Genomic DNA, 46,648 nt, shown 5'->3' on the forward strand with positions numbered 1-46,648 from the left:
GTGTTCCCGATGGAGTTGGTGTTCCCGATGGAGTTGGTGTTCCCGATGGAGTTGGTGTTCCCGATGGAGTTGGTGTTCCCGATGGAGTTGGTGTTACCGATGGAGTTGGTGTTACCGATGGAGTTGGTGTTACCGATGGAGTTGGTGTTACCGATGGAGTTGGTGTTCCCGATGGAGTTGGTGTTCCCGATGGCGTTGGTGTTACCGATGGCGCGGGTGCAGGTGCGGGTGCAGGTGCGGGTGCGGGTGCGGGTGCGGGTGCGGGGGCCGGTGCGGGTGCGGGTGCGGGTGCAGGTGCCGCAACATTAACGTTAAAAGTTCCTAAACTAGCTGCAACAGCAAGATTGCCTAGACTATCTTTAACCTGACTTGCTTGCAACTTAACAGTGTAAGTTCCATTATCAGTATCATCCCAACTTGCGCCTGGAGGAGTAAATGAATAAGTCGCTGTCCGAGGCGTACCATTACTATTAGTATCGACACTGACAAAAGTAGCAGGAATGTCACCGCCTGACCAATTGATCAAAACATCAGAACTATCCAAACTTGAAACATCGACAGCATTATTATCACTGAAAGTGACAGTCAAAGTTTGACTGGTTCCTCCCGCTGTCGTAATATCAGCAACAGCATTTAAACTGCCAGTTGGCGGAGTTTTATCAATGTCATAAACTTGTCCCGTTAAGTTACCATTGCCAGCAGTTGCACCGCCTAATGCCACTCCCAAGCTATTTTTTATGCTGTCATCATCAACTAAATTTAATCCTATTGTACCGCTGCCCGTACCTGTGTTAACTTGCAATTGGTAAGTCTTAGCATCAACAGCAGTTAAACTGCCAATAGTTGCACCAGTTACAACAGTTGGTACTAAAGTAAAGTCAGAAACGTCAACGCCTGTTACATCTTCTGAGAATTTAATTTCGTAGGTGGCGGTAGCCGCAGCAGTGGGAGATGTAGCGAGGCGGTTGATGGATGTAACTATGGGGAAGGTGTTGTTATAAACAATGGTATTGTCTGTACTGGTACTAGCGGTATTGTTATTACCTGCTGTATCGGTAACGCCGTTAGCTTTGATGCTGGCAATGACGTTGCCGTTGCCTGTCATGCCGTTGACTGCTACGTTGTAAACGGAACCGCTACCTGTAATAGTTGGTGCTAATGTTCCCGTTGCTGTACTGGTAGTTAAGTCGATATCACTGGCATCGAAACCTGTGACTGCTTCGCTAAAGGTGACGGTAAAGTTGATAGGTAACGTTGCTGTCGGGTCGGTTTGTGCTGCTGCTTGATTTATGGTGACAGTTGGCACAATTCCATCTATTACTATGGCTTTATTTGCACCCAAAGAGTTAGCGGCTGCGGGTGCAGGTAATGTTAAAATGGCATCAGCAGTGGCAGCATTCTTAATAGTTCCGCCACTTAAAGATAAGGCAGTTGTGGAAAGATAGTCTAAGTCAGCGCTGTTATCGCCTGCTGCTACTGCGTACCGGAATGTCAAGGTGTTGCTACCTGTTCCTGAAAGATAACTGGCGACGGGTGTTGCACCTGCTAAACTTAGTTGCGGCGTACCCGTGACGTTGACGATTTGTGAGAATTGAACGGTGATGTCGATGTTTGTGCCGATGCCGTAAGTCCCGTCTGCTGTGGTGGCGCTGACGCTGGTAATGGTAGGAGGGGGGTTAATGGTGATGTTGGCGGTTTCGGTGGCTGTGCTGAAAACGCTGGATGTGGTGTTATTGGTTTGGTCTGTGGTGTAGTTAGCGGTAGTGCCATTGGTTCCAACTATTCGATCCCAGGCGGCAAAGGTAATGGCGTTGGCGACAGTACCGCTGTAACCTGTATTGGGAACAAACCGGAGTTTTGTATTAGCATCACTAGCTAATAGTAAGGCGTTGGTGGCAGAAACGGCTGGGGCGTTTGTCCAGGTTGTGCCACTGTTGGTGGTATATTGCCAAGTGCCGTTAGCGGTGTCTAATGCGGTGATGGCGATGCCTTGGGATGCGCTGGCGTTGGGATCGGTGATTTTTGTGCCGCCGAGGTTGGCGATGATGGTGGAGATTAATGTGCCTGTACTGGCGCTGTCGTTTTGGTTTTGGGCGTTGAGGGTGGGTGTGCCGGAATTATCGAGGGCGGGGGAGTCGTTGACTAAAACGGTGACGGTGGTGGGGGTGGAGACGATGCCGTCGGTGGCGGTGTATTGAAAGGTGTCTACGCCGTTGAAGTTGGCGTTGGGGGTGTAGAGGATGTCTCTTTTGGGGTCGAACACGATCGAATTCGACGAGACAAGAGCATTCGCATTGGGGTTAAAGGTGGCATCGGCGACACCTGTGGTAGGGTTTAATTTGGCGATTCTGTTGCGGGTACTGCCACCGATGGTGATGAATTGGCCGCCCACTATGGGGTTGCCACTACTGTCTAGGGCGATCGCTAAGACCTGAAAACTCGCATTCGGGTTGAAGGTGGCATCGGCGACACCTGTGGTGGCGTCTAATTTGGCGATATTGTTGCGGGTACTGCCACCGATGTTGGTGAAATAGCCGCCCACTATGAGGTTGCCACTGCTGTCTAGGGCGATCGCATTGACAATATTACTCGCATTGGGGTTGAAGGTGGCATCGGCGGCACCCGTGGTGGGGTCTAATTTGGCGATTCTGTTGCGGGTACTGCCACCGATGGTGGTGAAATCGCCACCGACTATGGGGTTGCCACTGCTGTCAAAGACGATCTCAAAGACAGTAAAATTCGCATTCGGGTTGAAGGTGGCATCGGCGGCACCTGTTGTCGGGTTTAATTTGGCGATTCTGTTGCGGGTACTGCCACCAATGTTGTTGAAAAAGCCGCCCACTATGAGGTTGCCACTGCTGTCTAGGGCGATCGCATTGACAATATTACTCGCATTGGGGTTGAAGGTGGCATCGGCGGCACCCGTGGTGGGGTCTAATTTGGCGATTCTGTTGCGGGTACTGGCACCGATGGTGGTGAATAAGCCGCCCACATAGGGGTTGCCGCTGCTGTCTAGGGCGATCGTAAAGACCCGATTATTCGCATTCGGGTTAAAGGTGGGATCGGCGGCACCTGTGGTGGGGTTTAATTTGGCGATATAGTTGCGGGTACTGCCACCGATGTTGGTGAAAGCGCCGCCCACTATGAGGTTGCCACTGCTGTCTAGGGCGATCGCATCGACCTCACTATTCGCATTGGGGTTGAAGGTGGGATCTACAGTGCCATCGCTATTCAATCGAGCGATTCTGTTGCGCGTAACGCCGCCGATGGTGGTGAAAGTGCCACCAACATAAATCCAGTCGTTAATAATCGCTGTACCGTTGGTGGGGGCAGTAGTGATGCTTTGAACTTTCGGTCTTCCGCTACCTGTGTCGTTGGCGAGTACGTCGATGCTAACTGCCGGGGAGTTGACGGGAATAGTTTTGTTGTCGGGGTTGGCGGTGGCCAGTATGTGGCTGTAGGCACTGAGGGTGTTGAGGTTAAATGCTACTGCTGTTTTGATCGGGCCTGTTTGTACTTCTAATTCCCAGTCTCCGCCTAATTCAGCGCTGCCGGTAAGATTAGCTGAGGCGGCGATGTTGGCATCAGTGATTTCACTCAATCGCTTGAGGAAATTTTTGCCTGCTTCTCCTTTTGCTACTTCGCATCCATAGAGTAGGATATCTCCGTTTTCTGTTAGGGCATTTCCCCACTGTTTTAGCCGATCGCTGAAATTTTCTAGGTTATTCTCATTGAGTACGTCAGTACCGAGTTTTAAACTGCCTTCGCTGCCGTGAGAAAGGATATGTACGGCTGCAATATCTTTTTGAGCTGCCAAGGCGTTAGCAATTTGCTCAATACTGCTGCTTTTGTCATCTAAAATGACTATTTTGGCGTTAGCATCTGCGCCGTCTATCAGATTTTGATAATTCTGTACAGAGGAGTCAACGAAAATAACTTGCTTGTTCGCGGTTAATAAATTCATCACTGCTGAAATCCTTTATATCTATCGTTTACATCCAAGTTTCTATCTCACTAAATCTCCCTTATCAATGAGGACTTTAAGAGTGTTTCTGTTTCCCGCAAGCAAATCCACTGAAAAGGGTGGATTTAAGAGGATTGCGACTCCGTAAATCCACTTAAAAAGGTATATTTTAGAGGGTTCTGTTCCCCGTAAATCCACTAAAAGAGGGGAATTGTAATAGAGATAGTCCTGCTATTTGTTGGCTATATCTAAAATAATAAGGCATCAAGTTGCTCAAATAAATCCGGCTGTAAAATTGTTATCTCGTTTTGCTGGAGCATTAAATCAATAACAATGAACACGGAACACTCGTTCTCTTCGCTCATGGCTTCTAATATTTGGACTAAACCCCCCACTGGGCTCGTCATAGCAGCGTGAAAACGGGTATTTTGGCGCAACAAAGCGGCCAGCAAAGTAGAACCTGAGCGTGGTAGTCCCGATCGGAAGTGGGCTTTCACTAGCCTACAGGCAGCAATTAAGGCTTAAAAGTGAGGGAAAGCGGTGCTAAACACGGATTGAAATAGGGATACAAATTCTAAATCTTAGATTGTACAATCAAGCTGCTACGCAGCTTATCTAGTTACAAACCATGTTCGCTCAGTTTTGTCACCTCGACATAAATATGTTCTAACCGCACCGGATACCGAGCGATTGAATCAATAGAAATCCCGTCGAACAGCAAAATAATCTCTTTTAATTCCAAACGTTCCGGCAGCCAAAAAGCTAAATCGCTACCGTAGCGACGGGGAATGAAATTGTACTTTTGGGCACGGGCGATGACTTCAGCTTCTTCCGGGGTTTTTACAACAATAATCTCCTGAGCTGGAATCAGTTTTTGCAACTCCTCCAAACTGCCTTCTGCTACAATACTGCCATTTTTCAAAATACCAATTCTCTGACAAAGACGCTCAGCTTCATCCAACAAGTGAGTTGTCAGCAAAATTGTAATTCCTTCGGATTGCAAGCGCTGAATCAACTCCCAAATTTCATAGCGCGCCTCAATATCCAAACCCGTTGTCGGTTCATCCAAAATTACTAATTTAGGTTGGTGCACCAAAGCTATGGCAATATTCAAGCGGCGCTGCATTCCGCCGCTCAAAGTTTCTACCGGACTCTTAGCTCTATCTGTCAAATTTACTGCTTTTAAACATTGCTCTACTTGATAGCGTCGCTGCTTGCGCTCTAAGCCATAAAGTTGAGCAAAAAAATTGAGGTTTTCCTCGCAACTAAGGCTTTTGTAAAGCAAATTCTCTTGTGGCGCTACACCTATTAACAATTTGGTAGATTCGGAAACACGTGCGCCATTGATAAAAACTTTGCCACTGTCGGCATTTAGCAAATTGCATAAAATATTGATAGTTGTAGTTTTGCCCGCCCCGTTTGGCCCCAGCAAACCGTAAATTTCTCCCGATTGAATGTGGAGTGTTAAATCTTTAAGCACTGAACGCTCGCCGTAGGACTTATTTAGCTTTTCTATTTGCAGCACTGCTTTAATTCTCCCAATTATTAATTATTTGAAAGTACATAAAGTCTTGTATGGTGCGTCATACGAAGCTAGAGAGTGATTGTTTAGGATTGGTTTATCTGACGCACCTTACTAATAATACAGCGTATTCCAGGTTTGTGAAGTGTAGGGACACGGCACTGCCGTGTCCCTACGGGCATCTAACGATAGGCGGGTGTACTTCATAAATGTGGAATCTGCTGTATTAGTTGTGTGATTTCTATTAAAGTCTTCTTTCTACTCTCAACATCCTGCGGTAAGAAAGCCATCCACAGACAATCATAGCAATAGAAAATATGAATAAAAACCAGAAGTGTTCGGAAATATAAGCCAAATCTTTGCCGTCAGCCCATACGCCCATCAGCGCTTCGTTCATGTGATAAATTGGATTGTACTGCGCGAGATCCAGCAGGCTTTTGGGAAACAGCGAAGTCGGTAAGAATGCACCTCCTAAAATCAACAAAGGAACTCCGAAAGCTGCTACTAGGGAGTTGACATCTTCTGTGCGCCTCGCGAATTGGGTGCCGAGAATGAAGCCGACGCCTACATAAGATATAATACTGAGGAGAATAATCGCAATTCCTAGCAGAATAGAGCCTTGAAATTGTGCTCCCAAACAAGAGGCGATCGCGTATACTAGAATTACTTGTCCGATGCCGATGCAACTGTGAGCTAGAAAAATTCCTAAAAAGTAGGAAGTGCCGCTTAGGGGAGAAATAAATAGGCGTTTGAGAGTATGCTGTTCTCGCTCTGCTACGACTGTTGCGACACTCCCGCCGAGACAGCTAAAAAATAAGGCGGCTCCTACTAAACTTGCAGGTGCGGCAGTTTCAAAAGCTTTTGCTGTTGTCAGATTAGCTCGTTCTTTTAAAATCAAACCGTTAATTACCAAGATTGAAATCGGAAAAATAGCCCAAAAAACTAAACTCCGGCGTCGCCTTCCCAATTCAATTAAAATTCTCTGTGCTACAGCGAGGGTTTCGTACCAATATTTCATCTTGAATTTGTTAGCATTGTTATTGTCGGAAATTTAAAATTAAAGTTAATAGCCTATGATACCGTCCTTACATAAGGTTGTCAAATAACAGTTCAAAATGTACACCATTGAATTGACATCAGGCAAGGTCGGAGATGGCAATGCCCAAGGCGTGTTAACTCAAGCTTTTCGTCCGCCAGTCCTCCCGCTCATATCAATTCCGGCTGCGCCGGAATGATATAGAGGACACGGCAGTGCCGTTTCCCTACGCCAGATTTATTGTAGGGACACGGCACTGCTGTGTCCTGATTTCGCGTAAGGGGTAAAATCAACCGCATTGGATGATGAAATTATCCTTGCGAGTGCTCTGTTGATACAACCATCGACAACACGGCTATTCAGGACACGGCATTGCCGTTTCCCTACCCCAAAATAATCAATAATTCTTACTTAATCGTAAAGTTCGTACCTCTGTAGCATCCTTGAAAGGAAGTTAAACTTGTGCGGTTTATCTCTTCCAGTTTAGTCACCAGGGAGGGAGAATTACTTTCAGGAGTCGCACCCCACTTGTAGATAAAGTCGCCGATATAGTTTCCGGTTTCTTCGTAGCTGTGCTCTTCAATTGGAATTCCAGAAACTCCTGAAACAGTTTGGTTGTGGTATCCGTTAACAATGATTTTTTCGATAACTGCCCCCGGTTCTGTGGTAATGTTCCATTGCACCGGTTCATAAGCTGAAAGTGCGAGAATTATCGGCTTGTTTCGGCGTTCTACTTTGATTTCGATCGCACTTTTAGATAAATCTCGGTTCTTGTGATCCGCATTAGCTTCGTAAACGCCTATTAAATGAAGTTCTTTATTTCCGCTTGAGGAACCGACATAAGCGGAAAAATCATCGGAACCGCCAAACCCGCAGTTAGCGGCAGAACTAATTGGGGAAACAAAAGCTGTTTTTTCGGCTAGTTTTTGCTGCACCGCCGGTACTACCCAGACTCCGGTTCCGACTCCCAAAGCACCTATCAAAGCTGCCGCGATACCGAAAGGAAGGGCATTTGTCAGGTGGCGAACAACTGGTTTGGCTGTTAGTTGAGATAGGGTTTGCTGCCACGTTTCACCAGTTTGCCGATCGGCATTACCGCCATCGAGACAGGCCAATAAAGCTAAACTTTCCGGCTGTTCGAGCAGACTTTGAACTGCTTTCCCTTCGCCGACGTAAAGATTTCTAGTTTCGCTGTCCAAAAGCAGCCAGTAGCGATCGCCCTCGCCGAGGTTGTACTCTTGTACCGCAGGATCGACTAAATCGTGCTGCAAAAACACCAGCCAAGCCATATTATTGCCAGTGCCGACTGTTTTGCCATCGCTGGAAATAAGTTGGTCTATGTCGGGTTCCCAGCGCCAAGCTACCCAGCGACTATCTCCTCGATAGCCGAGGGATTTTTCCAGTTGCGGATGAGCGGTTATTTCTAAGCGTTGAACTAAGTTTGACACGAGATGTCCTCCTCAAGTGCGTTAGCGAAGCCCTCGCAGAGGATCGGGTCTAGAGGAATTTTGTTGCAATTTAAAACAAATATTTTGCTCATGAAGAGCCTCCGAATAATCGGGTTAATTTTGTCTCGCTAATGTTATCAGTCGGTAGTTTCCGAAGCACACTGGCTTAACCTAAATATGCCTGTTGAATGGCTTAGCTTGAGAAACTTGGAGCTGGCGAGCAACCGCCTGGTAATAATTTTAACCTGTGCGGATAACTAATCCTGTTACGGATTAAAGCTGGCTATCTATCACTGGTTCTACCTGGTTTTCCAGTTTTGAAAGAGTGCTTGGCCGATAGCCTCTACAAGTTCTTAGCTTAACTTTTATTTCGCTACTCTGCTACAAAATATGCCGATCGCACCTAACATCAATATAGCGGTTCTTGGATAGATGAGGTACACAATTCAACTTCAAAAGCTTGACAACACAGGGTTTCGGCGTACTCCATCTTTCTGAGAAAGGCTATTTTACGCAGGTAAATAAATATTCCGGCTTTCTCGCGGGTGAAATATCCCTGAAAAAGAGATGGTTTCAGAGAAACCCGGTTTCTGTGAAAGTTCTGACACTTCGCCGATTATTGGCGCGGGCCATCAATCGCATCTCTAGTCGGTGCAACACCTCCAGGGCCAAAGGAACTCGGCGGCACTCTCGGAAGATTGAGATTGGGATTGGGAACTAAATCGCTGTTGCTGTCGCCAGCAGTTCCACCCGTGGGAGACGCATTATTGGGAGTGGTATAGGGCGAACTTCCCGGATTGAGATTATTGGGATTGGTACTTGGTGAACTTCCCGGATTGGCATTGTTGGGATTGGTATTCGGCGAAGTTCCCGGATTGGCATTGTTGGGATTGTTGGGATTTGCCGTGCCTGTTGGAGTAGTTATCGGCGTGCCGGCAGAATCTCTGGTGATGGCGTTGGGGTTGGCGGCAGCAGCCGGAGCGCCCCCATTGGGGTTATTTGCAGGAGCATTCGCGGGGTTGCCGGCAGCCGGAGCAGTGCTTTGGGGAGCGACGTTGGTGCCGCACAAGCTGACTAAATCAAAAGTTGTGCCGCTTGCGGTTTCGATGAAGCAAACCGGCACGTTTACTCGGGGGTTGGAGGCTCTGGGAAAATCGGCTGTTTCCGGCATGGGACGGCTAAAGGCAGCTTCAGCCATGAGTGGGGTAAAGGCAGCCGATAGAGCGGCGATTGTCCGCAATAATCTCATCAGCGTTTCCTCAAATGTTGAATTTTATTTTCTCCAGTATTGCCCATAAATTGCCAAGTGTCGTCACTCTAAAAGCCGATCGATCTTCTTGACAAATACTTCTAGAGGGCCGCCGCTGGCAGAAACATCTCGCGAACGCAGAAAGTACAGGTATAAAAAGCCGAGAGTGCAACAGTCGCGCATCCGTTGCCTTTGGGCCTTTTCCCTTCTTCCTTGATATTTTTAATACCGAATTCGCGGGTCAACGTAAGCGTTCAAAATATCAATTACAATGCTGGCAATTACAACTATTCCAGCAAAAAACACCACAATACCTTGGACAGTTGGATAATCCCGCAAACTAATCGCTTCGTAAAGGCGATTTGCCAGCCCCGGCCAAGAAAAAGTAACCTCTGTTAAAATAGCACCGCCCAACAGTGCAGCAAAAGTCAATCCTAAGACAGTAATCACCGGAATTAGCGCATTTTTTAGAGCGTGAGCCCATAAAATCTGCAACTCAGGAATTCCGCGAGCTCTAGCTGCTTCGACATAATCTGCTTGCAAAGTTTGCTTGAGATTCACTCTGACAATGCGCTCGAAAATGCCGCTCAAAAGAATCCCCAACGTCAAACTCGGAAGTGCCAAATAATGCAAAGATGTGAGAAACTGACCGGGGTTAGCGCTCAGGAGACTGTCAATAGTGTACAGTCCCGTGTAGCCTTCGGGGGCTGGGAATGTCACGGGAAAGCGAGTTCCCAAGGGAAACCAGCCCAACTGCACCGCGAAAATCAACTGCAAAACCATGCCGGCCCAAAAAGCCGGCAGCGAGTAAGTGATAATGCCAAACAAACGGCCTGCAGCATCGAAAATAGTGTTGGGGCGGGATGCTGCCAGGGAACCGATACTGATGCCGACAATTAAAGCTATGGCCATGCTACAAACTGCTAATTCCACTGTAGCCGGGAAATAGTCTCCGATAATTTGCCACACGGTTTGTCCGCGAGTGGTGATGGAGGTTCCCAAGTTCAGACTGAATAAGTCCTTCATATACTTGAGATATTGCTCCCACAGGGGTGCGTCGAGGCCGAGTTGGGTTCGCATTGCTGCTTTGACGGCTGCGGGAGCTCGCGAGCCGAGAATGGCATCTATGGGGTCGCCTGGAGTGGCCCGCAGCAACAAAAATACTGCTGTGGTGATTGTCCACAACATTAGCGGTGCGAGGAGCAAGCGGACAAAAATATAAGATTGCAGGGCTTTGGAACGAGACATAATATTTGGGAATTGCGAAGAAATCAGTCATTAGTCATTAGTCATTAGTCATTAGTCATTAGGCAGATGTTGAAGGCAGATGGCAGGTGGATGATGGAGGGTGGAAGAAACAGATATTGTATATCTGCAACTTCCCTGTCGCGAATCAGGGTAATTGGGAATTGCTAATAGAATTTTGAGTTGATTTTAGCGAAAAAGCCGATCGACTTTTTCGCATTTCCCGATTTTCCTATTCGCCTAGCAGCGATTCAAATGCGGCTTGCAAAGACTTGATATCGCCTACTCTGGCTACTAACAAGTTTTCGCTGCCGGCATCCTCCAGCCTGTGCTTCCAATACTGGATGCTATCGGAGTTGTTCATCCAGAAACTAATCACGGTGTCTACAACTCGATCGACATCCCAGCCGCGGTTAGGAGAAACTGTCTCCACGGATGCCACAAACGCATCGAGAGTGCACTTCCAGTTTCCCAAGTATTCTACACCCGACGGCTGCTGTTGTTGCAGCAATTCCTGCTGCTGGTTAAAAAACGTTAAAGTTGGAGATACGCCCAGGATTTCAAATGTATAGTTCATGTCATCCGATACCTTTTTGCTAATGTTTACTAACAAACACATAAGTTACGCAGCCAAATGACTTTGTAACCAAGGCGTATCAACCAATGCCCGGAGGAATATCCCACGAGCACCGTTTAGATCCCGGTTCATCTTGTAGCCCGTGGCAGGCGATTTAATAGTTATCGCACTGCCAACTTTCACAATTTCACCAGTCCACGACACTGTTTTAGACGTATAAGCTTCGTTGCAATCAATCACGGTCTTAGAAGATTCCCAAGCTTTCCACTTTAGGAATATCTTGAACTCGTAATGACTTAACGTCAGCATTTGTCTAACTGATTTGTTTCTCAATTTGCGGCGAGATTTAGAAACCATCTGCGAAGTCTCAAACGTTGGCAGCAGAATTACATCAAAGTTATCAACTAAAAATTTAGCCGTTTTGTGATGAAGTTCTTTAACCAGGTTTTTGATTTGGCAACGCAATCTATCTGCTGCTTTTTTGAATCGTTTCTTTTGACGGCTAGGCGCTTTCGATAAGCTTGAAACTAACCTATCTAACTTAAAGCAAAGCTTCTGAAGGAATAGGTTTGAATCATTGCCCAACCAACCATAAGAATCTTCTGAGAAAAATGTCATAAAGGTGCGGACACCCGGATCTAAGGCAACCATCCGACCTTGGTTATCGGTCTGAGATGGTTGCACTTTTTCAGAAACAACTAAGTAATACTCACCATAGGCAAGCGTTACTCGTCCATCACTGTAATCTTTAGGCAGTGGCTCTTTGAGGTGACACTTACCAATAATTGAGTGATAAATACCACAATCTTTTACGGCAGACTTGGGGATATAAATAGATTGCTTTGTATCCTTACGACTGCGGAACTTGCAGATTCTCAACTGACCATCTTTCCCAAACCCTTTTTTTGCAGCCTTAACAGAAAAACAGGCATCTTTGATGGCAATCGACTTGAGCTGAAATGGTACGGATTTTGCCCAATCAGGCAGTCCGTGAAGTATTTCAGTTTTAATTGAGAGCCAACTGGCCTTAGTTCCTGGTTCTTGCAAGTATTTGATGGTCGTATTGTAAACAAAACGGCTTACACCAAACCATTGCTTCAGCAAGGCTTTTTGTTCGGGGTTTAGGAATAGTCGGATCTTCCTTGATTTTCGGGCTGTAGTTTCGCCGGGACTGCATTCTGCAAGAGAAGATGTGAAGGATGGCAAGAAGATCCGCTGTAAGTTCGGATTCTTGGCAGTGAACAGGACTTGAGAGAACCAAGATCGATCCACCGTTTTGTGTTGCCATGAACTCGAATAGTTCAAACCCGAATCGGCAAAATCTGTCTCGTAAGGCAATAACAACCGTGAGTTTGTCACCGCGCATAAATCTGACCAGTAGGGCTTGCAATCCTTTCCTTTTGAATTTAAGTCCCGATCCGATGTCTGGGATGATTTCGGAATCTGGATAACGCTCTGGCATAAATTCGACTTGTTCTCGCTCGACTTGTCGCTGTTTGGTAGAGGTAACTCGGCAATAGCAGATAGTGGCAGACTCAGTTGCATCGCAGCGATCGGACTCAACTTTGTAAAGGCGTTGTCCTGCTTCGTTCTTGATGCTTTTAATCTTCCCGTCATCGGCGTATTTCCTTCAATGATGTGGATGCAAACCTAGAAATTCGACTGCATTTCTAAGTGGTATGTATGCCATAGGCAAATAGTAGCATACATTAACGTATGTAAGGAAATGTGCTACTGTAATTCAACCCCTGATGCTTGAATTACCCTATGAGCGATCGATCGAGATTTTGCCCGCTTATTTTATTAATAGCAAATTTTCCAAGGGAAGATTGTTAAATTGTTTACATTTATCGCGATCGCAATCCTCAAACAACCACCGGTATTTTCACAGTAGGTTGGGTTGAGGTACGAAACCCAACCTACTTTCTAAAGATTGTTAAATTACTTATATTTGTCCCGCTGGCCACCCTCAACTCAACTGACAAGAGAATAGCGGTGGTATTTTTTGAGCAACCAAGTTGCTAGGTTTTCTCAAATGCCGCCGAGAAAGCGCCGAGATTAGTGGTAGCTTAGGTTCAGGGAATCTACAAAGCAGCAAGCATACGCCAAGCCGGTATTGTAAAACATCTGTCAAAATATTGATGTTATTGAAAAGCCTGAGTTCTCGCCTGATGAAAAGCTCGCCCAATATGTCACTGAGCCTAGTTTTGTTGATACCCCTGGTGGTGCAAATCTCCGTAGCAGTGGGCGTGACTGGATGGCTTTCGTTTCGCAACGGCCAGAAAGCCGTCAATGACCTTGCTACCAGGTTAAGCTGGGAAGTCGCAGCGAGAACTAAAGAAAATTTCCGCAGTTTTGGGGATGTGTCTCACCTGTTTCTGCAAATGAATACTGCTGCGATCGCCTCTGGAAACTTAGACCCGGAAGACTTCCCCAACTTAGAGCGCTATTTGTGGAACCAGACCAAGCTGAGCGATCGAAATACAACCATCTACTACGGCGACGAACAGGGAAAATTTCTCTTGCTCAAGAGAGAAGCAGAAGACTTAGTATACATCAGAGACGAATCAACGGCTCCAAACCGCGAAATTTATCGCCTGGACAGTCAAGGAAATCGCACTGAGCTAATCCAAACCGTCCCGTATGACCCCCGTACTAGACCGTGGTACCAAGCTGCAAAACAGTCAGGAAAAGCCACTTGGTCTCCCATCTACGTCTTCGCAGCCTCGCCAGTTCTGGGGATTACACCGGTGATGCCCATCTACACTAAAACGGGCAGCCTGCGGGGGGTACTGGCAATTGACCTGACTCTTTCTCAAATCAGCGATTTTCTCAAAAGCATCAAAATTAGCCCGTCGGGACAAGTTTTTGCGATCGAACGCAGCGGGGAAATAGTCGCCAGTTCCACAGACGAACTGCCCTTTGTCACTGGCCAAGACGGACAAAAACGGCTGTTAGCGACACAGAGCAAAAATTTGCTAATTCGATCGGCCTCCACATACTTGCAAAAACGATTTGGCAGTTTTGAACAAATTGACAGCCAAGGACAGTTTACCTTCGATATAGACGGCAAACGTCAATTCATTACAGTTGCTCCCCTGCAAGACGGCCGCGGTCTCGATTGGCTGATTGTAGTGACCATCCCAGAAGCAGACTTCATGGGGCAAATTAACGCCAACACTCGCACAACTATCTTATTGTGCTTTTTTGCCTTCATACTGGCGATCGGACTCGGAATTTTCACCTCTCGCTGGGTTGTAAAACCGATTACCCGATTGCTAGAAGCTTCCAAAGCTTTAACAAAAATGTCCGAATCATCCGACTTCACCTCCGCAGAATTAGACGGCGAAGTCGAAGTCCAAGGCGTCAAAGAACTCGGCCTCCTAGCTCAGTCTTTCAATCAAATGGCCAGACAATTGCGATCGTCTTTTGTCGCCCTAGAACAAACCAACTCCAGTTTAGAACAGCGAGTAGCAGAGCGGACTGCCGAACTCGAAGCCGCCGAGGCAGAATTGCGGGCTTTGTTTGCAGCCATGAACGAATTAATTATAGTTGTGGACGCCACCGGTCGCTACTTAAAAATCGCGCCCACCAATCTATCCCTGCTGTACAAACCAGCCGAAGAATTAATGGGCAAAACAGTCGGAGAGCTGTTTCCGCAAGCTACAGCCGCCAATTTTCTCAACCATATCCGAGCAGCTTTAGATACTCAGCAAACTGTCAGCATCGAGTACGATTTAATCATTGACGACCGCGAAGTTTGTTTTGTCGCCAGCATTTCGCCGCTTTCAGAAGAATCCGTAATTTTTGTAATCCGCGATATTACCGAACAAAAGCGAGCCGAATCTGTGCGGCGCCAAAGACAAAAACAATTGCTCAAACAAAATACGGTTTTGGTAGAACTCGCAAGAAATAAAGCACTGTATCGAGGCGATTTGCAAGTAGCTTTGAGGGAAATCACCGAAGCGGCGGCTCATACCCTAGATACAGAAGGAGCCGGAGCGTGGTTGTACGACGAAAGCCGATCGAAACTGCAATGTCTCGACCAATTTAGGCGCAGCAACTACCAGCATTCCCAAGGCGCCGAACTCGCAGCAGCCGACTATCCAGATTATTTTAGAGCTTTGGAAGAACACCGGACGATCGCAGCCGACGACGCTCTCTCAGATATTAGAACCAGAGAAGTTGTGGCATCTTACTTTGCACTCATCGGCATCACATCAACCTTAGATGCGCCGGTGCGGCTGGGAGGACAAACAGTCGGAGTCATATGTATCGAACAAGTGGGAACTCCTCGCAACTGGACAGTGGAAGAACAAAATTTCGCTGCTTCCCTGGCAGATTTAGTATCATTGGCGATCGAAGCCAGCGATCGCGATCGCACGCAAACCGCTCTGCGTCAAGCAGAACAAAAATACCGCAGCATCTTTGAAAATGCCGTCGAAGGCATTTTTCAAAGAACCCCCGAAGGCCGCTTCTTGAGCGTAAATCCAGCTTTAGCCCGCATCTACGGCTACGCCACTCCCGAAGAATTGATATCAAATCTCACTAACATCAGACAGCAAGCTTACGTCGATCCTCAGCAGCGCGAGAAGTTTATGCAGGTGATGCAAGAATTCGGAGAAATTTCGGGGTTTGAGTCAGAAGTTTACCGCGTTGACGGCAGCGTAATTTGGATTTCCGAAAGCGCGCGTGCAGTTTGCGGCGCCGGCGGCGAGGTACTTTACTATGAAGGCAGCGTCGAGGATATTAGCGATCGCAAAGTCTTTGAATCCGCCTTGCAACTCGCCGCAGAAGCAGCCGAAGCCGCTTCAACCGCAAAAAGCGCATTTTTGGCAAACATGAGCCACGAACTGCGAACACCTTTGAATGCCATCATCGGCTACAGCGAAATGCTCCAAGAAGAAACCGAAGAATTGGGCTACAATGAACTCACCCCAGATTTAGACAAAATCCGCACTTCCGGCAGACATTTGCTATCGCTAATTAACGACATTCTCGACATTTCTAAAATCGAAGCCGGCCGCATGGATCTTTACTTAGAAACCTTCGAAATCGCCGCCTTAATTGAAGAAGTCGCCTCCACCGCCGCGCCGCTAATTGAGAAAAACGGCAACACTCTCAACTTGCACCAAATTAGCAATATCGGCACTATGCACGGTGACATTACCAAAGTGCGGCAGATTTTATTAAATTTGCTGAGCAATGCCGCCAAATTCACTCAAAACGGTACAATTACCCTCACAGCCAGCCGAGAAAAAATCGCGGGCGACAGTAGCGAAGCGACACAAGAAAACAGTTCTGAACCTGCGGTGAATTCTCAATCTTCAATTGCTAGTAAAGAATTTTTAGTTTTTAATTGTACAGATACAGGAATTGGGATGAATCCAGACCAGTTGCAGCACATTTTCCAACCCTTTACCCAAGCAGACGCTTCTACCACGCGCAAGTACGGCGGCACCGGTTTGGGACTAGCCATCAGCCAGCGTTTTTGCCTAATGATGGGCGGCAATATTTCAGTAAAAAGTCAGGAGGGTGTTGGTTCTACTTTTACGATCCGCTTACCTCTAAATAATTAGCAGAAAGCATAAAAGTAAACACAGCTTGTTCAAGCTGTATCTTATAACAGTCCTGGACGCAAAGTGTCCGTATATGGTGTTTTTCTAGCGGCAATTCCCCCGCTTAAAAGCTCCTACACCTGGGTATAGTGCATAAGCTGTTCGGCATTTAAAGGAGGATAGTAGGGTGCGTCAGTACATAAGCGTTTCCCATGTATAGTCAATGTTCTAGCTGACGCACCTTACCTGGATCGTTAATGGTTTAAATGCGTAACAGCTTAAGTTTTATTATAATAGAAATTAGTTTTGAGGAAAGCCGCAATGTTACAGTACAACTTGCCGAGGAACTTGCCCTCCGCCGATGAACTGCCCGACTCGGATGAAACGCCTGTGGATAACGAACTGCAAGAACTAATACCGGGGTTGCTAAAGGCAATCTTGCTGATACTTTGGTCAGAACGCATGGACTGGTTTTTTGGCATTGATATGGGTCTTTACCATCACCCTGACGAGCCACCTATTGTCCCAGATGCTTTCTTGAGTTTAGGAGTAGAACGATTTTACGACGAAGAATTGCGTCCCAGTTACGTGGTGTGGGATGAAAATGTCATGCCGCTGTTCGTGCTAGAAGTTGTTTCCCCAACTTATCGCAAGGAATACAGCACAAAATTAGAAACTTATCAAGCTTTAGGCGTACTTTATTACGTCATTTATTCTTCCCGCCGCCGTCGTAAACCTCATTTGGAAGTACACAAGTTAGTCAATGGAAAGTACGAGTTACAGTCAGGAAATCCAGTTTGGATGCCAGAGATTGGTTTAGGAATTGGTTGTGAAAGGGGAAATTATTCAGGGGTGACAAGGGAATGGTTGTATTGGTATGATGCCGATGGAAAACGCTATCTGACACCTGAAGAACAGGTGAAAGAATCAGCGCAGCGCGCCCAACAATCAGCGCAGCGCGCCCAACAATTAGATCGGCGCGCCCAACAATTAGCTCAACGATTGCGGGAGTTGGGGGTAGATCCAGATAGTCTGAACTAATTGCAGTCAGTAATTCGCTTTTTGTGATGAGCTTCAGTTGCCCAAATCCACTTTAGTGCTTCTTTTGTTGGGCGGTGCGCGAGTCTCTGTTTTTAAGTGGGAAATCCGGGATTTTCCTCTCATATCCTGTTCGGTTAAACAGTTGTCATTCCCAAAGAAGTGAAGAATCTGGCTTTTTCGGCTCTCACGACGTGAGAGCTTGACTCATGACAACCAAGCTTTTACGGCAAATATTTTGAGAGTATTGTTTAATTCCTTTGAATGCTTCTCGGATCTAGAGCATCCCGCAACCCATCCCCCAATAAATTAAACGCCAAAACAGTCAAAATAATCAGTATTGCCGGAGGCCAAACCAACCAAGGCTGCAACACTAAAATTGAAGCATTAGTAGACAGGGATAGCAAATTTCCCCAAGAAGGATCTGGCTGTTGAATTCCCAATCCAATTAAACTCAAAACCGACTCCGCCACAATAAAACCCGGAACCGACAAAGTAGCAGAAATAATTACGTAAGTTGCAGTTTGCGGCAACACGTGGCGGACGATAATATAAATTGGATTGGCGCCCATAGCCCGCGCCGCCTGCACGAATTCTAGCTGTTTAATTGACAGTACCTGACCGCGAATCACCCGCGCTAAACTCGCCCAACTGATAAACGAAGTAATCAGCACAATCAATATAAATCGCTGAACGCTTGTCAATCCTGGAGGCAGCACTGCTGCTAGCGCTACTAATAAATAAAGACCGGGAATCGTCATCAACACTTCGGCGAAGCGCATTAAAATACTGTCAATCCAACTGCCGAAATAACCCGATATTCCTCCGATAAACAATCCCAAGGGAAAAGAAATTGCTATTCCTACTAAACCGATGCTGAGGCTAATTCTGCTGCCGTGTACTAAGCGACTGAATTGATCGCGAGCTTGTTCGTCCGTGCCTAAAATGTTAATTTTGCCTTCTCCTGTAGTGCCAAACAGGTGAATATCTAAAGGCAGGATTCCCAAAAATTTATAGGGGGAACCTTTGACAAATAAAACTAGAGAGGAAGGTTTTCGCTTGTCTACAATTACTTGGCGATCGCCCGTATTCGCATCCACAGATCCCTGAGTAGTAGGATAAACGTGCGGGCCGATAAATCTCCCGTCTCGGGTGGTTAAATAAATCTGAGTCGGCGGCAGCAAGGAACCATTTAATTGAGAGTCGTAGGGGTCGTAAGGCGCGACAAATTCGGCGAAAAGTGCTACTGTATAAAAAATTAACAGCAGCACTGCTCCCAACCGAGCTAGAGGGTTTTTTTTAAGATTTTGCCACCATTTCATAAGTTTTTAGGTTTGAGATTTTAAGTGGGTTCGTAGTAAGGACTAAAGTCCTTTCTTAAAGGGTTCAGTAGCAAGGACTGAATCCTTTAATAATAAACTTTTTCATGACTGAAGTCCTTACTACAAACATTAAACTATTTTTGTTCGTCGGCAACCAAAATTATTCTACTTTCCTTGTCTGCTATTTTCCCCAATTCCTCGCCGCTAAAGGGATTGTAGAAAAACGAACCTGTTTGCGGCGGCAATTTGGGATTGAGTACAATTTCAACTATACTTTTTACAACCCCAGTGAGCGGAATTGCCAGGATAACTCCCAACAACCCTCCCACTCTCCCTCCTAACAGCAAAGCTGTAAAAATAATTACCGGACTCAATCCGGTGAGATTCCCCATGATTCGGGGCGCTACTAAATTATCCTTGATTTGCTGGAGACCGATCGCCGCTACCAAAACTTGCAGCGCCAGCCACCAATCGATAAACGCTACAATTATACTAACAGTGCCAATGCCCAAAGTTGCCCCAATAAACGGAATTATTTCAGTCAATCCTATAAACACGGCAAACAACAGAAAAAACGGAACTTGCAGCCACCAAAAAGCCAGAGTCAGCGAGGTCGCCATAAATAGTCCCAGCAATAACTGTCCCGATACAAATCGCTGGAGATTTCGCTGCAAAGTATCGGTTAAAACATAGCGAATATCGGGCGAAAAAATACTTGTCAAACCCTGCCACACTCTTTGACCGTCGAGGAGCATATAAAATGAAATTACCAGGATGAAAATTAAGTCTAGAAACCAGTTAACAGTACCTACAACTAAACCCAAACTCGTACCAGCGATCGCCTGCACTTGTTCTTGCACTTTAGCAGATAATTGCTGCTCCAAAATTTCCACGTTAAAAGGCAAATTGCGATCGGCACTCCAAGTTTGGAATTCACCTAGCTGCAGTCGCCCCGACTCTAGCAATTCCGGGAACCTCACCCCCAACTGCCTCGCTTGGCTGAACACTGGGGGCGCAATAGTTAGACCAATTACTACTAATAGCAAACCCGCAGTTAAATAAACCAGCGCCGCAGCTACTCCCCGCGGCAAAAATACTTGCAGTCTTGCTACTGCATAATTTAATAAAAATGCAATGAGTCCCGCCGTTACTAAAATGCTGACCAATTCCCCAACATAACTGACAGCAGTTAGGGTAAACCATCCCGTCACTAGCACTAGCAACCAAGTAATTAGAAACTGTTGGACGGGAGAAAAGACACTATTCATTTTGATTTTTGTCAATTAAACTGGCACAACTTTTTGGCCTGATGTGCCGTATTTTACAACAAACACATTATAGATTAGCAATAATCAGTTCAAGATTAGAGTGAGTTTTTTCAGCATTGATGAGTTGGTGACGGCCAAACCGCTCCGGGACTGACAATGCGAGTTCGATCGCCCCGACGAGCTAATATTCCGTATGCCCCGGAGGCAGATCGAATTAAATGTCGATCGAACAAACTGTCGATCGAAATCGCCATTCTCAGGTGAAACGGCGCCACACTCACCCAAAAGGAGGAAGCGCGACTGCTCGTGCCCTCCGCTAAAATGAATCAAATACTATCGCAATCTTTCTTTACAATATAAACAGCCAAAGGCTAATACCGGCGAGAGGAACTACCGTGACCAATCAAGTTTTTTCAGAAGCGGAAGAAAAGAAACCCATTCCCCCCGTGCAGAGCGGACGCGACAATAAACCGGCAGCCGACGCGCCTGAAAGTGGAGTCTCAGACCGCTCTCGCTGGCAATTCTCCGGTGAGGAAGATGAACGAGAAGTAACCCTAGAAGTTCCAGAAATGGATGGGGAACAATCTGAAGTTTGGGAACCAGAAGAAACGGAAGTTGGGCCCAGCAAAGGAATCCGGTGGCCGGCCGTGTTGGCGGGCGTAGGAATTGGGGTGGTTGCAACCCTGGCGGGCGTACACTTGGTTTCGGGAAAAAGTGCGCGTCCCCCAGTTGCAGCCCCAGCGGCGGCTCAGTCGGCGACGGCTCAGACTGTGACAGTGGCGCCTGTGGAATCTGCTGAGGTGGGTGAAACTCTGGAAGCGACGGGCACCGTGGTGACCTACGACTTGCTGCCGGTGCTGCCGCAGGCTAACGGTTTGCAAATCAAGCAGGTGTTGGTGGCGGAGGGAGATGCGGTAGAAAAAGGTCAGACGATGGCGGTTTTGGACGATTCGGTGCTGCGATCGCAAATTGCCGAAGCGGTTGCTGGAGTACAATCGGCTAATTCTACCGTAGAACAAGCTGAAGCTCAGGTGCAGCAAGCTCAGTCAGCCCAACAAGAAGCCCAAGCCGGCGTCGCTCAAGCTCAAGCTGGCGTTGAAAAAGCCATCGCTGACGCAGCGCAAGCCCAAACAGGGGTCGGTCAGGCCAGGGCAGGTGTGGAGCAAGCTAAAGCTGGTGTCACTCAAGCTAAAGCGGGAATTGCTTCCGCCCAGGCTAAATTAGATCAAGCTCAAAGAGAAGTAAATCGCAGTCAAAATTTGGCGACTCAGGGAGTAATTAGCCAGCAAGATTTGGAAAGGCGAAAGACGGAGCGGCAGACGGCCGTTCAAGACTTGAACAAAACTAAAGCTGACTTGAATACAGCTTTGGAAGAACAGAATAAAGCAGCGGAAGAAGTGCGATCGGCTATTGCTAAAGTAGCTACTGCTGAAGCTAATATCAGTACGGCGAGAGCGGCTCTCAGCAGCGCTCGTGCTAAAGTGAATACCGCCGGAGCGAGTGTCAGCAGTGCCAGAGCAAATGTCGGAAATAACGCAGCAAGTGTTCGCAGCAATGATGCGCGAGTCAAACAGTTACAAACTCAACTAGAACAAACTATAGTGCGAGCACCGGATAGCGGCACTGTGGCTGAAAGAATTGGTCGAGTTGGCGATGTTTCTTCGGGGAGTCAAAAACTCTTTTCAATTATTCGGGGAAACAAGCTGGAACTACAATTGAAAGTGCCGGAAACTCAGGTGGCGCAAGTGCGACCGGGAACAGCGGTGCAGATTACTTCTGACTCTGACAAGCGGATTAAGTTGTCAGGAACTGTGCGAGATATTTCGCCGCTTGTTGACCCGCAAAATCGGCAAGCTACGGTGAAGATTGATTTGCCGGTCAGCGAGTTTTTGCGATCGGGAATGTTTTTGCGCGCATCGATTTCGACGGCAACTGCTCGAGGTTTGAAAGTCCCCGCTAAAGCTATTTTACCGCAATCTGACGGCAGTGCTGTGGTTTACAAACTTGTCGGTGAGGATAAGGTGCAAGCTCAACCGGTGCAAGTTGGGGAAATTTCCGGGGGCGCTGTAGGGGATTTGACTGCTGCTAAGGTGGAGGTTAAAAAGGGTTTGAAGGCGGGCGACCGAGTTGTTATTGCTGGGGCTGGTTATCTGAAGGATGGCGATCGGGTTAAAGTTGTTCCTTCCTCTGCCGAGAAGCCTAATGCTCGATCGAAATAAGCAAGCGCCCTAAAAAAAGGTAGGAATCAAAAAAATAATTATTTCATCTACTTACTTTTTATATCCTTGCCTTTTTGAGTATATTAGACCTCTCCCAAAAAGCCATCTTGAACAGGCAGGATGCCTGTGAAGCGATAATTATGGGAGAGGTCTATTGTAGGGTGCGTCGCTGCGGAATTTTCGATCTTATTTATAGATGATTGATAGCGACGCACCCGACGATCGCTGACGCAAGTAGTTGCTAAAATATTAACAAGCAAAGCTCTCCCGATCGACAATTATGACTGCCATCCAAGAGCCAACTATTAAAACCACACGCTTTGACGATTTAATCGCCGATTTCAATAAAATCAGAAGTCTCTACGCAGTAGAAGATCCTCTAGAAGCCTTTAAGTTAATCATCGACCAAGAAGTGATGGTAAGTTTAATTTTAGAAGCTCACTCTAAAATTAGAGAACTATTTCCTAGCGAAAGATTGGGATTAGAAGTGAAAACCGATCCAGAAATTGCAAATTGGCGATCGCTGTGGATTACCATTTACACCAAGCTCGAAGTCGATGAAGCTTTTGCAAAGTTGAAAATCCTTGACGATAGCTGGTGGCTAGATGCTAAAATAGCAGCCCCCAAAAATGATTTACATATTAGCCTTGAATGGGAGTCAAATGAAATTTGATTGGTCTGAATATTTGAACTTAGCCCAAGAGTTAGCTGCCACAAATAATGACAGTTCAGCTAACAGAGAAGCCAAGTTGCGATCGGCGATAAGTAGAGCATACTATTCGACATTTTGCCTAGCGCGAAATTACTTGCGCGATATTGAAAAAGACCCCAGGCTTTCTCGTAAGAATCGCGATATCAACGAACATCAATATGTAGCAGAGGAATTTATATACCACCCAACCAAAATGAAACATATGGTCAAAATAGGTGAAAACTTAAGCAGATTGAGAGAACTTAGGAATAAAGCTGATTATGAAGATACTGTATATAACTTACAAAATGCTGTAAAAAATGCTTTAATGCTAGCTCAGAATATTATTTCAGCGTCAAATAATTTAACTCAATAAGCTGAATCATAATTCAAGTAGATGAGTGCGATCGCTGGCTGTTGATTTACAATAAAAATGCCCAATGCCCCCTTCCCAATGACCCCGGCCCAATTCCCCATTCCCAAATCCCAATTATGTCTTTTAATATTTCGGCTTGGTCTATCAAACAGCCCGTCCCCACTATTGTTCTATTCTTAGTTCTGACAATAGGGGGTTTAGTATGTTTTCCGCTTTTAGGCATCGATGATTCGCCGAATATCGATGTTCCCTCTGTTTCGATATCTGTCACCCAACCGGGGGCAGATCCGTCAGAACTAGAATCTCAAGTCACGAAAAAAGTTGAAGATGCTGTTGCTGGCTTGGGCAATATCGATCACATTATCTCGACAGTTAATGACGGTTCATCTAATACCACTGTTAACTTTCTGCTAGGCACAAATAGCGATCGCGCCACTAACGACGTGCGGAATGCGATCGCCCAAATCCGCCAAAGCTTGCCGCAAGATATTAACGATCCCGTTGTCAAGCGGGTTGAGTTTGCCGGCAGTTCCATCATGTCCTACGCCGTCGTTTCCGATCGCCAATCCGTAGAACAATTAAGCGATTTAATCGACCAAAACATCAGCCGCGTCCTCCTCTCAGTCAAAGGTGTGGCTCAAGTGCAGCGCATAGGAGGTAGAGACAGGGATATTCGAGTAGATTTAAACCCAGAACAACTGCAAAGTCTCGGCATTACAGCCACCCAAGTTAACGACCAAATTCGCAATTTTAACATCAATTTACCGGGCGGGCGAACCGAAATCGGCAATTCCGAGCAAACAGTCCGCACCCTCGGCAGTGCCAAAACGATCGAGGAACTGAAAACCTATCAAATTACCCTGCCCAACGGCGGATTTGTCCCTCTCACCAGTTTGGGAGAAGTGAGTGAGGGCTATGCAGAAGCGCGTCAGGCGGCGCGGCTCAACGGTAAACCTGTAGTGGCTTTTTCCATCCTCCGCAGCACCGGCAGCACTTTGGTCAGTGTCGAAGAAGCGGTGCGGGAAATTCTGAAAAAACATCAAAAGACTTTGCCGCCAGATGTCAAGTTGGAACTTATTTATACCCTAGCAGACCATATTCGAGATTCCTATGAAGCTTCTGTGGATGCTTTAGTTTTGGGGGCTGTTTTAGCAATCATCACGATTTTTATTTTTTTGCGGGACTGGCGAGCTACTTTGATTGCTGCTGTGGCGCTGCCGCTGTCGGTAATTCCTACTTGTATTGTGCTCCAATTTTTGGGCTATACCCTCAACAGTATGACTTTGCTGGCACTGGCGCTGGTGGTGGGAGTATTGGTAGATGATGCGATCGTGGAAATTGAGAATATCGAACGCCACGTCGGGATGGGGAAAACTCCCTATCAAGCTGCTTTGGATGCTTCTGATGAAATTGGTTTGGCTGTTGTCGCTACTACGATGACGATTGTCTCGGTATTTGCGCCGGTGGCTTTTATGCCGGGAATTCCGGGTCAGTTTTTTCGGCCTTTTGGGGTGACGGTTTCGGCGTCGGTTTTATTTTCGCTGCTGGTAGCCCGAACTGTGACTCCGATGATGGCGGCTTATTTGTTTAAGGAGAAAGGACACGATCTGAAACAGTTAAAAAAAGACCAATTATCCTATCAGTATCGGCGGCTGTTAATTTGGGCGCTGAAACATCGGGCGATCGTCCTAATTTTAGCTGTGGCTGTATTTTTTGGCAGCGTTCAGTTAATACCTTTGATTCCGACTGGGTTTATCGATCGCGATGATACCGGACTTTCTACTGTCTCGATCGAACTTCCTCCCGGTTCTACTTTGCAGCAGACGGATTTAGCAGTAGAACAGGCAACTAAAATATTGCTCGCCCATCCTGCGGTGGAAAGCGTTTTAGAGACAGAAGGTTCTCCGGCAGTTTCTGGCGGTGCCGGCGGGGGTGGCGGCGGTGCTAGCGGCGTCAATACAGGGACGCTTTACGTGAAGCTGAAACCTGCGGATAAACGGATCGCACAACAGCAGTTTGAAGAGGAAATGCGCCCCAAACTGATCGATGTGCCGGGAGTGCGGCTCAGTTTTGCTCAAGGGCGAGTGGGCGGTAGAAAGCAAATGTCGATCGTCCTAAAAAGCGAAAATGCCGAGGCTTTAACTAAAACGGCCCTTGCCCTTACCCAACAAATGAGTCAGGTGCCGGGATTGATTGAGGTGCAATCTAGTGCGAGTTTGGTGAAGCCAGAAATCCTGATTAAACCTGATCCGAATCGGGCGGCGGATCAGGGTGTATCGGTGCAGCAGATTGCCCGCACTGCAAATCTGGCAACTATCGGAGATATTGACTCGAATCTTGCTAAGTTCGATTTACCAGACAGACAAATTCCGATTCATGTGATGTTGGCGCCGCAGTTTCGCAGCGATATCGAAACAATTAAAAATCTGCAAGTACCGGCGAAAAATAATACTTTGGTGCCGTTGAGGGCTGTGGCGGATATTGGTTTGGGCAGCGGGCCCTCTCAGATCGATCGCTACGACAGAGCTCGCCAAGTGTCTGTAGAGGGCAATTTGTTGCAGGGTATTAATTTGGGAGAAGCTTTCGCTGCGGTGAAACAACTGCCGGCGATGAATCCTCTGCCCCCCGGCGTCGAACAGGAATCTTCGGGAGATACGAAGGTGATGCAGGATATATTCAGCGGTTTTGCGACGGCGCTGGGAACGGCGGTGCTGTTTATTTACGCCGTTTTGGTGCTGCTGTTTGCGAATTTCCTGCACCCGGTAACAATTATGGCAGCGCTGCCTTTGTCGCTGGGGGGCGCGCTGCTGGGATTGCTGGTGGGGCAAAAGTCTTTGGGGCTGTACGCTTTGATCGGGATCGTGTTGCTGATGGGAATTGTGACGAAAAACTCGATTTTGTTGGTGGATTACGCGATTCTCAATCAGAAGGAAGGCAAGCCGATGTACGAGGCAACGCTGGAGTCGGGGGTGGCGCGGGTGCGGCCGATTTTGATGACAACGATCGCGATGATTGCTGGAATGGCGCCAATTGCGCTGGGAATCGGTGCCGGTTCTCAGGTGCGGAGCCCGATGGCGATGGCGGTAGTTGGCGGTTTGATGACTTCGACGCTGCTGACTTTGGTGGTGATTCCGGTGATTTTTACCTATGTTGATGGTTTTCTAATCTGGATTTTTAAGCTGGGGAAAGGCGGTAGCAAGGGGAAAGGAAAGAAAGTGCGATCGAAGTTCTCCGGGTAGGGAAACGGCACTGCCGTGTCCTCTAAATCAGGAGACGGCAATGCCGTGTCCCTACAGATATCCTTCCGGGTAGGGAAACGGCACTGCCGTCTCCTCCTACCGTGTTGCTCCCAATCAGGAGACGGCAATGCCGTGTCCCTACAACCAATTTGCTAGGATAAAGTACAACTATCCTCCAACGAAAGGTCGAATAGACAATGGAAATCACCCTCAGCCAAGCGCAAACCCAAGTTCTCGAAACCCTGGTCAAACAAGGGCAATACCCTTCTTTAGAAGAAGCCCTCAATACCGCCTTGCTGTTACTGATTGATGATGCTGGGCTGCCCGATTCCGATCGCAGTCCAGAATACTTAATCTGGGTCCAAGCGACTCGCAAAAAAATTGACACCGCACGGGAACAAGCACAACGCGGTGAAGTATTAGAAGCAGGCGCGGTGCTTGCTCAACTGAGAGCTAAAGTGCAAACTGCCAAAGAATCAGCAGTATGAAACGTTTGGTTATTACGATTGATGCGAGTCGAGATTTATCATAAATTTCTAATTATTTTCTACAGCAAAGTATAGATGCAGGCGATCGCTTTGTCGAAGGATTTGGCAAAAAATGTCAGCATCTCGCTGACTTTCCGTATTTGGGGCGCTCCTATGCTCAGTTTGCTCCTGGTTTGCGAGGGATAGCGTTGATGGACTATATCATTTTTTACCAAGTTGTTGGGGAAGGTATTGAAATTTTGCTCCTTAATTAGTGGTTATCGTAATTTGCAAACTGTTTTTAATGAAAAATGAATCAAAAAGTGCGATCGCCTAAAGCCGATTCACTATTAGCATTTTTTCAAATACCGAACCCAAAGCAGCCGAATAAGCGCGACTGTCCAAAAACCTCGGTTGCTGCTGCATTTTTTGCTCGATTTCCTCCCGCTTTTGCTTTCGCAATTCCGTATTAGTTCCGAGTGCGACACTCAAGTTAATATAGGACTCTTCGCTGTCAGCAATTAAATCAAACAACTGGATGTCTCGCAGGATTGCCGCCCCTTGTCGGGAACGCAAATTATTCCCCTCTCTCACCACAGTAGGTAATCCAACTTCTAACGGATCTACCGTCGAATTTGCACCCGCGTAGGGATACGAATCTAGATAGACATCAGCCAGTTGTAACACTGCTTTCACATCCTCGCGGTTCGCCAGGGTATTTAATAAAATTAAACGAGTGCGATCGATACCGTATTTATCAAATATAGCAGACATTTTATTGATAAACGGCTGTTTGACGTAATCACCAGACCAGGTATTGCCGAAGGGATATAAAACCAGGACTGAATTAGGCACGGCTGCGATAATCTTTGCCCAAGTTTCCCTGAGTTCGGGAATTATCTTGAATGTATTAGCGCCGGAGATAAATACAACTGCTGTTTCGGAAATTCCTAAGCTTTTTCTATCAAACTTAATACTTGCTTCTGCTTTTTGGATGCTATAATTGAAGCAGAATCCTGTCCCGTCAAGCATTACTAACCGTTCGCGATATTGTGATTGCGCTGCTTGCAAAGGTTCGGTCAAATTGCCGGAAATGTAGTAATCGATGTTGCGGATGCCTGTAGTGACGGGAGATGCAAAATACGTTGCCTGTAACCGTGCTAGGCGGTGCAAAGCTAGTAAAATGATGTTTTGAGCTGCGTTGGTGACGATCGACCCTACAAACAAAATATCCAGGTCATCCGTGCGAATCATCTCGACTTGACTGCTAAGTTCCTGCGGCAACTTCACCAGTTTGTCGGTCCGACTTTGAGAGTATACATCCAAAGGGCGATCGCTCGCGTTGAGGACATATAAAATAATCTCAAATTTCTCTCTGTCTAAATGCTCAAAAGCTGGGATAGTCGTAAATGTTTCTGAAATGGGGGCGAAATTTGCTTTGAGAATGCCGAGGCGAATTTTGCCTCTGTTAGCGGGGCGTTTGTCAAAGGTGAAGTCAATCTGATGTCCCCTGGCTTTTAGGATAAATTCTAGAATATCCGAGCGCTTAGTATAAACATCTTTTAAGTTTTTTGTGCTAAAATAGAGGGGGACAAAGTTAACGGTGTCTGCAAAAATTAAAGCAACATTTTGCCAAATCTCTGAGTCGGGATTGCTGAAAACGCGACTGTGAACTAAATCTACTAATTGCTGCATATAGCTACAATAGTGCTCGACTTCTCCCACTTCTTGAAAATAACTGGGGAAGTAAAGCATAAACTCCAGCAAATCGTTAAAAAACCACTGGGGGACAGCAGTTCTACCATACTGCAACGGCAACTGCTCGGCCCGCCGATACAGCATCGCTGCTAGCAAATATTGAATAGCTTCAGCAGCTTCAAATCCTTTAGCAATGTATTGAGATAAATCCTCAACTTCCCGCTGTTCGGCATCAGTCAGAGGCTCATCTCTCATGCCGCTGGCTAATAGCATTTTATGCGCTTTTCCCGCACGGCCAGAATAGCTGTTTTGCAGTTTATCTGGTGGTGCGGACAGCCAAAATTCGGCTAGTTTATGGCGCGCTTGACGCAAATCTGTTAAGGCAGAGTCATGGGATGTGCTATGATAGCGATCGATACAACCGGACAGCCAAGTGAGAAATTGAGGCGACTCTGGGTTAAGCTGAAATTTGATAGTTTCCTGATGCAGTCGGAGGGATAAACGCTCTAGGGTTCCGCCATTTCGCGGCAACGATAATCTGGAAAAAGGACTGGGCAAGTCTGCTGCTAAATCTAGCTGATTTAGCATTTCAAAACATCCGCCCGATGTCAGATTGAGAACCTGAATTAGGGGATGGTTGAGCTGCAAGCTGCTCAGCAGTTGAGGGTTGTAAACTGACATCAAAGTATTTTTGATATCTTGTTCTTCTTTGTCTGAGGATTTCAGAGGCAGATTGAGCTTGGATTTTAATAATTCTAACACTTTGCCTGGAGATGCTAGCAAAGTATTCAAATTCACGAGCAGACATCGATTGTCATGGCGTTTATAGAATTCTAAGATGTGGCGATTATAAAATTTCCATATCTTTAAGCAAGATTCTGGGTTTTGTGAGAAAAATGGGATGTTCAACCGCAAGATTGAATCAGTGACATCCCAAGGATAGCGGTAAACAAATAGATAGCGAGCATTCGGGATGATTTGATTCCAGAAATCTAACATTAAACTGGTGCGCGGATCTTTCCAACCCCAAAGTTCTGAGTGGTGGGATCGAGATTTGACTAATTGCTTCGCAGGCTCTATATTAATGTTAAGTTTTTGGGCGTCTAGCTGTTCGCTTTCTGTCCAACCCCAATCGGGAAAACCCGTTTCATCAGAATGAGAGCAAGTTTGCAAAACTGTTCGCTGAAATTCTACAAAATCAATGTCTTCAAAGTAACCTTTGGGATTCCAATAGTTTCCTCTCAGGAGATTGTCTCCTAAGTCAAGACCTATTTTTTGTAGGAATGCCGCAGTGAGAGAAGTTCCAGAACGGTGCATTCCAGTAATAATTAGCACGGGAGAATTGGTTCCGATGTTTAACATTTATTACCTCATTGAGAATTAAATAGGACTTACGCATGGGAACCCAGAAACCGGGTTTTTTTGCATCATACTGCGTTACAGCCCGCAGAAACGGGCAAAAAACCCGGTTTCTTTAGTTTTGATGCGTAGTACGATCAGTTTTAAATACGCGATATTTTGAGCTAGTAAGCATAGCATCTTTAGTTGCAAATAAAACAAAACTTGCCTAAAAAAAGTTTTTTGGAAAATTTGCATAATTTTTGGGAAAAAGCACTGAGAGATAATTAGGGCGTAGTAGCTAAGTAAAATTAGCCCTCGCCTGTTTACACTAAGCAGGAAAAAAACATTGGCAGTATTTCTTGGTACATCCTCAGATGACATTCTCAAAGGCGGGTTAGGCAATGACAGCCTTTCGGGCCTCGACGGCAATGACTCTCTTATTGGTTCTGGCCCCAGTAACACCTTAGATGGCGGTGCGGGCAATGATACCCTCTTCAGCTTTGGCAGCGGCAGCCTCCTCTTGGGGGGAGATGGCAATGACTTACTTTATGAGGGTTCTTTTAGCTCCTCAAATACCACATTAGATGGAGGTGCTGGCGACGATACGATCAATGCCCAGTATGCGAATTCTGGCAACGTGCTGCGAGGCGGTGTAGGTAACGATCTCTATTTACCTCCACAAGGCAGGGCAAGCCTGATTCAGGACACCAGCGGTACAGCAGATCGGATGTTCGTTGCGAGCAGCCTCTCGAAGTATGCCAATGCCCCTTCTCTATCGCCTGGAAAGGCAGGATTTGCCCGACAAGGTACTAGCCTGCTGATTGACACCAACAGAGACGGGATAGCCAGGGCTGCCGAAGACGTTGTGATTTTAGACTTTTTCGGTGCATCGGCTACTGTTCCAGGTGCAGGCTTCATCGAAATCATCGATGGCGTCTCCAGTGCAGCAATCCTCGCTGCTAATCTCACTGAGGCTACGGTAGCACCTGGACTCACTGCACTCATCGGCACTCCCGGCAACGATAACCTCATAGGCACTGCCGGGGATGACAACATCTCAGGCTTAGAAGGCAATGACACCCTCGCTGGCTTAGATGGCAATGACACTTTGGTTGGCGGTGCAGGAAACAACAGCCTCAGTGGGGGTGGGGGCAATGACAGCCTGCTGGGCGACAACGGCAATGACACCCTGGATGGAGGCTCAGGCAATGACTTTCTGAATGCAGGTTTCGGCGGCGCTAATGAGAGTCTGGCTGGTGGCGATGGAGATGATACCCTGCAAGGCTTCAATTCCCCCACAACTTTGGATGGGGGCGCGGGCAATGACAAACTCTCTGGCGGCAACAACAGCCTCGTCTTAGGGGGAGATGGCAACGACTATCTCGGAGCCGGCGACAATAGCACTTTAGAGGGCGGTGCTGGCGATGATACGATCAATACCCAATATGGCGGTGGTGGCAAAGTGCTGCGAGGTGGTGCGGGTAACGATCGCTATCTTGTGTCGGAAAACAATTCAAGTCAGATCCAGGATAGTGGCGGTATCGATAATGTGTTGATCGGTTTTAGTACCTCAACCAACATTTCTCTGTCGCTGTCGCCGGGAATTCTGGGCTTAGGGCGGCAAGGTACCAGTCTGGTAGTTGATATCAACAAAGACGGGATAGCTAAGGCTGCGGATGACTTGGTGATTTTAGACTTTTTCGGTGCATCGCCGACTGTTGCGGGTGCTGGCTTCATCGAAACCATCAACACCCTCTCTGGTACCGCGATTCTGGCTGCTAATCTCACTGACGCTACGATAGCAGGCGGGCTCAATGTAACCACAGGAACTCCCGGCAACGATAACCTCATAGGCACTGTCGGTGATGACAACATCTCAGGCTTAGAAGGCAATGATACCCTCGTTGGCTTAGATGGCAATGACACTTTGGTTGGCGGTGCAGGAAACAACAGCCTCAGTGGGGGTGGGGGCAATGACAGCCTGCTGGGCGACAACGGCAATGACACCCTGGATGGAGGTGTCGGCAATGACTTTCTGAATGGAGGTTTCGGCGGCAGCGATAGTCTGGCTGGTGGCGATGGAGATGACACCCTGCAAGGCGGCGGCTCTTCAACTTTGGATGGGGGCGCGGGCAATGACAAACTCTCCGGCAGCGGCAGCAGCCTGCTCTTAGGGGGAGATGGCAATGACTCTCTCAAGACCTCCTATAGCAGCGCCAATAGCACCTTAGAGGGCGGTGCGGGCGATGATACGATCGATGCCCAGTATGCGAATACCGGAAATGTGCTGCGAGGTGGTGCAGGTAACGATCGCTATTATTATCTCTCGGAGAGCAAGTCGAGTCAGATTCAGGATACCGATGGCATCGATAATGTGCAAATAGGTTTCGGCACCAGCACAAACCTTTCCCTGTCGCTGTCGCCGGGAATTCTGGGCTTAGGGCGGCAAGGTACCAGTCTGATAGTTGATATCAACAAAGACGGGATAGCTAAGGCTGCGGATGACTTGGTGATTTTAGACTTCTTCGGTGCATCGCCGACTGTTGCGGGTGCTGGCTTCATCGAAACCATCAACAATCTCTCTGGTACTGCGATTCTCGCTGCTAATTTACCAGAAGCACCGATCGCACCCACACCCACACCAGTGGTGACAACACCAACACCAGTGGTGACAACTCCCACGCCAGTGGTGACAACGCCAACACCAGCGGTGACAACTCCCATGCCGATCGCGATACCCACGCCAGCTACCACACCCACGCCAGCTACCACACCGACACCGGCTACCACACCCACACCGGCAGTCGTTTTCACTCCCGCGCCGACTCAAACGATCGCACTTCCGATCGCACTCACAGTCACAAGCGCGCCCGCACCGACAGGCTCAGCGTCAGGGAACATCGGCAGCAACAGCAATGACGTGATTATTGCGATCGACGCTAACAGTCCCGTCTACGGCAACAAAGGCAACGACACCTTAATCGGCAATAGCGAAAACAACACATTCTTCGGAGGCAAAGGAGACGATGCCTTATTTGGCGACGACGGCAACGATCTCCTATTTGGCAACGACGGCAATGACACCGTGATTGGAGGCGACGGTAACGATACCCAGTTAGGAGGAAAAGGTGACGACGCTTTGTATGGCGGCGACGGTAACGATGCCATCAGCGGCGATCTAGGCAACAATACTTTAGCCGGCGACGCTGGTAATGACTCCCTGTACGGCGGTAAAGATAATGATGCTTTGCTCGGCGGTACTGGCAACGATTTCCTCTACGGCAAAGAAGGCAACGACATTCTCAGTGGTGTTGACGGCACTGCTGCTAATCCAGGGCGCGGCGAAATCGATACCCTGATTGGCGCAGAAGGCAACGATACTTTCTTGCTGGGAGATGCCACCAAGTTCTACTACAACGATGGCAACGATACCGCCACTGGCGCAGGCGACTACGCTTTGATTGTCGGTTTCAACCCGACTGAAGATATCCTCCAACTTCAAGGCGCTCCCAGCACTTATCAGTTAGGTGCTTCTCCGACAGGATTGCCTGCTGGAACCGCTATTTTCAAGAAGACTGGGAGCTCGGAGGAATTGATTGCGATCGTCCAATCAGTTTCTTTCCTGGCTATTGACAGCACCTCTTTGCGCTTCGTCTAACGGCAAAGTCTCGATCGGCGGTTGAAACCGCTTAAGAGTCAAATAAAGTCCCTCTCTAAGAGACTTAGAAATTTAAGTTAGATTAAGTCCTGCCTTTGGTGCAGGACTTTTTTGTCGGGTGGAGGGGCGATCGGCTGCCGCCCAAAATTGATTGTCAAAATGGTATACTCAAAATCAGAAAATAGTTGTATGATGTTTATCTAGTCATTTTTTACTGCGACGCCTCAAATGTTAAAGAAGGTAAAAGCAGCTAAAAAACACTAAGCGCGGGCGTAATTCAGCGGTAGAATGTCAGCTTCCCATGCTGAACGTCGTGGGTTCGAGTCCCACCGTCCGCTTTGACTGAATTTTCATATAATTATGAAAATTAATTAGTGCTATCAATTCAATCTATGGCTTATTTCTTAACCGCTGCTTTATATAAGTTCGTTGAACTGCCGGATTTTGCCGACCTGAAAGCACCGCTACTCGATTGTTGCAACAACAACAACGTCAAAGGCACTATCTTGCTGGCCCAAGAAGGCATCAATGGCACTATTGCCGGTTCGTCCGAGGGCGTACACGCAGTGCTGGCATTCTTGCGCAGTGACCCGCGTTTTGCCGATCTGGTGCACAAGGAATCTTTCTCGGAAAAAGCACCTTTTTACCGCTTGAAAATACGCTTGAAGCGCGAAATCGTCACGATGGGAGTACCGGACATTAATCCCTGCCTCATGGCTGGCAAATATGTTAAGCCTGATGAATGGAATAAGCTGCTTGACGATCCCGATGTTGTCGTGGTTGATGTTCGTAACGACTTCGAGGTATCTATGGGTACTTTTGAAGGCGCTATTAATCCAAAAACAAAAAGCTTTTCCGAGTTACCTGAATGGGTGCTGCGGGAAACTGCTTTACGCAATAAACCCAAGGTGGCAATGTTTTGCACGGGTGGTATTCGCTGCGAAAAATCTACTGCTTTTTTACGCAGTCAAGGTTTTGATGAAGTCTATCATCTCGAAGGCGGGATTTTAAAATATTTGGAAACGGTGCCGGAAGCAGAAAGTCGTTGGGAAGGTGAATGTTTTGTCTTTGATGAACGTGTTTCTGTTGGTCAGGGGTTAAAGTCGGGGAACTATGAGCTTTGTCGCGGTTGTCGTCACCCGATTAGTCAGGAAGATCAGGCTTCTGAATTATTTGTACTTGGTGTGAGTTGTCCTCATTGTCATGACTCGAAAACTGAAACCAAAAAACAAGCCTTATCTGAACGTCAACGTCAGATTGAGCTGGCTAAGCGTCGCAACCAAGTACATATAGGCGCGCGCTACGATGCGAAGGAAAAAGTAGATGGTGCCTGCGACTAATAGTATTAAAACTAAGCTCAAAGAAACCCGGTTTCTACGAAAAATCTGGTTTGGCGACGAGAAATATAGGAAGAAACCGGGTTTATGACCCGGAAAACCCGATCGTGCGATCAACTAATTATATTGTTTCCGGTTGCATCACAATAATAAAATCGAGTCAACAGTTAACACTCAACCATTCAGTTTTTCGACCCCTCCTTCTACAGTCAACAGTCAACAGTCAACAATAATTCCGGTGCAACCGGAATTGATATAATATGTCAGCAACATATCCGATTTTGTATTCCTTTCGCCGCTGTCCCTATGCTATGCGCGCGCGCTTGGCCTTGATGGTTAGCAATCTGGTGTGTGAGTTGCGGGAAGTTGTTTTGCGAGACAAACCACCAGAGATGTTGGAGGTATCGGCAAAAGGTACAGTACCAATATTGATTGATGTTGACGGGCGCGTACTCGATCAAAGTATCGATATCATGTTGTGGGCATTGAGACAAAACGATCCTGAAAAATGGTTGATGCCACAGCAAGGTTCTCTTACAGAAATGCTGGAACTAATCGCTCTATTTGATGATAGGTTTAAATATCATCTTGACCGTTATAAGTACCCCGATCGTTATCCCGGTGTTGATGCCCAAGTACATCGTTATGAAGGTTCTTTATTCCTGGAAAAACTCAACTCCCAGTTAAGCGCCACTAAATATTTATTTGGTAACAATGTAGCATTGGCTGATATGGCGATCGCACCTTTTGTTCGTCAATTCGCTCATACCGATCGAGGTTGGTTCAACGAACAGTCTTGGCCGCACCTACAAGCTTGGTTAGCAGGGTTCACAGACTCAGAAATTTATACGAGTGTTATGCAGAAATACCCGAAATGGGAATCCGGTAATGCAGGCGTTATTTTTCCTTCCTCGTAATTACTTATTCTTATTCGCTGCCAGCATATTTATTAACTTCCCAAAATGTTATTTACCATGCTAAACTGATTGTTTTGAGAATACTAGATTTACTGTCATTTGACTATAAAAATGACGCAGGCAAAAATCGCCTTTTGCTAATTTTTTTAACGTGAAAGGATTTGCTGTATTCTAGTAAATGTTATCAGGCTAAAACTATGATTGATGTTGGTTCGTTAGTTCGATCGCCCAGAAACGATTTGGGAGTCGGAAAAGTTGTCGAGGTATCGCGTACTGATGCCGTAGTTGAATATTTTTGCTCAGTTAAAAACCGCATCCGCAAAACTGTGCCATTGGGTTTGCTGCAAGAAGCTAGACTTCAGCGCCAAACCCGCTGCTACCTCTGGAGTACAACTCAGGAAAGATGGATAATTGGGCGAGTTTATGACTGGGATGAAGATAAATTAGAGTACGAAATTGACCTCCCCGACAGCCAAAGTTTGCAAGCTGTTGAAACCGAACTTTACGTTCGCTGCAATATCCCGATCGCCGATCCGATCGACATTTTAGCAGTCAAAGGCCAAGAAACGCCGTATTTTCACGATCGCCGATTGGCATTCGTTCAATCTGCGATCGAACAGCGGGCCGTCAGCCGCGGCATGACGGGTTTAATTTCTGCTAACATAGACCTCTATCCGCACCAAGTTGAAGTCGTCCGGCGCGTCCTAGAAGACCCAATCGTGCGCTATTTATTGGCGGACGAACCAGGATTGGGAAAAACAGTAGAAGCCGGGACAATTCTCCGCCAATTTCTGCTAGATGAACCCAACGGACGCGCTTTGGTACTGGTTCCGAAATATTTGCTCGAACAGTGGCGGCAGGAGTTGGAAAATAAATTCTATTTGTCTCATTTTGCTGACCGAGTGCAGCTTGTTGCTGTTAGCGAAATCAATCAAATTAGCCGCAACGCCAACCTAGATTTTCTGATTGTTGATGAAGCGCATGATGTGGCGGCAATGGCACATTCAAGCGATCGCGCTCAGCAGCAGTCCTTTGAACTTTGTCAGAAACTCGCTCAGAAAAGCAAAAATGTATTGTTATTATCTGCAACGCCAGTTCTCGGCCGCGAGCAAGATTTTCTAACGATGCTGCACTTGCTAGACCCGACAACTTACCGTCTTGATGACCTGGAAAGCTTCAAAGAACAGGTGCAAAACCGTCAAGAAATCGGCCGCGCTTTGCTGGATTTTCGAGAAAATGCCAAGCCTGCTGTTTTGCAAACAAAACTCGCTCAACTCCGCACTCTTTTTGCAAAAGATGATTATTTAATCGGATTAGCTACTGAGTTAGAAAGTTGTTTGAAAACTAAAGAAACAGCAGAACAGGCTCGCCTTGTCCGAACTATTCGCACTCACGTTAGCGATACCTACCGCCTGCATCGTCGCATCCTTCGCAACCGCCGCGATGCGGTGGAGGATGTGATTTTCGATCGAGATGCTGTCCCCAAAACCGAGTACGATCTGAATGATGAACAGTGGTCGGAAATTCAAACTGTACTCGATAAATGGCGCACAGTCGCTCCCAAGTCGAGCGAGTATCAGAGAATTTTTCTGCTGTTTTTCCGCGCTTCTGGTACTTGGCTGAATGTTTTAGAACGGGTTGTCAAAGCTCGCTTGCAGAAAAAATCGACTCCAGAACTCGATCGCGAATTTGGACAAAATGACACGGCAATTTTGACCAAAACTGCACTGTTTCCCGAAGAAAAGGAAATCCTGGAAACCTTGCTCAATACCCTGGAAAAGCCCCAGGAAGGACTCGATCGACTGAGTTTGTTACGAATCGCCATTCTCCGATTTCTCGCAGTTGCTTTGAAGGTGCCGCGCGAGTATCACAGCAATCCTCGCGATTTGCTGTCGAGAATTCAACAGCAAATTAAACGGCCGATTCCCGGCGAGCGTTTCCCGAAAATTGCGATTTTTACCAGTTTTACGGCAACTTGCAAAGAAATTGCGGAAAATTTAGCTAAAATATTTGGTAAAAAGGCGATCGCCAGCCATGACACGAGCAAATCGGCTGATGATGTTGAGGCTAGTCTCAAGCGGTTTAAGACTGAGCCGCATTGTTTTATCTTAGTGTGCGATCGATCGGCGGAAGTAGGGGTAAATTTGCAATTGACAGATTGGTTAATTCACTTCGATTTGCCGTGGTTTCCCCATCAGTTAGAACAAAGACTGGGCAGAGTCGATCGCATCGGCAGCAAAATGGGAGTGCAATTTTGTTTGTTTGCAGGCCCGGATATGCCGGAGAGTCCCCACGAAGCTTGGTTTCAAGTTTTAAAAGATGGGTTTGATATCTTCAACAAATCTATTGCCAGCCTTCAGTTTTATGCTGAGGAAAAAATTCTCAAACTTGAAGAAAAGTTGTTTGCTGAGGGAGGCAAGGGCTTATCCAGCGAAATTGAAGCGATTAAAACTGAAATCGAACAAGAGAAAATCAAAATTGACGAACAGTACGTTCTCGATGAAATTGATACTCTTGATGACAGTGCATCTCAGTATTTTGAATCTCTCGACAACTGCGATGCTAAGCATAAAGAAATGCAGCGGGCTACTGAAGGTTGGTTGTGCCAAGCTCTTCACTTCAAACAAATCGAACATCCGAGTGTATCGGGGCTGCTGCGCTATCAACCTACTCAAAAAACGTTGATTCCGTCGAACGATTTGAGAACCAGATTGATTCCTTATTGCCAGCAATATGGCAGTTACAATCGCCGTATTGCTTATCAGAATGCGGATGTCGCTCTTTACCGCATTGGTGAGGGATTGATCGATGCACTTAGCTCTTATATTCGCTGGGACGATCGCGGTCAAGCTTTTGCCATGTGGCGCCATGATGAAAGTTGGGATGCTGCGCCTGGGATGGAGTGGTTCGGCTTCCAGTTTAATTATTCAATCCAGACTGATGTGCAGCCGGCCGAGCAAGTTTTGCAAGCACAAAACATCGAAAATTACAACTTGAAAGCTTTGCAGCGCCGTGCTGATGCTCTGTTTCTCCCAACTTTTGAAACTGTGTTTGTAGATGCTCGTACCGAGCCGATGTCTCTGGTGGAAGATGCGGAAATTATGGCGGTTTTGCAGCGGGCTTATAAGGGGAAAGGCGGGCCGAATCGGGATTACAATTTGTCGAAAAATCGAACGTCGCTGATTGACAGTTTTGTCGATCCGCTAGAATGGGATGATTTTTGTCAAAAGGGACGGGTGGTATCGGAGGAATTGCTGCGCGGGCGATCGGCTTTTGTGGAAATGTGTAAGAGTTCCGCTGTCACTGCTGCTATCCAACTCGAAAACCGGGTGAATCAATTGCAATTGCGCTTGAATCGACTTTCTAAATCCGAACAACTTTTAGAATCGGTTTTAGCTGATGAAATCAATACCGAAAGTTTGTTGAGTGAAGCGGTTTTAGCGGGAATTCGCCGCCCGCACATGACTCTTGAGTCTGTGGGATTTATTGTAATTTCTGGGCGTCCTCCTGTAAAGTCGGAGGATGAAGGATAATTTGTTTGGAAGTTCGATCGCTCTTTTTGAGGGCGATTCCCTTTGGGATAGCTTCGCTTCACGCTTTTTTTGAACCGCAGATGCAGGCGGATAAACGCAGATGAAGGAAAGGGCTATCCGTTTTATCTCAATACGGTTCAGTTAAAACTATTTATTCCTCGGAGATCCCCCTAAATCCCCCTTAAGAAGGGGGACTTTGAGTAAGCTCTTGTCCCCCCCTTTTTAAGGGGGGCTAGGGGGGATATAGCTTAACTGAACCGTATTGCGTTTTATCTAAACTGCGGAAGTGACAGCAATTTTTAGGTGATGGGACTGCAAAAAGGGTAAGATAAAAACAGTAGTAATGAGTAGCAGTGATTTAGTTAAAAGCCACGCTTCGGCCTGACATCAAAGCCCGTCGATCGCATGGGAATTGAACAGCACAGTCAAAATGAAGAAGTCTCCGATAAAAATTCTACTATAGCAATCCTAAATGATTTTCTATATCTAGAGCAATCCTAAATAATTTTCTGTGTGTAAGTATATTGACGTATTTTGGGGAAATCAAATTTATGTTCGTTAGTAAAAAACTTAAACAAACATTTGACAATCTTAAAAGACCTACATAAATACCAATACTTTCTTAAAAAGTTTTTAGCTTGTAACCAAATATCTTCAACGGGATTCTGTTGGGGAGCATTAGACTTTGTGCTGTTCCAAGTTAGCGATCGCGGGCGAGGGATTCCAGCAGATAAACTAGAGCTGATTTTTGGGCGATTTCAGCAAGTCGATGCTTCTGACTCCCGCGAAAAAGGAGGCACCGGTTTAGGTTTAGCAATCTGTCGCAGTATAGTTGAGCGGCATGGCGGCAAAATCTGGGCCGAAAGTATCTTAGGTGAAGGCAGCACATTTTGCTTCACCCTACCCTTAGCCATCATTGAATAACGCTTAGATTAATCTGTAGCATCCATCCCAAATCCAAAATCTCCAATCCAAAATGCCATGACTGACAGACAAATTCTAGTTGTTGACGATGAAGAACACCTTCGGGAACTTGTCCAGGCCTGCTTAGAAGATTTAGGCGGATGGAAAACAGTGGGGGCAGGATCGGGAGAGGAATGTTTACAAATACTGCAAATACAACAACCCAACGCTATTTTGCTGGATGTATCTATGCCCGGAATGGATGGGTTTGCTGTCTGCGAGCTCCTTCAGTCCGATCCGATTACCCGATCGATTCCAGTGATTCTGCTGACAGCGAAAGTTTTGCCCAGCGATCGGGCTAAATTTGCCCAGATGGCGGTAGCTGGGGTAATTGCCAAACCGATCCAACCCATCACCCTGACGGAAGAAGTAGCACAGATTTTGGGATGGGATAAATAACTTTCACCCTTTTTGTCAATTTTTGTAACAATAACCGAATCTTGACCAAATCCTTACCGTTGCTATTTAGTCTCGTGTTATGCAGCTAAAAGTTCTTTGCATTAGGAGGAGACTCAATGAATGCTTTTCAGGCTTTGAATGATGTAAATCAGGATCTCGCAGGTTCATTTTCCGGTTTGCCCGCTGGTTGTCAGCAATCCACAGTTGGGATTGCTCATACAGAGGAAACACCGATCGCAGGTATTAAAATTCCAGAAAAGGATGTGACACTTATCCTTAAAGTTCACATTTATGACATTCATCTTGTCAAATTGAATCTCCACATCACTCCAGAAACTGTTTTAATTCAAGGTCAACCTACCGAAGCGGCTGGAGTAGAAGGTTATTTCTTATATCTTGCACCATTCTCAATTAGCCTTTTAGGAACAGGCTTTCCGGCCTGTTCCACAAGAAAATCTACTCTTTGTGGAACGGGCCGGAGAGCCCGTTCTTGAGAATGGTGCAAGATGTGAGTTATTTCCTTCCTAGTGGATTTCAAAGTCTCATCCCGTTGCCCCACCGCGTACATCCTGAAACCTATGACACTGAAATACACTCGGATGGTTTAACAATTCAGCTTGCCAAAGACTTGAGAGTTCAGCCATCCCAAGTTCGGATTCAAGTCTCAACTGCAAATTTGAGCGATTGCTTAAAGATGTGTATTTGAACCCAAATTGGCAACCGAAAAATGGATTTCTAATCAACCCAAATAAAATGAACACTTTGCAAGTAGCTAATTATGATGGCAGTCTCCTGCCCGAAAACAAGAAGATAGGGAAACAAATTCTCATCGTTGATGACCAAGAACACCTCCGCGAACTGATACAGTTGTGCCTGGAAGACATCGCGGGATGGAACACCCTGGTGGCCGAATCAGGACAAGAATGTTTACAAATCCTACAAACAGAACGACCTAATGCTATTTTGCTGGATGTATCAATGCCGGGAATGGATGGGTTTGCTGTGTACGAGATCCTCCAATCCGATCCCATAACTCGATCGATTCCAGTGATTCTGCTGACAGCAAGAGTTTTGTCAAGCGATATGGCTGAATTTGCCGAAATGGGTGTTGCTGGGGTAATTCGCAAACCATTTGAAGCCACTACCCTGCCGGAAAAAGTGGCAGAGATTTTGGGATGGGATGATTGACACTCCCCGGTCTGGCAGACGCAGGATTCTTAAGACTTTACAATCTTAATATCCCTATTAGTAGGCTTCCCAAACTCACCCTGGGGGCGTAACAATCCCGCCAAAAACCCAGACAGGGTTACTATTTTACAGGCTGTTCAAAAAAACAAATGAAGCGAGTGTTGGCAAGAAATGCCTGTTTACCCTCTTAACAGCTACGGTTCATCGTTCTCTATAAATTTATTTACAGAGTTAAGGATTAAGAAGCAACTTTTTTCAGAGGCGATAGTTTTAAGGTGAAATTCCCTCGCACAGGCGTCAGGCTCGTGCCACAATGGAGGCGGAGGAATAAAAGGGATCTCGCACTTACCGACTAAACCTCTTCAAAAATTGCGCCTCGCTGCTGTAGATTCACCTGCATCTCCTCATCGATTCCTGAATTGTTCCCGAATCTGGCTGACTCGACATTCGCACCGCTGAAATTAGTATTTGTTAAGTTCACTTCCAACAGATTGGCGCCGCTCAAATTGGCACCGCTGAGGTTAGCTAAAGCTAGACTTGCTTTGTGCAAATCTGCGCCGCTTAAATCAGCATTTCCTAAGAAAGCGCCACTCAAATCTGCACCGCCGAATTTGGCATTTTGCAGGTTGGCGTCGCTGAAATCGGCATCGTTTAAGGTTGCACCCCGGAAATTTACCCGATCGAGATTTGCGCTGCTAAAATCCACTGCACTTAAAGTCGTTCCGCGCAAGCTGCTACCCGCGAAATCCTGTGCTGGATTGAGATTGGCAATTTTTGCCAACTCCACAAAGTTGTCTGTTTCAGCGGAGATAACGCGATCGACCATTTCCTGCAATTGGGCTTCAGCTTCCGGGACAATTTCCACCTCGCGCTGTTCAACCGGAGGCAAATTGTAGGACAATAGCGCCCAACTGAGAGCAGGTTGGAGTTTATTTGCTTGCAAGTATACAGTCAGGATTCTTTCTAAAACTGAATGTTGATTTGGCGTGATATCGTGCGGCCACAAACCCTCCGCATCTGTTAGATAAATATCTTCTTTCGCAACTTCAAAAGCCGCTGCCATCCGAAAATTTTTGGCAGCTACTTCTCCCAGCTTAGCACTTTTTAGCAAACCTTTTAATACTGATTTGCCTTGTTCTACTGCAAAAATCCAAGCGGGCGTTTTATCATCGTTGATTGTGGAAACGTGACAAAATATGCTCTCTGTTTCCTTAGTTTTTTCCGCCTTCTCCCCGCCCTGAACTCCCCGCTGACTTTCGGTTACTAAATTTTCTGCACTGCTTTGAATGGCCAGGGTTTCTTCTATTGGCAAAAGCTTGAAATCACCGACTAACTGACGCGATGCTACGGGAATTTCGCAGTTTTCTAGATAAAGCTTGAGCGTCCCGCCTTGCAGACCAAATTTGACGCGACCACCTAGCAGGGGTTCCCAATACTCGTTAAAATTCAGGCTCAAGTGAATGTCGAACTGCTGGGTTTGGGCTGCAACCGATGGCACTGGAATTGCTTCTAACTGCATCCACAAGCAATCTGGGTATTTATTGTAAGACTCTAGCGATCGCATATCGGTAGAAGTGCTGGCTTTGCCAGACTGTAATTGATATTTAAATTAGTTTATCATCTCTAATCGATCGCAACACAGCTTTTTTTGCTGGTTTAAATTGTAAATTTTGTTTAATTATATCCGGCCTCATTAGTTTTGCTGAATTTGGCTTTTTACCCAAGTCCGAAATGCTTTCACTAATTCCAAATAGTCCATTGTTTCTGCTTGTTCCAAAAATCTGACAATCTCTAAAACAGCCACGCTGGGAAATGCTAAACTGATCTCGCACTCAACGTATTCTCCATTTTCAAATCTGTTGATTCTGAGCCGCGATCCATTATAAATCCAAACTTCCGGCACTCCCAGATCCGCATAAATCTGCAAGCTATTTTCCGAACGGCTCGTAATATCAATTTCTACCACTAAATCCGGTGGCGGATCTTGAGTCAGGTCGATTCTTTTTTTGCCTTTAACTACACTAAGATTTTGGATGTAAAAACATTCATCCGGTTCTTTACCGCTAAGTTCAGGACGCTTGAAAGTTGTGGAACCAAGAGGTTCAATTTTTACCTCTAATTCTTCAGCTAAGGTTTCCACAAATCGACCCATTACTTTTTTGAAACGTTCGTGTTCTGGGGATGGTACCATAATTTCAAGATTGCCGCGATTATATGTCAGTCGAATTTGCCGATCGCCGATTTCGGCAAGCAAAGTTTCGTAGGTTTGCCAACTAATCCCCGATAGCTGGACGCTTTGTTCTGGCCGAGCGAGAGTTTGAGCAGTCATAGGGCTACTTTGGTGAAGAGTTCGATCGCACTCTTGGATTGTATCATCAATCCGGGCGATGGCTACGCCCCGGCCCAGGCCTACGCACTCCTCACCTTCACTCACCCATCTGCGCCGGAAATACCGCAGATAAATCGAGAGACAAATCTGGGAAACCTGGAATTACCACAACCTCATTCGGCAAAACCACTCGTTTGACTCGATAATCGAAACCACCTCTTTGTTTTTGATAAGGTTCGCTGTGCATTTCCAGTTGAATATCTACCAAATTAAATATCCAATAATCAGAAATTCCCGATTCAGCATAGAGAGATAACTTGGTTCTCCTGTCGTACTTCAAAGTAGAATCTGAAACCTCAATGACCAACAAAATATCAGCAGCTAAAGGATGAGAAGATAAATAATTGTCAGAACGATTGCGGGCGATCGCAACATCAGGCTCTGGTTCGCTATCATCAGACAAGGTAATTGGGTCTTGACCGCGCACGATCGCTCTTTTTCGCAGCAGCGGGTACAACTCTCCTAACAGCAGCGAATTACAAACAGAGTGAAACGTACCTTTTGCAGCCATTTTGATAATTTCTCCGCGAATCAATTCAACTCGGTCATCGGGGGCGAAAAATCCCAGTTCTCCCAAACGGTGATATTCGGCGATCGAAAATCGTTTTGCAGTTACGGCAGTCATAGCTTTTGTTACCCTCTACAATTACCAACATTCCCCATTCTACTCAAAAATCCCGCCCCGTGTCCTCAACTCAGTTTTCACCGCTTCCGAAATCCCCAAACAACCAGCAAACCTCGCATTTTCCACCACGGCATTTTTCAAATCAGCGCGACTAAAATCAGCACCGTTTAAAATCGCACCGCTCAAATCTACACCGCTCAAATCAGCATTTTTAAAATTAGCGTCAGTCAAATTTGCATCTACTAAAATCGCATTCGGTAAATAAGCACTGCTCAAATTTGCGCCGGTTAAATTTGCACGGCTCAAATTGGCCCGGGGCAGCTTTGTTCGCAAATCTGCACCGCTTAAATTGGCGCTGCTGAGTTCAGCATCCCGCAAATTAGCATTGCACAAATTAGCATCAATTAAAATAGCAGCGCTCAGCAAAGCACCGCTGAGATCCGCCAAGGTCAAATCTGCACCCCGGAGGTTGGTTTCGCGCAAATCCGCACCGTTAAAATCAGCGTAGTGGAAGTCAAAACCGCTTAAATCAGCCCCTGCAAAATCCTCGACGGGATTCAAACCAACTATTTCTGCAAGTTGTACAAAACTCTTATTTTTATCGGTTAAAAACAGTTCCCGCACGATCGCCAATTGCTGCTGTCGGTACTCGTCGGCCTTCTCGTAATCTGCTAAATACTTGTAAGCGAGCTTCAAACTCTTGAGAGCACTGCGCTCAACGCGATCTTCCTTGCTGGCGCGCGCGATCGACAACTGCTGCTGATAACATTCGATCGCACCAGGCAAATCTCCCTTAGCATCGCAAGCTAGCGCCAAATTGCCCAAAGCTTCGAGCTCAGAGCGCCCGTCGCCAGTCTCCCGCGCGATCGCCAAACGCTGCTGCTGGTAATCAATAGCACCAGAAAAATCAGACAGAGCACAGCAAGCATTGCCCAAATTTCCCAAAGCATTCGCCTCTCCCCGGCGATCGCCAATTTCCCGCGCTAACACCAAATGCTGCAGGTAGCAGTCGATCGCCCGATCGTAATTCAAGAGCGCTTCGTAAGCTACGCCCATATTACCCAGCGCCGCACCCGATCGCCGCTTATCGTCCATTGAGCGATAAAGCGCCAGCGCTTGCTGCCAACAATCCAGCGCCGCCTCAAATTTGCGCGCCTGATATTGCGAAATCCCCTGCTTGATTAGGTCGCTAGCTTGTTCGGTCATACTGTCAAAATTAGTTAATAACTAAAGTTGATATTAATCCGTAATCGGTAATTAATAATCGGTAATCGGTATGGCTCATATCGTTTCCGGTGGCATCGATCGGAATAATATATTTGGATAATGTCAGTGCGAGCTTAAGAGCTCGCGGCGTGGCTCGCGAGCTCTTAAGCTCGCA

Annotated in this window: 33 protein-coding genes, 1 tRNA gene and 2 pseudogenes; 17 read left to right on the top strand and 19 right to left on the bottom strand. The window is 46.6% G+C overall.

From position 1 onward, the window contains the following. From QUA02_RS06170 to QUA02_RS06215, 10 genes are all read right to left on the bottom strand, one after another. Window positions 1–3,964, bottom strand: a 3,964-nt coding sequence (locus QUA02_RS06170) for a DUF4347 domain-containing protein (protein ID WP_333026067.1), incomplete at its 3' end; no start/stop codon positions are given. Window positions 3,965–4,212: 248 nt separating this feature from the next. After that, a complete protein-coding gene (locus tag QUA02_RS06175) occupies window positions 4,213–4,461 on the bottom strand; it encodes a hypothetical protein (protein WP_333026068.1) in 249 nt (82 codons plus the stop codon). A 122-nt stretch (window positions 4,462–4,583) separates the two neighbouring features. Further along, a complete protein-coding gene (locus QUA02_RS06180; protein ID WP_333026069.1) occupies window positions 4,584–5,489 on the bottom strand; it encodes an ABC transporter ATP-binding protein in 906 nt (301 codons plus the stop codon). A 241-nt stretch (window positions 5,490–5,730) separates the two neighbouring features. Beyond that, the gene (locus QUA02_RS06185) at window positions 5,731–6,504 is read right to left on the bottom strand and encodes an ABC transporter permease (protein ID WP_333026071.1); all 774 of its coding nucleotides are present in this window, start codon (window positions 6,502–6,504) and stop codon (window positions 5,731–5,733) included. A 425-nt stretch (window positions 6,505–6,929) separates the two neighbouring features. Next, a complete protein-coding gene (locus QUA02_RS06190) occupies window positions 6,930–7,970 on the bottom strand; it encodes a hypothetical protein (RefSeq protein ID WP_333026072.1) in 1,041 nt (346 codons plus the stop codon). Between the two features lie 616 nt (window positions 7,971–8,586). Then, window positions 8,587–9,219: a hypothetical protein gene (locus QUA02_RS06195; protein WP_333026073.1), complete on the bottom strand. Its 633-nt coding sequence runs from the start codon at window positions 9,217–9,219 to the stop codon at window positions 8,587–8,589. 222 nt (window positions 9,220–9,441) lie between these two features. Next, complete coding sequence (locus QUA02_RS06200; protein WP_333026074.1) at window positions 9,442–10,467, bottom strand: ABC transporter permease; 1,026 nt, start codon at window positions 10,465–10,467, stop codon at window positions 9,442–9,444. A gap of 229 nt (window positions 10,468–10,696) precedes the next feature. Further along, the gene (locus QUA02_RS06205; RefSeq protein ID WP_333026076.1) at window positions 10,697–11,041 is read right to left on the bottom strand and encodes a hypothetical protein; all 345 of its coding nucleotides are present in this window, start codon (window positions 11,039–11,041) and stop codon (window positions 10,697–10,699) included. Window positions 11,042–11,086: 45 nt separating this feature from the next. After that, entirely contained in the window at window positions 11,087–12,145 is a 1,059-nt protein-coding gene (locus QUA02_RS06210; RefSeq protein WP_333026110.1) for an RNA-guided endonuclease InsQ/TnpB family protein, read from the bottom strand. Further along, on the bottom strand, window positions 12,069–12,647 hold the full coding sequence (locus QUA02_RS06215; RefSeq protein WP_333026111.1) for an IS607 family transposase: 579 nt from the start codon (window positions 12,645–12,647) through the stop codon (window positions 12,069–12,071). Before QUA02_RS06215 ends, QUA02_RS06210 begins: the two co-directional genes overlap by 77 nt. Before the next feature lie 565 nt (window positions 12,648–13,212). Here QUA02_RS06215 and QUA02_RS06220 point away from each other — a divergent pair. Together QUA02_RS06220 and QUA02_RS06225 are read left to right on the top strand one after the other, a co-directional pair. After that, window positions 13,213–16,620 carry a PAS domain S-box protein gene (locus QUA02_RS06220; RefSeq protein ID WP_333026077.1) on the top strand — a complete coding sequence of 1,136 codons (3,408 nt, stop codon included), beginning with the start codon at window positions 13,213–13,215 and terminating at the stop codon, window positions 16,618–16,620. 300 nt (window positions 16,621–16,920) lie between these two features. Further along, the gene (locus tag QUA02_RS06225; protein ID WP_333026079.1) at window positions 16,921–17,640 is read left to right on the top strand and encodes a Uma2 family endonuclease; all 720 of its coding nucleotides are present in this window, start codon (window positions 16,921–16,923) and stop codon (window positions 17,638–17,640) included. A gap of 248 nt (window positions 17,641–17,888) precedes the next feature. Here QUA02_RS06225 and QUA02_RS06230 read toward each other — a convergent pair whose 3' ends face one another. From QUA02_RS06230 to QUA02_RS06240, 3 genes are all read right to left on the bottom strand, one after another. Next, window positions 17,889–18,959, bottom strand: a complete 1,071-nt coding sequence (locus QUA02_RS06230; RefSeq protein ID WP_333026080.1) for an ABC transporter permease — start codon at window positions 18,957–18,959, stop codon at window positions 17,889–17,891. Window positions 18,960–19,093: 134 nt separating this feature from the next. Further along, entirely contained in the window at window positions 19,094–20,227 is a 1,134-nt protein-coding gene (locus QUA02_RS06235) for an AI-2E family transporter (RefSeq protein WP_333026082.1), read from the bottom strand. A gap of 110 nt (window positions 20,228–20,337) precedes the next feature. Further along, on the bottom strand, window positions 20,338–20,502 hold the full coding sequence (locus QUA02_RS06240) for a hypothetical protein (RefSeq protein WP_333026084.1): 165 nt from the start codon (window positions 20,500–20,502) through the stop codon (window positions 20,338–20,340). Window positions 20,503–20,622: 120 nt separating this feature from the next. Here QUA02_RS06240 and QUA02_RS06245 point away from each other — a divergent pair, with 120 nt between their 5' ends. The 6 genes from QUA02_RS06245 (at window position 20,623) to QUA02_RS33565 (ending at window position 27,494) form a co-directional block, all read left to right on the top strand. Further along, window positions 20,623–22,446, top strand: coding sequence for an efflux RND transporter periplasmic adaptor subunit (locus tag QUA02_RS06245; protein ID WP_333026085.1), 1,824 nt, complete (start codon window positions 20,623–20,625; stop codon window positions 22,444–22,446). Window positions 22,447–22,726: 280 nt separating this feature from the next. Further along, window positions 22,727–23,119, top strand: coding sequence for a peptidase (locus QUA02_RS06250; RefSeq protein ID WP_333026087.1), 393 nt, complete (start codon window positions 22,727–22,729; stop codon window positions 23,117–23,119). Beyond that, complete coding sequence (locus tag QUA02_RS06255) at window positions 23,109–23,513, top strand: HEPN domain-containing protein (protein ID WP_333026089.1); 405 nt, start codon at window positions 23,109–23,111, stop codon at window positions 23,511–23,513. Before QUA02_RS06250 ends, QUA02_RS06255 begins: the two co-directional genes overlap by 11 nt. A 116-nt stretch (window positions 23,514–23,629) precedes the next feature. Continuing rightward, entirely contained in the window at window positions 23,630–26,752 is a 3,123-nt protein-coding gene (locus QUA02_RS06260; protein WP_333026090.1) for an efflux RND transporter permease subunit, read from the top strand. 197 nt (window positions 26,753–26,949) lie between these two features. Then, entirely contained in the window at window positions 26,950–27,240 is a 291-nt protein-coding gene (locus QUA02_RS06265) for a hypothetical protein (protein WP_333026092.1), read from the top strand. 44 nt (window positions 27,241–27,284) lie between these two features. Beyond that, window positions 27,285–27,494: a type II toxin-antitoxin system RelE/ParE family toxin gene (locus tag QUA02_RS33565; protein WP_445305146.1), complete on the top strand. Its 210-nt coding sequence runs from the start codon at window positions 27,285–27,287 to the stop codon at window positions 27,492–27,494. A 58-nt stretch (window positions 27,495–27,552) separates the two neighbouring features. On the opposite strand, the gene QUA02_RS06270 is transcribed toward QUA02_RS33565, so the two are convergent. Then, a complete protein-coding gene (locus tag QUA02_RS06270; RefSeq protein WP_333026093.1) occupies window positions 27,553–30,279 on the bottom strand; it encodes an O-linked N-acetylglucosamine transferase family protein in 2,727 nt (908 codons plus the stop codon). Window positions 30,280–30,604: 325 nt separating this feature from the next. Here QUA02_RS06270 and QUA02_RS06275 point away from each other — a divergent pair, with 325 nt between their 5' ends. The 5 genes from QUA02_RS06275 (at window position 30,605) to dpdE (ending at window position 39,703) form a co-directional block, all read left to right on the top strand. Then, window positions 30,605–33,916, top strand: a complete 3,312-nt coding sequence (locus QUA02_RS06275) for a calcium-binding protein (RefSeq protein WP_333026095.1) — start codon at window positions 30,605–30,607, stop codon at window positions 33,914–33,916. A gap of 266 nt (window positions 33,917–34,182) precedes the next feature. After that, window positions 34,183–34,254: transfer RNA gene (locus QUA02_RS06280), tRNA-Gly, on the top strand. A 54-nt stretch (window positions 34,255–34,308) separates the two neighbouring features. Further along, window positions 34,309–35,256 carry an oxygen-dependent tRNA uridine(34) hydroxylase TrhO gene (gene trhO / locus QUA02_RS06285; protein WP_333026096.1) on the top strand — a complete coding sequence of 316 codons (948 nt, stop codon included), beginning with the start codon at window positions 34,309–34,311 and terminating at the stop codon, window positions 35,254–35,256. A 257-nt stretch (window positions 35,257–35,513) separates the two neighbouring features. Further along, on the top strand, window positions 35,514–36,170 hold the full coding sequence (locus QUA02_RS06290) for a glutathione S-transferase (RefSeq protein ID WP_333026097.1): 657 nt from the start codon (window positions 35,514–35,516) through the stop codon (window positions 36,168–36,170). 197 nt (window positions 36,171–36,367) lie between these two features. Next, window positions 36,368–39,703 (top strand): protein DpdE, encoded by a 3,336-nt coding sequence (dpdE, locus tag QUA02_RS06295; protein ID WP_333026098.1) that lies wholly within the window; start codon window positions 36,368–36,370, stop codon window positions 39,701–39,703. A gap of 497 nt (window positions 39,704–40,200) precedes the next feature. On the opposite strand, the pseudogene QUA02_RS06300 reads toward dpdE, so the two are convergent. Continuing rightward, window positions 40,201–40,383, bottom strand: a pseudogene (locus tag QUA02_RS06300) (IS630 family transposase); the annotation flags it as partial. Window position 40,384: 1 nt separating this feature from the next. Between QUA02_RS06300 and QUA02_RS06305 the strand changes: the two are divergent. From QUA02_RS06305 to QUA02_RS06320, 4 genes and pseudogenes are all read left to right on the top strand, one after another. Next, window positions 40,385–40,627, top strand: a pseudogene (locus QUA02_RS06305) (sensor histidine kinase); the annotation flags it as partial. Between the two features lie 57 nt (window positions 40,628–40,684). Next, window positions 40,685–41,065: a response regulator gene (locus QUA02_RS06310; RefSeq protein WP_333026100.1), complete on the top strand. Its 381-nt coding sequence runs from the start codon at window positions 40,685–40,687 to the stop codon at window positions 41,063–41,065. Window positions 41,066–41,181: 116 nt separating this feature from the next. Beyond that, window positions 41,182–41,559: a hypothetical protein gene (locus tag QUA02_RS06315; RefSeq protein WP_333026101.1), complete on the top strand. Its 378-nt coding sequence runs from the start codon at window positions 41,182–41,184 to the stop codon at window positions 41,557–41,559. 259 nt (window positions 41,560–41,818) lie between these two features. Further along, window positions 41,819–42,253: a response regulator gene (locus QUA02_RS06320; RefSeq protein ID WP_333026102.1), complete on the top strand. Its 435-nt coding sequence runs from the start codon at window positions 41,819–41,821 to the stop codon at window positions 42,251–42,253. Window positions 42,254–42,605: 352 nt separating this feature from the next. On the opposite strand, the gene QUA02_RS06325 is transcribed toward QUA02_RS06320, so the two are convergent. From QUA02_RS06325 to QUA02_RS06340, 4 genes are all read right to left on the bottom strand, one after another. Next, on the bottom strand, window positions 42,606–43,817 hold the full coding sequence (locus QUA02_RS06325; protein ID WP_333026103.1) for a pentapeptide repeat-containing protein: 1,212 nt from the start codon (window positions 43,815–43,817) through the stop codon (window positions 42,606–42,608). A 129-nt stretch (window positions 43,818–43,946) separates the two neighbouring features. Further along, window positions 43,947–44,582: a Uma2 family endonuclease gene (locus QUA02_RS06330; protein WP_333026104.1), complete on the bottom strand. Its 636-nt coding sequence runs from the start codon at window positions 44,580–44,582 to the stop codon at window positions 43,947–43,949. A 97-nt stretch (window positions 44,583–44,679) separates the two neighbouring features. Beyond that, complete coding sequence (locus tag QUA02_RS06335; protein WP_333026105.1) at window positions 44,680–45,267, bottom strand: Uma2 family endonuclease; 588 nt, start codon at window positions 45,265–45,267, stop codon at window positions 44,680–44,682. 39 nt (window positions 45,268–45,306) lie between these two features. Further along, window positions 45,307–46,473, bottom strand: a complete 1,167-nt coding sequence (locus QUA02_RS06340) for a pentapeptide repeat-containing protein (RefSeq protein WP_333026107.1) — start codon at window positions 46,471–46,473, stop codon at window positions 45,307–45,309. Between the last annotated feature and the right edge of the window lie 175 nt (window positions 46,474–46,648).

Source organism: Microcoleus pseudofavosus SVA1_A4 (assembly GCF_036700565.1).
Taxonomy (GTDB): domain Bacteria; phylum Cyanobacteriota; class Cyanobacteriia; order Cyanobacteriales; family Microcoleaceae; genus Microcoleus.

Excerpts from the sequence above, each read along its gene's own strand:
- QUA02_RS06220 (WP_333026077.1), top strand. The coding sequence starts at position 13,213 with ATGAAAAGCTCGCCCAATATGTCACTGAGCCTAGTTTTGTTGATACCC.
- QUA02_RS06265 (WP_333026092.1), top strand. The coding sequence starts at position 26,950 with ATGGAAATCACCCTCAGCCAAGCGCAAACCCAAGTTCTCGAAACCCTG.
- QUA02_RS06340 (WP_333026107.1), bottom strand. The coding sequence starts at position 46,473 with ATGACCGAACAAGCTAGCGACCTAATCAAGCAGGGGATTTCGCAATAT.
- dpdE (WP_333026098.1), top strand. The coding sequence starts at position 36,368 with ATGATTGATGTTGGTTCGTTAGTTCGATCGCCCAGAAACGATTTGGGA.
- QUA02_RS06330 (WP_333026104.1), bottom strand. The coding sequence starts at position 44,582 with ATGACTGCTCAAACTCTCGCTCGGCCAGAACAAAGCGTCCAGCTATCG.
- QUA02_RS06250 (WP_333026087.1), top strand. The coding sequence starts at position 22,727 with ATGACTGCCATCCAAGAGCCAACTATTAAAACCACACGCTTTGACGAT.
- QUA02_RS06195 (WP_333026073.1), bottom strand. The coding sequence starts at position 9,219 with ATGAGATTATTGCGGACAATCGCCGCTCTATCGGCTGCCTTTACCCCA.
- QUA02_RS06230 (WP_333026080.1), bottom strand. The coding sequence starts at position 18,959 with ATGAAATGGTGGCAAAATCTTAAAAAAAACCCTCTAGCTCGGTTGGGA.
- QUA02_RS06290 (WP_333026097.1), top strand. The coding sequence starts at position 35,514 with ATGTCAGCAACATATCCGATTTTGTATTCCTTTCGCCGCTGTCCCTAT.
- QUA02_RS06270 (WP_333026093.1), bottom strand. The coding sequence starts at position 30,279 with ATGTTAAACATCGGAACCAATTCTCCCGTGCTAATTATTACTGGAATG.
- QUA02_RS06260 (WP_333026090.1), top strand. The coding sequence starts at position 23,630 with ATGTCTTTTAATATTTCGGCTTGGTCTATCAAACAGCCCGTCCCCACT.
- QUA02_RS06225 (WP_333026079.1), top strand. The coding sequence starts at position 16,921 with ATGTTACAGTACAACTTGCCGAGGAACTTGCCCTCCGCCGATGAACTG.
- QUA02_RS06255 (WP_333026089.1), top strand. The coding sequence starts at position 23,109 with ATGAAATTTGATTGGTCTGAATATTTGAACTTAGCCCAAGAGTTAGCT.
- trhO (WP_333026096.1), top strand. The coding sequence starts at position 34,309 with ATGGCTTATTTCTTAACCGCTGCTTTATATAAGTTCGTTGAACTGCCG.
- QUA02_RS06205 (WP_333026076.1), bottom strand. The coding sequence starts at position 11,041 with ATGAACTATACATTTGAAATCCTGGGCGTATCTCCAACTTTAACGTTT.
- QUA02_RS06320 (WP_333026102.1), top strand. The coding sequence starts at position 41,819 with ATGAACACTTTGCAAGTAGCTAATTATGATGGCAGTCTCCTGCCCGAA.
- QUA02_RS06200 (WP_333026074.1), bottom strand. The coding sequence starts at position 10,467 with ATGTCTCGTTCCAAAGCCCTGCAATCTTATATTTTTGTCCGCTTGCTC.
- QUA02_RS06235 (WP_333026082.1), bottom strand. The coding sequence starts at position 20,227 with ATGAATAGTGTCTTTTCTCCCGTCCAACAGTTTCTAATTACTTGGTTG.
- QUA02_RS06335 (WP_333026105.1), bottom strand. The coding sequence starts at position 45,267 with ATGACTGCCGTAACTGCAAAACGATTTTCGATCGCCGAATATCACCGT.
- QUA02_RS06185 (WP_333026071.1), bottom strand. The coding sequence starts at position 6,504 with ATGAAATATTGGTACGAAACCCTCGCTGTAGCACAGAGAATTTTAATT.
- QUA02_RS06315 (WP_333026101.1), top strand. The coding sequence starts at position 41,182 with ATGAATGCTTTTCAGGCTTTGAATGATGTAAATCAGGATCTCGCAGGT.
- QUA02_RS06325 (WP_333026103.1), bottom strand. The coding sequence starts at position 43,817 with ATGCGATCGCTAGAGTCTTACAATAAATACCCAGATTGCTTGTGGATG.
- QUA02_RS06310 (WP_333026100.1), top strand. The coding sequence starts at position 40,685 with ATGACTGACAGACAAATTCTAGTTGTTGACGATGAAGAACACCTTCGG.